This is a genomic window from Paraclostridium bifermentans (assembly GCF_964259345.1).
In the GTDB taxonomy this organism is placed as follows: Bacteria; Bacillota; Clostridia; order Peptostreptococcales; family Peptostreptococcaceae; genus Paraclostridium; species Paraclostridium bifermentans_B.
Genome location: NZ_CAXVJR010000010.1, coordinates 1 through 57671 on the forward strand (window position 1 = coordinate 1; position 57671 = coordinate 57671).

Here is a 57671-nt window from a genome sequence, read left to right on the forward strand (position 1 = left end):
ATTCCGAACACAGAAGTTAAGCTCTTTAGCGCCGATGGTACTTGGTGGGAAGCCGCCTGGGAGAGTAGGACGTAGCCACGTAATCTTTTTTTATTTAAAACAAAAGTCACTTTTTAGTGGCTTTTATTTGCATAATAAAAAATATATATTGAGAGGAGGAACTTTAGTACATTTAATGTCTAAAGTTATTAATATGAAAACACCTATTATAAATTCTTTAAATGATATATTAGAAAATGATATTATATCATTTCATATGCCAGGACATAAGAAAGGTTCTATTTTTAAAAAGTTAGGATATGAAAACTTGCTTGAAAATATATATAAATTAGATACTACTGAGATACCAGGAACTGATAACCTACATTCACCAGAGGATGCTATAAAAAAATCATTAGAGAGGGCATCAGAGGCTTTTAAAAGTGATGAAACGTATTACCTAGTAAATGGATCGACTTGCGGAATAGAAGCTGCAATAATGGCTACTACAAATCCTAAGGATAAAATGATTTTAAATAGAGACTGCCATCAGTCAGCTATAAATGCATGCATAATTGGAGATATTAATCCTGTTTATATATCTCCTAATATAGATAAAGAAAGTAATAACTTACGTGGAGTTAATTATGAAGATGTAAAAAAGGTTATAGATAATAATTTAGATGCAAAAGTATTATTTTTAACATATCCAACATACTTTGGACATGTTTTTGATTTAAAAAATATATGTGAATATGCACATAGTAAAGATATAGTAGTTATAATTGATGAAGCACATGGAGCACACCTAGGATTAAATGATAATTTACCTAATACAGCACTAAGTCAGGGAGCAGATTTAGTTATACAAAGTACACACAAGACATTACCATCATTTACTCAATCTTCAATGATACATATAAAAGGAGATAGAATAGATAGAAATAGATTATCTAGTATGTTGAGAATTACTGAATCATCAAGTCCTTCATATTTATTAATGGCATCTTTAGAAATAGCTGTTGATATATATGTGAATAATGGAAAAGAATTAATGAGAGACCTGATAGATAATATAGATGAATTTAAAATAGATATTTCCAAATTAAAGAATATAAAAATAGATGAATCAGAGGATACTACAAAGATATTTTTAAATACAAAGGATTTAGGAATAACAGGTTATGAATTAGAGGATATCCTAAGATATAAATATAAAATACAGGTAGAGCTTTCTAATTATTATGGAGTTTTATTAATAGCTACTATAGGAAATACCAAAGAAGAGTTTAATAGATTAAAAAAGGCTTTAATTGAAATAGATATAGATAATAATAAAAATATTAGTTTGAAAAGTATGACGTATCCTATGAGTATACCTAAAAAAGTTTTAACTCCAAGACAAGCATTTTATAGTAATGTAAAAAGTGTTAAAATAGAGAATAGTATTGGTGAGATATGTGGGGAATATATAATACCATATCCACCAGGTGTAAGTTTAATATCTCCGGGAGAAGAAATTACAAAAGAAGTTATAGATTACGTTATTGAATGTAAGAAAAAAGGAATGATTGTCAGCGGAGTTAAAGATAATAATCTTGAATATATTCAAGTTATTGAGCAAAGCGAAACTAAGTAGAAAGGAAACAATTCTAAACAATATAAATTATGCTAACTTGTTTAGTTTGTAGTAGGTGTAAAATATGAAAGGTAAGTTAATAATCATAGAGAGTGGCTCAGATGCTAGTGGAAAAGCTACTCAAACTAAAAAATTATATAATAGATTAATAGAAGACGGTTATAAAGTTAAAAAAGTGGAATATCCAAATTATGATTCACAGTCATCGGCATTAGTTAAAATGTATTTAAATGGAGATTTTGGTAAAAATGCAGAAGATGTTGATGCATATGTGGCATCTACTTTTTTTGCAGCAGATAGATATGCATCTTTTAAAACAGAGTGGGAATCTTTCTATAATGAAGGTGGAATTATAATAGCAGATAGATATACTACATCTAATATGGTTCACCAAGCATCCAAAATGGATGAAAGTGAAAGAGATAAGTTTATTGACTGGTTATTTGATTATGAGTTTAATCTTTATAAAATACCTAAACCAGATTGTGTAGTATTCTTAGATGTGCCTATAGAATATAGCAAAAAACTTATGGAAAATAGAAAGAATAAGTTTACCGGAGAAGATAAGAAAGATATACATGAAAGTGATATAAATTACTTAACTAAATCTTATAATAATGCTTTACATATAGCTAATAAGTATAATTGGAATAAAATAAATTGTATAGAAGAAGAAAATTTAAGAAGTATAGATAGTATACATGAAGAAATATATAATACAGTTAAACAAACTATAGATTCTATGGAGAACTAGATATGTATTTTGAAAAAATTATAGGGCAGAGTTTTGCTAAGAAATATATAGCAAACTCTATAAATAAAAATAAAATAAATCACGCATATTTATTTGAAGGAATAGATGGAGTTGGAAAAAATACTTTTGCTAAAGAGTTTGCTAAGTATTTACTAAAAATAGATCATGTTGAAAATAGTCCTGACTACATAAGTATAGAACCTCAAGGTGCTAGTATAAAAATTGCTCAAATAAGAAATTTACAATCTGATGTAATTGTAAAACCACATGGAGATTATAAAATATATGTAATTAATGATGCAGAAAAAATGACAGTAGAATCTCAAAATGCATTATTAAAAACATTAGAAGAACCTCCTGGTTATGTAATTATAATACTTATAACTAATAATAAAAATTCATTATTAGATACAATTAAATCTAGATGTGATATAGTTAAGTTTTTACCTATACCATCAGTTGAATTGAAAAGATATCTAGAAAATAGAGGTATAGATGAAAAAAAATCTAGCATATTATCTACTTTTTCTAGAGGTAGCATAAGTAAAGCTCTAGAATTATCAGAGTCATCAGATTTTATGATTATGAGAGAAGATATACAAAATAATATACAAATAATGCTAGAAAAAAATATTGTAGAAATTTTAGAACTTCCAAATAAGTATGATAAATACAAAAATAATATTGTAGAAGTTTTAGATATAACCATAAATTATTTTAGAGATATTATGATGATGAAAGAGAATGTAAATAAAGATATGATTATAAATATAGATAAAATAACATTTTTACAAAATATGAGCAAAAAAATTAACTATTCTCAAGTATCTAAGATTATTGATATAATAGAAGAAACTAAGAAAAAGTTAAGAAGCAATTGTAACTTTAATTTGAGTATACAAGTAATGGCTTTAAATATATATGAGGTGATTAAATGATAAGAATAGTGGGTGTTAGATTCAAAAGCGCAGGTAAAATATATTACTTTGATCCTGTAGATTTTGAAATAGAGAAAAACATAGACGTAGTTGTAGAGACAGCAAGGGGATTAGAATACGGTAAAGTTGTAGTAGGGCCTAAAGAGTTAGATGAAAGTGAACTTGTATCACCTTTAAAACCTATTGTTAGGATAGCGACTGAAGAAGATACTAAGATATATTTAGAAAATAAGGAAAAGGCAAAAGAAACATTTGAGATATGCCAACAAAAAATAAAAGAGCATGAACTAACAATGTTTCTTATAGACTGTGAATATACATTTGACAGAAATAAGTTAATATTCTACTTTACAGCAGAAGGAAGAATCGATTTTAGAGAGCTTGTAAAAGATTTAGCATCTATATTTAAAACAAGAATAGAGTTAAGACAAATAGGTGTAAGAGATGAAGCCAAATCAATAGGTGGACTTGGACCATGTGGAAGAAGATTATGTTGCTCTTCTTGGCTAGGAGATTTCCAACCTGTTTCTATAAAAATGGCCAAAGATCAAAATCTATCACTTAATCCAACTAAAATATCTGGTATATGTGGAAGATTATTCTGTTGCTTAAAGTATGAACATGATGTATATAGTGAAGCATTAGAAAAAATGCCTAACGTAGGTTCTATAGTTCAATCTCCAGATGGAAAAGGAAAAGTAATAGAAATAAATCCGCTTTTAGAACAAGCTAAGGTAGAATTAAATGATAAGAATATAAAACTATATGAAAGAGAAGAACTGAAGGTTATACAAGAAGCGAAAAAGTGTAATGGTTGTGGTTCTAAAGATGATAAACTAGATGCAGAAACATTAAGAGAGTTAAAAAAATTAGAAGATTAATATGGGGGTAGGATAGTTCCTACCCTTTAAATTATAGATTTTTAATAGCAAGGAGCAGATTTATGGACGTAAAAATAAAAGATACAGAAAGAATAGATGATATACAACTTAAAGGACTAAGGTTAATACAAGATACTACTGGATTTTGTTTTGGAGTAGATGCAGTTTTATTAGCTAATTTTGCAAAAGTAAAAAGGAATTCAAAAGTAGTAGACTTAGGAACTGGGACAGGTATAATACCAATTCTTATAGCTGGAAAGAGTGAAGCTAAAGAAATAATTGGAGTTGAAATACAAGAAGAAGTATATGAAATGGCTTCAAGATCTGTACTACTAAATGACTTACAAGATAGAGTCAAAATAGTTAATGGAGATATAAAAACGATAGATCAAATGTTAGAAGTTAATACATTTGATGTAGTTACATCTAATCCTCCATATATGCATGATAATGGAATTAAAAATCCTAATGATAAAAAAGCTATATCTAGGCATGAAGTAAAATGTAATTTAGAGGATGTAATTAGATCTTCATCAAGACTATTAAAAGATTTAGGAAAATTTTATATGATTCATAGACCGACAAGATTAATAGAAATAATAACACTAGCAAGACAATATAAATTAGAGCCTAAACAAATACAGTTTATACATCCTAAGCAAGGAAAAGCTCCGAATATAATGCTAGTTCAATTTACTAAAGGCGGAAGACCGGATTTAAAAATATTAGATCCTTTATATGTTTATGATGAAAATGGAAACTATACTAAAGAAATAGATGCTATATATGCAAATGAAGATATAGGAGAGTAAAAATGAGCGGAAAATTATATATATGTGGAACACCAATAGGTAATTTAGAAGATATAACATATAGAACTTTAAGAGTTTTAAATGAAGTGGACTTAATAGCAGCAGAAGATACTAGACATAGTATAAAACTTTTAAATCACTTTGAAATATCTAAACCATTAACAAGTTATCATGAGCACAATAAAGACAATAAGGGAGACTATTTAATAAATAAATTATTAAGTGGAGAAAATATAGCTTTAATAAGTGATGCTGGTATGCCAGGAATTTCAGATCCAGGAGAAGAAATTATAAAACAAGCTATAGAAAATGATATAGAGGTAGAAGTTTTACCAGGACCAACGGCATCTATAACAGCATTAATAGGATCTGGACTTGAAACAGGAAAATTTGCATTTGAAGGATTCTTAGATAGAGATAAAAAAAGAAGAAGAGAGCAATTAGAAGAATTAAAACATGAAAGAAGAACTATAATATTTTATGAATCACCACATAGATTAAAAGATACATTAAAAGATATGCTTAAGATACTAGGAAATAGAAATATAGCGGCAAATAGAGAACTTACTAAAAAGTATCAAGAAGTAATAAGAACAGATATTCAAGGATGTTTAGACATATTTACAGAAAGAGAAGTAAAAGGAGAATTTGTTCTTATAGTTGATGGATTTAAAGGCGAAGTCGAAAAAGTAGATAAATATGATGCTTTAGATGAACGAGAATATGTAATAAAGCTCATAGAAGAGGGAATAACTAAAAAAGATGCAATTAAAGTAGTTTGCAAAGAAAGAAAACTTAAAAAAGATATAGTATACAAGCAAGTTTTAGATTTATAAAATGAGGTGATAAAGCATGACATTAGTTAAGAAGCTAATGGATTGTATAAAAAAAGATGATAGTTATAATCATCTTAAACTAATGGATGAATCAGGAGATTTAGAAAAACTATTACCTATAGTAAATCAAATGAAAGATGTGGGTGAATGTAAATACCATGTTATAAACTGTTTTGATCATTCTATACTAGCACTTAAGGCTTTTGAAGAGATAGTGAATGATAATAATTTTTTTGAATCTCATATAAAACTTAGAGTGCATGAAGAATTAAATAAGGTAGTTGATGATAATTTATTAAAAAGAGACCTTATAAAATTAGGTGTATTTTTACATGATATGGGAAAGCCATTATCTAAAACTATAGATGATAATGGAAGAGTGCATTTTAAGAGTCATGAAGTTATAGGTGCTAATCAAATATTGAGCATTGGAAGTAAATTAGGATTAAGTGAAAAAAACATAAATAGATTATATAAATATATTAGATACCATATGACTCTTCTTGAATTTTATAAAAATAATAATATGGATAAAGAAAATTTATTCAACGTATTCGATAACTTAAAAGAAGAAAGTATAGATATATTTCTTATAGGATATGCAGATATAATTTCTACTAGAAAGTTAATAAGACCTAATGAAGATATAGGTGTAATAAAATCTTATATGACTTATGGAATAACAAATTACCTGTATAGATATGGGAGAACTTAAGTCAAATAAATTAATATGAAAATATAGACAATTTGCAAAAATTTGTATATGATAAAAGTGTATTAATCATTTAAAGTTAATACACTTTTATTATATTTATAATTAAAGTTTTTATTAATTAAAGGTTTAATTAATAACCGCGTGAAAAACGATTTTTAAAAGGTGACTTAAATTGGGGAGGAAAATATGAAAAAAGAGATATCAAATAAATTAAAGTCAATTCAACCATCTGTGACATTGGCAATAACAGCAAAAGCTAAAAGCTTAAAAGCTCAAGGAGTAGATATAATAGGTTTTGGAGCTGGGGAACCAGATTTTAGAACACCTAAACATATAAGAGATGCAGCTATAGATGCAATAGAAAATGAAAGTATAGGATATACAGCTGCTTCTGGAATGGATAGCTTAAAGCAAGCTATATGTGATAAATTAAAAAGAGATAATAACTTAGAATATACAAAAGATCAGATAGTTGTATCAAATGGAGCTAAACACTCATTATTTAATACATTATCAGCTATTTGCAACCCAGGAGATGAAGTAATAGTTCCTAATCCATACTGGGTAAGTTATCCTGAATTAGTTAGCTTAGTAGATGCTAAACCAGTATTTGTAGAATGCCCAGAAGAAGCTGAATTTAAATATACATTAGAAGCTTTAGAAGCTGCTATAACAGATAAAACAAAAGCTATAATACTAAATACTCCTAATAATCCAACAGGAACAGCATATAAAAAAGAGGATTTAAAAGCTATAGCTGATTTAGCTGTAAAACATAATATTTATGTAATATCAGATGAAATATATGAAAAGCTATTATATGAAGGAGAACATACAAGTATAGCATCTTTCAATGAAGATATAAAAGATTTAACTATAGTTGTAAATGGAGTAGCAAAAGCGTATGCTATGACAGGATGGAGAATAGGATATACAGCTTGTAATAAAGAAATAGCAAAAGCTATGTCTAACTTCCAAAGTCATGCAACATCAAATCCTAATACGATAGCTCAATATGCTACAATAGCAGCTTTAAATGCGCCAGAAGACACTTTAAATGAAATGGTTAGTGCATTTAAAGAGAGAAGAGATTATATGGTTGAAAAAATAAATTCAATAGAGAACTTATCTTGCTTAAAGCCACAAGGTGCATTTTATGTAATGGTAAATATAAGCAAGTTAATAGGAAAAACTATTAATGGAAAAGTTATAAATAATTCTATTGAGTTTGCAGATTACTTATTAGAAGATGCAAAAGTAGCTGTAGTACCAGGAATAGGATTTGGAAATGATAATTACATAAGACTTTCTTATGCAACTTCATTAGACAATATAAAAGAAGGTTTAAATAGAATAGAAAAAGCTATATCATTATAAAAATAACACATAGGTTATTTTAAAGTATAAGTTCATTAATATTAAAAATATAAATTGAAAATATTCATTAAAATATTTATAAAATTTATATTTTTATTTAATGTTTCTATATTTTAAGATAACCTATTTTTGTGATTGAATGAATTATGTTGCTGAAGTAACGGGATATGAACTGTTAATTGATAAATTAATTTTAAATAATAATTTTTTAACACCATGAAATTTTGACAATATACTTCCTAAAATTAGATAGTTTTTAAATTAGTAATTTAAAATATGAGAATCTTACTAGAAGTTAGAAGAATTATATCGTATAATTATTAATATTGTTTTAAAATAAAATGAAATTGGGGGAAGTTATGTCAAATAAAGTAATAATAGCTGTAGTAATAGCTGTAATAATATTTACAGGATATAGCTTATTAGCATCAAAGGAAAAAGATACTTATGCTGATACAAATGAGATTGAATCAAGTCAAGAAGTAGTAAAAGAAGAACCTGATCATATAAGAAGTGAATATATAGAAGGTGAGAAACCTTTATATGTAGATGGAATATTAGTCGTAAACAAAGATTATGGATTGCCTAGAGATTATGAGACAGATACTGGAAGAGAAGACTCAGAAGCTATGCGAGCTTTCAAAGAAATGAAAGAAGCTGCAAGAAAAGATGGAATTATAATAAATATTAGAAGTGGATATAGAAGCTATTATACTCAAGTTGATTTATACAACAGCTATGTAAGAAGAGATGGAAAAGCTGCAGCTGATAGATATTCTGCGAGACCAGGATTCAGTGAACATCAAACAGGTTTAGTTTTAGATATAACAACTGGAAATACATCAAGATCTATAGGTACATGGTTTGACGATACACCACAGGCTAAGTGGTTATATGAAAATGCTTATAAATATGGATTTATATTAAGATATCCAGAAGGTAAAGAAGATATAACGGGATATATGTATGAATCATGGCATTATAGATATATAGGAAAAGAACATAGTAAAAATTTCAATATGAACAATTTAACATTAGAGGAATATTTAGGGTTAAAATAAAAGAGGATGTATAAATACATCCTCTTTTTTATGTTTTATATAAATGGATTTTAATAGAATTTAATTCTATAATATAGACTTAGATTCTATCAGCGTAGATAATATAACAGAGGTTTTAGTTCTACCTACTTGTTTTATTTTATCTATAACTGTTTCAAGCTCATACATATCTTTAACGATTACTTTTAAAAGTAGACAGTCTTCACCTGTTATGTGATGACACTCTACAATACGATTATCATTTTTAGCATATTCTATAAAACTATGATAATTTTCACTAGGCAAAGATATGTTTATGAAAGATTTTATAACTCTTCCTAACTTATCTGGATTTACAACTGCTTTGTAACCTTGTATAATTCCAGCTTCTTCAAGTCTTTTAACTCTTTCAGAAACAGCTGGAGAAGTTAAACCAACTACTTTCCCTAAATCTTTCATAGAAATTCTACCATCTTCTTGTAATAATTCTATAATCTTGCAGTCTGTCATATCCATATATAGACCCCCTTCAATTTACATTAGTTAAATATTTTTTTTATTATCTAACATAGAATTTTTTAAGTTCCAAAGTTTTTCAGATAAATCAACTTTATATGTTTGAGGATATAGTAATCTTTTATATTCTCTCCATAAAGTATTTAATTCCTTTTTAGTATATTCTTTTATTTCTGATACAGATCTATGCGTATAAATGCATTTTCCTTCAATAAATAAAGGTTGTAGCAATTCTTTAATTTTATAATTTTTAAAAGTTTTTTTCTTCCATGAATATAAAGGATGGAAGATTGTAAGTGGTTTTGTTGTATCTAGAACTTCATCTTCAAGCATTACTAAATCAGCTTCAGCTTTTCCTTGATTATTATATATTCTAACAACTTTTTTGAATCCTGGGTTAGTTATTTTTTCTGGATCTTCAGAAATTTTTATTTTAGGTTCATACTTACCATCTTTATATGAAGCAACAAGCTTATAAACTCCTCCTAATGAAGGTGAATCAGATGATGTTATTAATTTAGTACCAACTCCCCAAGAATTAATTGGAGATCCTGAAGATTTTAAATCTGATATGCAATATTCATCAAGGTCATTAGAAGCTGTTATTTTTACGTCAGTAAATCCTTCTGCATCTAATAACTTTTTGCACTCTTTAGATAAATAATCTAAGTCACCCGAATCGAGTCTTATACCTACAGGCTCATAACCTCTTTTTCTTAAATCTTTAAATACTTTGATTGCATTAGGAACTCCACTATTTAAAACATCATAAGTGTCTACTAGTAAAAGACATTTATCTGGATAAATTTTAGCATAAGCTTCAAATGCTTCTAACTCAGTATCAAATTTTTGAACCCAACTATGTGCATGAGTTCCAACAACAGGTATATCAAACATTTTCCCTGCAAGCACATTTGCAGTAGCACTACATCCCCCAATTATAGCTGCCCTTGCACCATAAATACCAGCATCAGGACCTTGAGCACGCCTTAGTCCAAATTCAAGTACAGAATCACCATTAGCTGCAAAGCAAACCCTAGATGCTTTACTAGCTATTAACGATTGGAAGTTTATTATAGTAAGTACAGCCGTTTCAATAAGTTGAGCTTGATAAAGAGGAGCTTTAATCCTTATTATAGGCTCATTTGGAAACATTATAGAACCTTCTTCAACTGCATAAATATCTCCAGTAAACTTAAACTCTTTTAAGAAGATTAAGAATTTTTCTGAGAATAAATTTAAACTTCTAAGATAGTCTAGGTCACTATCTGAAAAATTAAGGTTATTTATGTAGTCAACAAGTTGATCTATACCACATACTATAGTATAACCACCTTTGCAAGCGTTTTTCCTAAAAAACATATCAAATACAACTATATCGTTATGGACATTATTCTCGAAGTATCCATTGATCATAGTAAGTTGATACAAGTCAGTAAGAAGTGTTAAGTTTTTCATTATATATCTCCTTATTACCCTAAAAATATAAAAAAATTACATAATTATACTTAAACATAATATAGAGTAAGTTTCAAGTATAATCTGATAACTTAACATCATAAAATTGATAAGAGGGGGGATTTATATAGCAAAGATATGGTTTTGGATGATTTTTATTGGTATAGTTGGTAGCATACTTACCAATAATTTAGGTCAATTGAATGAAGTTATATTAAGTGAAGCTTCTAATGGAATTGAATTTGCAGTTAGTTTAGCCGGTATCATGGCATTGTGGATGGGAGTTATGAACATAGCAAAAGATTCAGGACTTATAAGTAAAATAGGGGATATTATGTATCCTATTTTAAAAAGATTATTCCCATCTATTCCTAAAGGACATAAAGCAATGTCTTACATAGTTATGAATATGGTTTTAAATATGTTAGGAGCAGGAAATGGAGCTACAGCATTTGGGCTTAAAGCAATGAATGAATTGCAAACTTTAAACAATAAAAAAGATACAGCTACAAATGATATGATTATGTTTTTAGTTATAAATATTTCATCTATACAAATTATTCCGTTTACAATGATTAAACTAAGGTTAGATGGTGGAGCTAGTAACCCTAGTGAAATAATAGTATCTACATTATTTGCTACACTGATATCTACTATATTTGCAGTTACAAGTTGCAAAATTCTTCAAAGAAGGAGGTATAGATAGTGTTAAATATATTTTCAAACTCTATAATACCTATAATAATTTTAACTATAATTATTCATGGAAAGATTAAAGGTGTAGATATATATGATAGCTTTGTGCAAGGTGCTATTGATGGGTTAAAAGCGACATGGTCTATACTACCGTACATCATAGGAATATTTTTAGCTATAGGAATATTTAAAAGTGGAAAAGGAATAGACATGCTAGAATTTATATTTGAACCTATAACAGATTTATTAAGTATTCCCAAAGAGCTAATAGGATTAATAATAATAAAACCTTTATCAGGAAGTGGAGCTTTAGGAATGTATAATGAACTTGCAGGAAGAGTTGGAATGAGTACACTTATAGAACAGATGGGAGCAACAATAGTAGGTGCTTCGGAGACAATATTTTATACAATGGCTATATATTTTGGAAGCTTAAAGATAAAGAATACAAGACATACATTAACTTGTTCAATGATTAGTCATATTGCAGGAGTAATTGCTGCAGTATTTATATGCTACATATTATTTAGTTAGAATTTTTACAAAAAACATATTGACAACTAGAGATTAAGTTAATATAATTTAAAACAATAACAAAACTTTAGAAAACAAATTCTATGAAAAAGAGAGTAACACTAAATTGAGTTTCAGCGAGCTAGGGTTGGTGTGAGCCTAGTAATGAAGTTTACTGTGAAGAGAGCTTTGGAGAAGATTACTTGAAATAATAGTATGGTAATCGGTGAGCCTGCCTTAAAGGATAGAGTGGATAAGTTTACTTATCAATTAGAGTGGTAACGCGGATATAATTCGTCTCTTGGTTTTTATAACCAAGAGACTTTTTTAATATAAAAAATTATATTAGCTTTATTATAAATAATTGATTTACTTATCAATGAGAGTGGTACCACGGATAATTTCGTCTCTTAGCATTTATTTGCTAAGGGACTTTTTTATTGAAAAAAATAGAATCTTAGAGGTTAAATCAAAACAAATATAACAAGGTATTATCAATTACAAATAATTATTAATTGGGAGGTATTTTTATGAAAAAGTTAAAAAAGTCGGTATACGCAATATTAATAGGGGTTTTAAGTTTAGCAGTTGTGGGATGTTCATCTGATAAAGAAGAAAAAAACCAATTACAAGCTATCAAAGATAAGGGAGTATTAACAATTGGAACAAGTGCTGATTATCCACCGTATGAATTTCATAAAGAAATAGATGGCAAAGACACAATTGTAGGATTTGAGATGATGATAGCAGAGGATATAGCGAAGGATTTAGGAGTAAAATTAGAAATCAAAGATATGAAATTTGATGGATTATTAGGAGCTCTTAAATCAGGAAATGTAGATATGGTAGTTGCAGGAATGAGTCCTACAGAAGAAAGAAAAAAAGCAGTTGATTTTACAGACACATATTATAACGGAGAACATGTTATTTTAGTCAAAAAAGAAAATAAAGATAAGTACAAGAGTATAGCTGATTTAAGTGATGCTAAAATAGGTGTTCAAAAAGCAAGTTTACAAGAATCAATAGCCAAAGATGTTATCAAATCTAAAGATATAAAATCTCTAGGGAAAATATCTGATGTAATATTAGAGCTTCAAAATAATAATGTAGATGCTGTAGTAGTAAGTAAAGAAGCTATAGGAGGTTACTTAAAACAGTATCCAGATATAGTTCAATCTACAGTGAGTTTAGGTCAAGGTAAGGAAGAAGGATCAGCTATTGCAATTAATAAAGGTCAAAATAAAGAATTACTAAATGAAGTAAATAAAGCAATAGATAAATTACAGTCAGAAAATAAAATAAATGAATATGTTCAACAAGCTACTCAATTAGCTCAATAAACAAGGAGGAAAATATTATGGATTTTTCATTTTTAAGTGAATACTCGCAGTTTTTTATAGATGGAACAAAAATAACAATAGGAATATCTTTATGTACTTTATTTTTAGGATTTATAGTAGGGGTAGTAATATGTTTAGCTAGAATATCAAGAAATAAAATAATAAGTTTTATAGGAACTATGTATATAGAGTTTTTAAGAGGAACTCCTCTTTTAGTTCAAATATATATAATTTATTTTGGATTTCCAACTATAGGGATAAAGTTTCCTAGTATAGGACCAATACCATCAGAATATATAGCCGCTATAGTGGCTCTTTCAATAAATTCTAGTGCATATATAGCAGAAATATTAAGATCAGGAATACAATCGGTAGATAAAGGGCAAATGGAAGCTAGTCGTTCTTTAGGATTAGATTATTCTATGAGTATGAAGTTAGTAATAATTCCACAAGCATTAAAAAATGTAATTCCAGCACTTGCTAATGAATTTATAGTTTTAGTAAAAGAATCATCAATAGTATCGGTAATAGGAATTCAAGATTTAATGTATAGTGCAGATATAGTAAAAGGTAATACGTATTTAGCTTTTGAACCATTGCTAGTAGCAGCTATGATATATTTTGTCCTTACATTTACATTATCTAAGTTAGTAGGATTATTTGAATTAAAATTACAAAATAAAACTATAAGCCAAAAAAATATAGTAACTAAATTATTAAAAACTAGTAATGCAGCTTAGGAGGTGTAGTTATGATAAAAATAAAAAATATAAAGAAAAAGTTTGGTGAAAATGAGGTTTTAAAAGATATAAATTTAAACATAACAAAAGGTGAGATTTTAGCTATATTAGGGCCAAGTGGATCAGGGAAAAGTACATTGCTAAGATGTTTAAACTTACTAGAAAAACCAAACTCAGGAGAAATAATATTTAAAGAAGAAAATATATTAAGTAAAAAATGCAATATAGATAAAGTAAGACAAAATATAGGTATGGTATTTCAAAATTTTAACTTATTTCCTAATATGACAGTACTTGAAAATATAACGGTAGCTCCTATTAAAGTAAAAAAAATAAGTAAAGAAGAAGCTATAACAGATGCATGTAATTTATTGGATAGAGTTGGACTTTTAGACAAACAAAATTCTTACCCAGATCAACTTTCAGGTGGGCAAAAGCAAAGAATAGCAATAGCTAGAGCTTTAGCTATGAAACCAGATGTTATGTTGTTTGATGAACCAACATCAGCGCTTGACCCAGAGATGGTAAAAGAAGTTTTAGATGTAATGAAAGAACTTGCGAACGAAGGTATGACTATGGCAGTTGTAACTCACGAAATGGGGTTTGCTAGAGAAGTAGCGAATAAAGTAGTTTTTATGGATGGAGGATATATATTAGAAGAAGGAAAACCAAGTGAAATTTTTAATAGTCCTAAAAATATAAGAACTAAACAGTTTTTAGATAAAGTTATATAAAAGTAAGCTATATAGCAAATATAGATTGACATAATGTAGTAAATTTAATAAAATTAAGCTTAAATAAGTTAATAAAAATTTTCACATAAATAATGAATATAACATAAAATATATGGAAATTATATAAATAATTAAGCTATGAAAAGATGAGTAAATAAGGAAGTTTTCTACAGAGAGCTAGGTAAGGTGAAAGCTAGCGTTAAAAGAATTATTGAATATGGTCTTGGAGCTATCTTATCCGAATGATAAAGTAAAATCTTTAAGATAAGACGGATGGACTCGTTAACGTCTATTAAGATATCTACAAAATTAACTTTGTTGTAGATAATTAGGGTGGTACCGCGTATATAATCTCGCCCCTATGTATATCATAGGTGGCGAGTTTTTTAATTATAAGAGAATAATCAATTAGAGGAGGAACTAAAATGACTAAACCAACTTTTTATGTTACAACTCCTATATATTACCCAAGTGGTAATTTACATATAGGACATACTTATACAACTGTTGCAGCAGATGCAATAGCAAGATTTAAGCGTTTCTGTGGATATGATGTAAAGTTCTTAACAGGAACAGATGAACATGGTGAGAAGATACAAAAGACTGCTAAAGAAAAAGGAATGACAGAAATAGAATATCTTGACGGAATGATAGCAGACATTCAAAAGTTATGGAAAACTATGGATATATCATATGATGATTTCATAAGAACAACTCAAGAAAGACACGAAACTATAATACAAAAAATATTTACTAAGTTATATGAGCAAGGAGATATATATAAAGGAGCTTACGAAGGTAAGTACTGTACTCCATGTGAAAGTTTCTGGACGGAATCACAATTAGTAGATGGAAATAAGTGTCCAGACTGTGGAAGAGAAACTTATGATGCTAAAGAAGAAGCTTACTTCTTTAAATTATCTAAGTACGAAGATAGATTAAGAGAATTATTTGCTGATCCTAACTTCTGTTTCCCAGTATCAAGAAAAAATGAAATGGTTGCAAACTTCTTAGACAAAGGATTAGAAGATCTATGTGTAACTAGAACTACATTTGACTGGGGTATAAAAGTACCTTTTGATGAAAAACATGTTATATATGTTTGGGTAGATGCGTTATGTAACTATATAACAGCTTTAGGATATATGAGCGAAGATGATTCTGAGTATAAAAAATATTGGCCAGCTAATGTTCATATAGTTGGTAAAGAAATAATGAGATTCCATACAATAATATGGCCAGCTATACTTATGGCTTTAGGTGAAGAAATGCCTACACAAGTATATGGACATGGATGGATATTATTTGATAATGACAAAATGAGTAAGTCAAAAGGAAATATAGTTTATCCAGAGCAAATGATAGAAAGATACGGAGTAGATGCTCTTAAATACTTCTTATTAAGAGAGTTTGCATTTGGTCAAGATGGAAACTATACTCATAGAAACTTTGTAACAAGACTTAATTCAGATTTAGCTAACGATTTAGGAAATTTAGTAAGTAGAACAGTTTCTATGGTTGAAAAATACAATGATGGAATAATACCAATGCCAAAGGTAAGTACTGAATTTGATGCAAGTTTAAAAGAAACTGCTAAATTATCAGTAGAAAACTTTGAAATTGAAATGAACAAATTACAATTCAATGAAGCATTAGAATCTGCTTGGAAATTAATAAGAAGAACTAACAAATATATAGATGAAACTATGCCTTGGGCTTTAGCTAAAGATGAAGCTAAAAAAGACGAGTTAGATGCAGTTTTATACAACTTATGTGAATCTATAAGAATAGTAGCTACTCTTATAAATCCTATGATGAATGATACTGCTAAGAAGATATATGCTCAATTAGGTATAAAAGATGAAAACTTAATGACATGGGAAAGTACTAAGACATTTGGATTAATAAAAGAAAATACAAAAGTTGAAAAAGGAAATGCATTATTCCCAAGATTAGATATAGAAAAGGAAGTAGAAGAATTGAACGAATTATTTGCAGAAAAGACAGAAGAAGTAGAAGCTCCATTAGAGCATAAAGCAGAAATATCTATAGATGACTTAGATAAAATAGAGTTAAGAATAGGTAAAATAGTAAAATGTGAAAAGCATCCAAAAGCTGATAGATTATTAGTATCTCAAGTTAAAATGGGACCAGAAACAAGACAAATAGTATCTGGAATAGCTAAGTGGTATAAGCCTGAAGATTTAGTAGGAAAAGAAGTAACAGTTGTATGTAACTTAAAGCCTGTTAAATTAAGAGGGGTTGAATCTCAAGGTATGATATTAGCAGCTGGGGATGATGGAGACGATTTAGTATTACCATTAACTCAAGGAGCTAAAGACGGTTGCGAAGTTAGATAAGGAGATGACTTAAATGTTATTTGACTCACATGCACATTTAAATGACGAAAGATTTGATGAAGATAGAGAAGAGTTGATAAATTCATTACAAGAAAAAGGAGTAGACTTAGTTTTAAATCCTGGAGCTTGTATAGAAACTTCAAAAAGCAGTGTAGAATTAGCTAATAAATATGATTTTATATATGCAGCAGTTGGAGTTCATCCTCACGATGTAGGAAATATAACTGAAGATGATATAGAAACTCTAAGAAAACTAGCTTTAGAAAATGATAAAGTAAAAGCTATAGGTGAAATAGGGTTAGATTATTATTATGATACTTATCCTAGAGAAGACCAAAAAAAATGGTTTAAAAGACAAATTGAATTAGCTAATGAATTAAAGTTACCTATAATAATTCATGATAGAGACGCACATGGTGATACTTTTGAAATAATAAAAAACACTAAGAGTCCTGAAATAGGTTGTGTGCTTCATTGTTATAGTGGAAATGTTGAATTAGCAAGAGAATATGTAAAAATGGGATGTTATATATCTATTCCAGGAACAGTTACTTTTAAAAATAACAAAAAGACTGTAGAAGTTGCTAAAGAAATACCTTTAGAATATTTATTAATAGAAACTGATTCTCCATATATGGCACCTGTGCCTAACAGAGGGAAAAGAAATGATCCTTCTATGGTTCAATTTGTAGCAGATAAAATTGCACAAGAAAAAGGAATTTCTTATGAGCAAGTTTGTGAAGCAACAAAAGAAAATGCAAAAAGATTTTTTAACATAAAATAATAAATTAAAAGAGATTATCTATTTTAAGATAATCTCTTTTTGCATATAACTAAATTTGAAGCCTTGATAAAATTTAGTATAAAGCTTAAAATATAAGGATATCAAGTAAAATGAGCGAAAAGGTGATTAAATGATAAAGGAAATAATAGTAGTAGAAGGAAGAGACGATGTAACGGCTGTAAAAAGAGCTGTAGATGCTGAACTTATAACTACAGGTGGATTTGGATTTCCTAAGGGAGTTATGGAAAGAATAAAATCAGCACAAGAAAGAAGAGGAGTTATAATATTTACAGACCCAGATTTTGCTGGAGAAAAAATAAGAAAGACTATAACAGCAGAAGTTCCAGGTTGTAAGCATGCTTTCTTACCAAGAGAAGAAGCTAAGAAAAATGGTGATATAGGTATAGAAAATGCTACTCCAGAAAGTATAAGAAGAGCTTTAGAGAAAGTAAGAACAGAAAGTACAGATAAAAGAAGTGAATTCGGACAAGTAGATTTAATAAGAAATGGTCTTATAGGAAATGATGATGCATCTCATAGAAGAGATAAGTTAGGAATGATTCTTGGAATAGGATACGGAAATGCAAAACAATTCCTAAATAGATTAAATAATTATGGAGTTAGCAGAGAAGAATTTGAAAAAGCTTTAGAAACTTTATAATAAAACAGAAAACAATGAAGGAGAAAAAATATGGATAGACTATCGTCACATAGAAAAACCAAAGAAGTAGTAGATAAACATGGATTTAGATTTTCTAAGTCATTAGGTCAAAACTTCTTAATAGATGATAATGTAATAGATAGAATTTTAGATGGAGCTAGATTATCTGAAGGAGATAAGATAATAGAAGTAGGTCCAGGGATAGGAACTCTTACTCGTGAAATGGGTAGAGTAGCTGATAAAGTTGTTGCTATAGAAATAGATAAGACTTTAATTCCTATATTAAAAGATACCTTAGTAGAATTTGATAATATAGAAGTAGTAAACCAAGATATATTAAAGGTTGATGTACAAGAACTTGTAAAAGAAAAATTAGATGGAGGACCAGTGAAATTAGTAGCTAACCTTCCATATTATATAACTACACCTATAGTAATGAAATTCTTAGAAGAAGATATACCTGTAACAGATATCGTAGTTATGGTTCAAAAAGAAGTCGCAGATAGAATGAATGCTGTTCCAGGAACTAAAGATTACGGAGCATTGTCTGTAGCAGTTCAATATTACTGTGATACAGAAATAGTTGCAAAAGCTCCAAGACATATGTTTATACCTCAACCAAATGTTGATTCAACAGTTATAGGTCTTCATGTAAGAGAAGAAAGAAAATATAATGTAGATAATGAAGATATATTCTTTAAAACTGTTAAAGCAGGATTTGGACAAAGAAGAAAAACATTACTAAATGCATTAGGAACATTAGGGTTTTTAACTAAAGATGAAATAAAAGAAGTTTTAGCTGAAGCTAATATAGATGAAAAAAGAAGAGGAGAAACTCTTACAATAGAAGAGTTTGCAAATCTTTCAAATGCTGTAAATAAAAAAGTACCTTCTAAATAGAAGGTACTTTTTTGCATGTCCAAACATATAATGTTTAGAGGGATTTAGATTTTATAGGGGGGGATAACTTTGAGTACTAAGAAAAAGTATAAAAGAGACTATATAATATTAGAAGCTAAAGATATGAATTTTAGATATAAGGAGCGAGTACTACCGAAGGCATTTGCAAAGGTTGAGGTTACAGAAGATAAATCGTTAGTAGCTCTTTATGTAGAAAACCTTAAATATGTTAGAGATGGATATAAAGTTATAGCAATATTAGAAGATTATAATACTGTAGATTTAGGACGCATAGTACTTAGTGAGCAAGGAAAAGGAGAATATACTCTAAACTTAGAAGAAGACAATACTAATATAAAAGCAGTAGCTTTAGTATTTGAAAAAAGTATACCACTGATTGGATTCAAGGGAAGTAAAATAGACAACTATGAAGAAATTATATTTACATCAGATGAAGAGTATGTTGAATATGAAGAAATTGAAGATGAATATGACTATGAAGAAGTAGAATATATAGAGGTTGATGATGATAATGATAGCGATGAAGAATATGAGTATGAATATGAATATTTAGAGTATGTAGAAATAGAGGATGATGAACCTGAAGATGAATATGAAGACTCAGACTATAAAGAAGAATATGTAGAAAGAGTAAAACCTAAAAATAAAAAAGAAAAAGTAAGACAATTAGAAGAAGATAAAGCTAGAGGAGATTATAAATCTTATGAAGAAATACATCAAATTTATAACGAAGTAGAGCATGAAGAAATTGATTCTAATAAAGTGAAAAATTTATTAATGCCAAGACAAATAAAAAAAGGATTGAAGATGTTTAAAGAAGTAAAGCCATTTGTAAGCGATACTATAGAGAATTCAAGATGGTGGAAAATAGAAATAACTCCTATAACAATGTGTGGGTATACAATGCCATACTTAGGATATATAAATACATTAAATTATACAATGTATAGTGATATAGTTCTTCAATCATACAGATACAGACATTATTTATTTGGGGTTCAATACGATGAATATAATAAACGTAAAAATTATATGTATGCTATTCCTGGAAATAAAAATGAACAACCTGATCAAGGGCATACGGGATTTGACACTTATAAACCATGTGATGATAGAAGTGATAAATTAGGGTATTGGGTATGCTTTGTTGATTCTAGAACTAGAAAAATAGTTAAATAAATTGTATAGAATATTCAAAATACCGTTTTCTCTTGATAAAATTACTAATATAATTTACAATATATGTATGTTTAATAACAAAGGAGGAAATTAAAATGATAAATAAGCAAAGATTAATAGATGAATTCATCGAATTAGTAAAAATAGATAGCCCTTCATCAAAAGAAGGAAAAGTAGCAAAAGTATTAGTTGAAAAGTTAGAAGCTATAGGATGTGAAGTTTGCATAGATGAAGCTGGAACTAAAGTTGGCGGAGAAACAGGAAATGTAATAGCTAAATTAAAAGGTAATAGAGAAGGAAAAACAGTATTATTCAGTTCTCACATGGATACAGTAAGTCCAGGAGAAGGAATAAAACCTATAATAGATGAAGCAACAGGAATAATAAAAAGTGATGGAACTACAGTATTAGGTTCTGATGATAAAGCTGGTATAGCAGCTATATTAGAAGCTTTAAGAATGATACAAGAAAATAAAATAGACCATGCCGATATAGAAGTAGTATTCTCTATATGGGAAGAAGGCGGATTATTTGGAGCTCAATACTTAGATTATTCTAAAGTAAGCCCAGACTTTGCATTCGTATTAGATAGTGGTGGTCATCCAGGAGAAATAATAACAAAAGCTCCAGCACAAGATAAAATAGAAGTATCAATAAAAGGTAAACCAGCTCATGCAGGATTACAACCAGAAAACGGAGTAAGTGCTATAATGGTAGCTTCTAAAGCTATAGAAAACATGAACTTACTTAGAATAGATGAAGAAACTACTGCAAATATAGGTATAGTTAAAGGTGGAATAGCTACAAACATAGTTATGCCTGAACTTGAAATAGTTGCAGAAGCTAGAAGTTTAGAAGTAGCTAAATTAGAAGCTCAAACAAACCATATGGTAGAAGAGTTCAAAAAAGCAGGAGAAGCTATGGGAGCTGAAGTAACAACTAAAGTAACTAGATGTTACGCACCTTTCAAAATGGCTGATGATGAAGCTATAGTAGAACTTGCTAAAAAAGCATTCTCTAACTTAGGAATAGATGCTTACACTGCTTCAACTGGTGGTGGAAGTGATACTAACGTATTAAATGGAAATGGAATAAAAGCTGTAAACTTAGGTATAGGTATGAAAAATGCACATACACTAGAAGAATATATAGCTATAGAAGATATAATAAATGCTTCAAGAGCTGTATTAGAAATAATTAAAGAAGCTTAATCAAATATATGATATAATAGAGAAATCGCCCAACATTTGTTGGGTGATTTTTGATTTTTACAATAAATGATAATTAGTATTGAATTATAATTATAATTTGTTGCGTTTAATATTTAATATAAGTTTAAAGATGAATAAAAATGGATACTAAAATAAAAGATATAAATTAAGGAGGTAACATAGTGGAAACAAGATATGATGAAGCTAATAAGGTAACAATACAATCTATATTGTGGAATATATTATTAACAATTATAAAAGTATTTGCAGGTATAGTAGGGAAATCAAGTGCAATGGTAGCTGATGGATTACATTCAGCATCAGACATAATAAGCTCGGTGGGAGTTTTAATAGGAAATAAAATTGCAAAAGCTCCAAATGATAAAGAACATAATTACGGACATGAAAAAGCTGAAACATTAGTATCATTTTTACTGTCATTATTATTAATAGTGGTATCATTAAAAATTGGATTTAGTGCATTAAATTCATTATTTAATTTAGATAGTGTTCAGGTACCGACGCTATTACCATTAATAGTATCTATTATATCTATAGCGATTAAAGAATATCAGTATAGAATAACTATAAAAATAGCAAATAAAATAAACTCTCCATCATTGAAAGCAGATGCATGGCACCATAGATCTGATGCACTATCATCTATAGCTGCTTTTATAGGTATAGGAGGTGCTTTATTAGGATTTAAAGCATTAGACCCAATAGCATCAGTAGTAGTTGCATTATTTGTTGCTAAAGTAGGATTTGATATACTAAAAGATTCAGCTAATGAATTAATGGATTACTCAATAGATGAGGATAAAGAAAAACAAATAATAAAAATAGCAGAAAATACAAATGGTGTTATAAATTTAGGTGAAATTAGAACAAGAAAACATGGAGCAACAGCATATGTAGATTTGACTATATGTGTAAATAAAGATTTAACTGTATATGAAGGACATGAAATTGCAACAAAGTTAGAAAAAAGAATTATAAAAGAAATGCAGTTTGTAAAAGGAATAACAGTTCATGTTGAACCATGTATAAATTGCCCAGGAAATTCTTGTAGAAAATAATCAAATAACTACTAAAAAGCACTACAATTAAACTGTAGTGCTTTTTAGTTTGTATATTTTATAGTATAATAAAATCGTTAAATATATAGGGGGGAGCTTTTATGGCAAAGAAAAGAAAAATTAAAAAAAGTATGTTAGTACTTGCAGGAATAATTTTATTTTTTATAGTCTATACAAGTACATACATATATGTCTCTAAAAAACAGCAAAATGATGCGCCAGTTAAAGTTGAAGATAATAATTTAGAGACTGATTCAAGCTCATTGTTATCTCAGATGAAAACAACTAATACTGTATATATTTCAGATAAAAACTTACAGGATGTAAGAGTAGAGCAAGAATATTGGGATCAAATAAAGTTTTTCTCTACTAAATTCAAAGAAGTAAGAAAGCCAAGTGAATATAATAGTATATATGAAGGATATTTAGATAATGGTATTAGATTTTCTACGGATTTAGATTATTTTAGAATATATACTGTTAATAAGGAAGAATTTTATAAAATACCTGTTTCTGAAAAAAAGGCATTTGATAAATTACTACAAGAAAGTATTTACACATCTATAGATTCTGTGAAAAAATATAAAACTTGGGATAGTGTAGAAATAATATATGGTGATCAAGTTAAAAAGCCATGGATGTGGAAGTACGATGATTTAGCTTATAAGATATCTGTAAAAAGATTAGTTGGAAAAATTCAACCTGAAAAAAGCAAAGAGAGAAGTCCATATAACTTTACAATAAAAATAAAAGGAGATGGATACTCTATAACTTTAGATACTATGGGTAAAGATTATGTTAAAGTAACATCAGATAAAGCTACAGCATACTACGAAGTACATGAAGGTTTATATGAGTACTTAAGAGATGATATATTTAAGTTAGAAAAAACAGATAATGGATCAAAATAAAAACTAGGTTGATATCAACCTAGTTTTTATTTTGATTATTTTTCAAGTAGCATTTCACCGATTTTATATACAGTACCTGCTCCTGCAGTTATAACTAAATCATCTTCATCTATATTTTGTGAAAGATATTCTACTATATCTTCAAATTTGCTTAAGTAAGTTACATCAACATTATTTTGATATAATTTGTCAACTAAGTCTTTAGAGTGTATATCACCTGGATCTTTTTCACGAGCTGCATAAATATCTGTTATTATAACTTTATCTGCAGCATAGAATGCATCAGAAAACTCCGTTAATAAAGATTTAGTTCTAGTATAAGTATGAGGTTGGAATATACACCATAACTTATTTTTCTTCATCTTTTTAGCAGCCGATAAAGTAGCTTTTAGCTCTGTTGGATGATGTGCATAATCATCTACAACTAAAGCATTATTGTATTTACCTTTAACTTCAAATCTTCTACCTACTCCACCATATAAAGATATATTTTTTCTTATAGTTTCAAGCTCAACTCCAGAAACTAAAGCAGCAAGTATTGCTCCAGTAGCATTGTAAATATTGTGTATTCCTGGAACAGAAAGCTTAAATTCTCCTAAGTCATTTCCATTATACTCTATTTTGAATATTCCATGACCATCTGAATTGAACTTAACATCTTTGATTAATGCATTATTACCTGGGTTTTGGCCATACTTTATAACAGTAGCTTTTATTTCATGTAATATATCTTTAGAATTTTCATCATCGCCATTTATTATAAAGTAACCATCATAAGGTAATAACTTACCGAATTTATTAAAAGAAGCTTTTATTTCATCTATACCAGAGAAGTAGTCTAAGTGATCTTCTTCTATATTTAATACTATAGATATTTTAGGGTTGAAGTTTAAGAAACTATCAACATACTCGCAAGCTTCAGTTATGAAGTTTTGAGATTTACCTATCTTAACATTTCCACCTATTATACTTAGATTACCCCCAACTAGTATAGTAGGATCAAGATCTGCATATTCAAATATAGCAGATAACATTGAAGTAGTAGATGTTTTTCCGTGCGTACCAGAAACAGCTATAGAATTTTGATATTCCCTCATTATCTGTCCTAAAAATGCAGCTCTATCCATTGTTAACTTATTTTTTTCTCTAGCAGCAACTAATTCCTCATTGTCTGACTTAACAGCAGCTGTATAAACTACCATATCTATATCATCAGTTATATGTTCTTTTTTATGTCCAAGATAAATTGTTGCTCCTTGATTGCGAAGACTATCTAATAAATAAGAATCAGTAGAGTCTGATCCAAAAACATTGTATCCTTTATTTAAGCAAATTTTAGCTAATGCGCTCATGCTTATACCACCAACGCCTATAAAGAATATATTCATAGTGAAACCACCTTTCTATTAAATTAAAAGTTCTACAATAAGAACTATGTTTGTGCTATAATAGTATAATGTTCAATATTTTAAGCAAAATAATAATTATAAAATATTTCTATACATTAATATATTAAAATTTCAAATAAAACATAACAAATATTATAACATAACGATAAAGAATGTGCATTAACAAGTTTAGATACATAGTTTTTTAGTATAGGAGGTATTTATATGAAATTTAAGAGAACGGAACGTATAGGTGCAATAGTTAAAATACTATCAGATAACCCTAATAAAATATTTACATTAAGTTATTTTACATCTAAGTTCAACTCGGCAAAATCTACAATAAGTGAAGACTTAATTGTAGTTAAAAATGTATTCGAAAAATTAGAATTAGGTCAAGTTATAACAATATCAGGAGCTGCTGGTGGAGTTAAATATATACCGAAAACATCTAAGTCAGAAAATGAAGAATTTTTATTAAAGCTGTGCGAAGAAATTAAAGATCCTTCAAGAGTATTATCAGGAGGCTTCTTATATTTAATAGATTTAATATATGATCCTAGAGTAGCATCTAAAATAGGTAAAATATTTGCTTCAAATATAGATTATTCAGAAGCTGATTATGTTGTTACTATGGAAACAAAGGGAATACCGATGGCACTTATGACAGCTAAAGCTATGAACTTACCTTTAGTTATAATAAGAAAGGATACCAAAGTATCTGAAGGACCAACATTAAGTATGACATATGTAAGTGGAAATAATTCTAAGGTAGAAAGTATGAGTTTACCTAGAAAAGCAGTTAAACCAGGTAGTAAAGTTATATTAATAGATGACTTTATGAGAGGTGGGGGAACAATAAAAGGTATGATGCAACTTATGAACGAATTTGGGGCTGAAGTAATAGGTAAGGGAGTATTCATATCTACAACTAATCCAACTGAAAAAATGGTTGACGATTATATATCTTTAATTCAAATTGATGTAATTAATAATGAATTAGTAAATGTTGAACCTAATTTACAAACATTTAGAGAAGAGTATTGGGCTACAACAGATACAATAGATATAACTGAAGATTTAGGAGAATAAGACAGATTTTGAGGGGAAATTCATATCAACTAAAAAAATGTAAAAAAAAATAAAAAAGTTTTAAAATAATAGAGGAAATTTAAAGTGTTGATAGAATTAATATAATATAAAAAAGAGTTTCAGATTTTTTTATTAAATTTGTCAAAAATAAAAGGGGGATATTAGTAAAATGAAAATAACTGACGTAAGAGTGAGAAAATTAACTGATGAGGGGAAAATGAAGTGTATAGTTTCATTAACTTTCAATAACTTATTTGTAGTACACGATATAAAGGTTATAGAGGGTCACAATGGATTATTTATAGCTATGCCAAGTAGAAAAATAGGAGAAGGAAACTTCAGAGATATAGCTCATCCTATAAATGCAGATATGAGACAAATGTTAGAAGAAGAAGTGTTAAAAGCTTATCATGAAGCTGTTTCTCAATTAGAGGTAGCTGCTGAATAATATTAAAAGTAGAATTAAAAATATATTATATTTTAAAATATATTTCACAAAGAGCCGAATTTTAGGCTCTTTTTTTGTTTGAATAATATGTACTTTTTTATTCAAAAATGTTATATTAGTTATTAGAATTAATAAATTGTATACAAAATAAAATATTAACATATTATATATAGATTGCTTAATGTAATAAAAAACTTGAAATGGAGTGGGTTTATGAATTTTAAGGCTATAATCCTGGCAGCAGGTAAAGGAACAAGAATGAAATCAAAATTACCTAAAGTAGTACACAAAGTATGTGGAAAAGAAATGGTAAATCATGTTATAAATGTATCTAAAAAATCAGGGGTTTCGGAAATAGTTGCAATATTAGGGCATGAAAGTGAAATAGTTCAATCTGTATTACCAGAAGGAACTAAAGTTGCTATGCAGACAGAGCAATTAGGAACAGGTCATGCAGTTATGATGGCTAATGATTATATATCTGAAGATGATACAATTGTTGTATTATGTGGAGATACTCCTTTAGTTAATCCAGATACACTAGAAAATTTATTTAAGTATCACTTAGATAATGGATATCATGCTACTGTTTTAACAACAAAGGTAGATAATCCTACAGGATATGGTAGAATAATAAGAGATGGAAATGAAGACTTATTAAAAATAGTTGAGCAAAAAGATGCTAATGAAGAAGAAAAATTAGTAAATGAAATAAATTCAGGAATATATTGTTTCAATGGAAAGAGTTTAAAAGAAGCACTTTCTAATATAAATAATAATAATGCTCAAGGTGAGTATTATTTAACAGATACAGTTGAAATAATGAGAAATAACTCATTAAAAGTTGGAGCTTTTAATGGAGCTACAATAGAAGAATTAATGGGTGTAAACTCAAGAGTTGAATTAGCTAAAGCAGAAGAAATAATGAGAAAAAGAATAAACACTATGCATATGATAAATGGTGTAACAATAATAGATGTAAATAGCACATATATAGAAGCTGATGTACAAATAGGAAATGACACTATAGTTTATCCTGGAGCAATGTTAAAAGGAAACACTGTTATAGGTAGTGAGTGTGTTATAGGAATGAACTCTAGTATATCAAACTCTACAATAGGAGATGCTACAGAAGTAGAAAGTTCTACAATAACAGATAGTGTAGTTGGTAAAAACACTACAGTTGGGCCTTATGCATACTTAAGACCTAAGAGTAATATAGGAAATAATGTTAAAATAGGAGACTTCGTAGAAGTGAAAAATGCTACTATAGAAGATAACTCTAAAGCATCACATCTAGCTTACATAGGGGATGCCCATGTAGGAAAGAACGTTAATATAGGATGTGGTACAGTATTTGTAAATTATGATGGAAAAAACAAATTTAAATCAGTTGTAAAAGATGGAGCATTTATAGGATCAAACTCAAATTTAGTAGCACCAGTTATAATAGAAGAGCATGGATATATAGCAACAGGTTCTACAATAACTGACAATGTACCATCAGGAGCTTTAGCGGTAGCTAGAGAAAGACAAGTTATAAAAGAAGGTTGGGTAGAGAAGAAAAACCTTAAAAAATAATAAAATTTGAATCAGGCTATAACATAGGTATAGTCTTTACTATACCTATGTTTAAATATAATATTTTCTTTAACAAAATTTTCGGGAGGTAATTATGAATACTAGCGGAAGCGAAATTAAAATACTTGCAGGAAATGCGTCGAAAGAATTAGCTCAAAAAGTAGCTGATTACATAGGTGTACCAATGGCTAAATGTGAAGTTGGAACATTTAGTGATGGAGAAATAGCTGTAAATATAAGCGAGACAGTAAGAGGATGCGATGTTTTTGTTATACAATCAACTAATAGTCCAGTAAATGATAATTTAATGGAATTATTAATAATGGTAGATGCATTAAGAAGAGCATCTGCAGGTAGAATAACTGCTGTTATACCATATTACGGGTATGCAAGACAAGACAGAAAGGCTAAGGCTAGAGATCCAATCACAGCTAAGTTAGTTGCAAACTTAATAACTGCAGCAGGAGCAGACAGAGTTTTAACAATGGATTTACATGCAGCTCAAATACAAGGATACTTTGATATACCACTAGATCATCTTCAAGGAGGAACAATATTAGCAGATTACTTCAATGAGAAAAACATAGAAGATTTAGTAGTTGTTTCACCAGACTTAGGAAGTGTTACAAGATCTAGAAAGTTTGCTAATACTTTAAATGGGGATGTTCCAATAGCGATAATAGATAAGAGAAGACCAAAAGCTAATGTTTGTGAAGTTATGAATATAATAGGTGAGGTTAAAGATAAGAATGTTATCTTATTAGACGATATGATAGATACAGCAGGAACAATAGTTAATGCAGCTAATGCTCTTAAAGAGTTTGGAGCTAAAGAAGTTTATGCATGTTGTACTCATGGAGTTTTATCAGGACCAGCTATAGAAAGAATAGAGAATTCAGCTATAAATGAGTTAATAGTACTTGATACTATACAACTTCCTGAAGAAAAGAAGATAGACAAGATTCAAATAAAAACTGTAGCTCCTTTATTTGGAGATGCTATAAAGAAAATATTTGCTAACGAATCAGTAAGTGAATTATTCAACTAATATGGGAAAAAGAGACTTCGAAAGAAGTCTCTTTTATTGTGTTTTTTTAATAAAAGTGCTAAAATTAACTCGAAATTTATTGGAAGGAAGTGGAATAATGAAACAAAATGATAAAGGTTTTACATTAATTGAATTACTAGTTGTAATTGCAATAATTGGAATACTAGCAATAGTAGCTTTGCCTGCTCTATTTGAAAATATAAATAAAGCAAAAACTGCAGAGTTAGAATCAGATTATAATGCTATAAAGAGTTCGTTTTTATCGACGTATGCAGAAAAAACAGAATTAATAAATGCAAATGTTGGAATAACAAATGCAAGTGGAAATGATAAAAATATTGAGGAACAGTTAGAAAGTGTTCCTAAGAATAATCCTTTTGGAGGGATATATAGCATCTCTACAGGTAATCAAATACTATATAACAAAGATGGTAGTGAAAGAGTTAGTATAATATACCAATATGATAGTAGTAAAAATAACCTAGAGCAAAAGAGAGCTAATGAGGTAATTAAAGACAATTCGGTTTATTTAATTGCGGAACCAGCATGGGAGACACATCCTGGATATGATGGAAAATCAAAAAATAATATTGGATATGATGCTTTTAAGAAGCTATCTAATGATATTGGTAGTAGTATTGTATTTTCACAATTAGATTTAAAACCAGGGGAAAATACACCGAATAATAATACTATATATATAAAGTTAGCTGATTAATATAAAAATAATAAAAGGGGGTAAATTTTTATGAAAAATAATAAGGGGTTTACATTAATCGAATTATTAGTAGTTATAGCTATAGTAGGAATATTGGCAATTGTTGCAGTTCCAGCTTTATTTAAAAATATAAATAAAGCTAAAATGGCAGATTTAATTTCAGATTTAAATGCTATGAAAACATCAGCGACTTTATTTTATGCTGAAAATAACAGACTTCCAGAAACTGAAGATGAGTTATTTGAAAATATGGAGTCGGTTCCACAGGTACCGGAGTTTACTCATAATAGCAGAGTACAGAAATATCAAATTAATTTTATAAGACCTCATAAATTAGATGGTGATGGAAAAGAAACTTCAGAAGTAGATAAAAGCAAGGATGTATATAGAATTGATGTTGGATTTGAAGCAAGCGATAAGGTAATATCTCCAAACTATTTCAGCGATGATAAAGATCTAAAACAATTTAAGGTAGCTGTAACTCCACCTACAAATAGTATATATGGTGTGTGGTTCATGTTGGATTCTGAAAAATAAGAAAAATATTAATATTTCCAATAAATTTAAAAGTAAAATAATGGTAAAATATGTTGAAAAAACTATATAAAGGGAGTATTATTATAAAATAGAATAGGGACGTTGAAATATGCTCTGTATCTGGGCACCTGGAGCATATTGAGTTAGTGGTGCAACCGACTATAACTGTAATTTTATGTACAGTGTTTTTTAATATCAAAAAACAGATGTATTTTAGAAATTATAATTATTAGTGAGAGGGGTTTTTTTTATGTTAAAAAAGACGAAAAATAATAAAGGTTTTACATTAATAGAATTATTAGTAGTAATAGCAATCATAGGAATATTAGCAGTAGTAGCTGTACCAGCTTTATTTAATAATATAAATAAAGCAAAAGTAGCTGATTTAAAATCAGATTATAATGCATACAAGAGTGCATCATTAGCTTATTATACAGATGAGAATAGCATACCTACTAAAATAAGTGATTTAAATTCATATATGGATAATGTTCCAGAAACATCACCATTTGGACAAGCATATATTCTTAAGCCAGAAGATGGAAATTTATACTTAGAAACAACTACAGACAAAGCTTCAGAGTTAAAAGATAAATTAGAAAGTGATTCAAATGGAACTATAACAGTAGAGGGAAATAATATAAAGATGAAACTTATAAGTGATTCTATGGTAAAAGGTGTTACACCACCAACAACAGATGAAAATAAATAAGATGGTAAAAATTAAGTAATTATGGTTATAAATGCGTTTATAGATTAAAGAGTCTATAAACGCATTATTTATATAATTTAGCATATAAAATTATCTAAATAAACTGAGGTGAAAAATATGTCACAGAAAGTAAGAATAGGGGATAAGTTAGTTGAAAAAGGATACATAACTATTGAACAATTAGAAAAAGCCTTAAAACTACAAAGCGGAACAGGCAAAAGAATAGGTGAAATACTTATAGAACAAGGGCTAATAACACCTGAATTATTAACAGGAGCATTAACAGAGCTTCTTGATATAGATAGCATAAATTTAATACGATCTAACATAAATCCAGAAGTAACAAAACTAATTCCAGAAAACATATGTAAAAGATACAAAATATTCCCTTTTAAAAAAATAGAAAATAAGCTTTGTCTAGCAATGGCAGACCCTCAAGATAGACAAGCAACTCAAGATGCTAAACGTATATCTGGATTAGATATCATACCTTACATATCTACAATGGGTCAAATAAATCAAGCAATAGAATTTTTCTACTCAAATGTAGACCTAGATAAAGCATTAAATGAATATTCAAGTACAGGAAACATACAAGATGAAATAATACTAGAAGATGATGTAAACTCAGCACCCATTGTAAGGTTAGTACATAGTGTTCTTGAAACAGCAGTAAGAATGAGTGCTAGTGATATACATATAGAACGTGATGGGGAGTTTATGAGAATCAGATTTAGAGTAGATGGTATATTGAGCGAATATATGAAAATGAGTTCAAAACCATATAAAGCAGTAATAAGTCGTGTGAAAATTATGGCAGGGCTTAATATATCTGAAAAGAGATTACCTCAAGATGGAAGAATATTCTTGAATGTAGACAACAAGCCTATAGATTACAGAGTTTCAACTATGCCAACAAGTAAAGATGAAAAAGTTGTTATGAGGGTATTAGATAAGAGTACCTTCATGGTTAACAAAGAAAAATTAGGACTAAGTGAAAAGAACGTAGAAATCTACGATGAATTAATTTCAAATCCATATGGATTAATATTAGTTGTTGGACCTACAGGTAGTGGTAAAACAACTACCTTATACTCTATGTTAAACCAACTTAACAGTGTTGAAAAAAATATACTTACAATAGAAGATCCAGTGGAGTATGAATTAGATGGAATAAATCAATCTCAGATAAATTATAAAGCGGGACTAGATTTTGCAAGCGCTCTAAGAGCATTTTTACGTCAAGACCCAGATATCATAATGGTTGGGGAAATAAGGGACTTAGATACAGCTGAAATAGGTATAAGAGCAGCTCTTACAGGACACTTAGTTTTAAGTACATTGCACTCTAATACAGCAGTAGGTGCGATATCAAGACTTTCAGATATGGATGTAGATAGTTTTCTTATAACATCAGCATTAATGGGTGTTGTATCTCAAAGACTTGTTAGAAGAATATGTCCAAGTTGTAAAGTTAGCTATATAGCTGAAATGGGAGAGAAAAAAGCACTTAAGTATCCTCTAGATAAAGAGCTAATTCTTTATAAAGGACAAGGTTGTGAAAAATGTAATAACACAGGTTATAAAGGAAGAGTTGGAGTTTATGAAATTTTAAAGGTATCTAAATCCATAAGAGATTTAATAAATAAAGGTGCAACAGAAGAAGAAATATTAACAAAAGCAAAAGAACTAGGAATGGAAACAATGAAAGAAGATGCAGCGAGTAAGGTTATTTCAGGGGAAACAACAGTAGAAGAAATGTTAAGAGTAACTTTCATAGCAGACTAAAGGACGGGTTGATAAATGAAAGAATTTAAATATACAGCGATAATGCTAAACGGGAAAAAAGTATCAAGTACAGTAATGGCAACAGATTATACTGAAGCCAAAAAATTATTAAAAGAAAAGAAAATGAGGATTATAGAACTCAAGGAAAAGAAGGTATCTGCATTATTTACAAGTAAAAAGTCCAAGAAAAAGAAATTAAAATCAGACCAAATAAGTCACTTTTGTAGACAGTTTGGGATTATAATTTCCTCGGGAATAAATAGTATGGTAGGTTTAGAAACTTTAGGTAAAAAATCTCCCAATAAACTTTTATCAGATGAAATAAATCGAATAGTAAATGATATAAAAATGGGTTCTACAATCGCAAGTTCTATGCTAGATAAACAATCAAAGTTTCCTAAATTACTTGGTGCAATGGTAGCTACAGGAGAGGAAACAGGTACTTTGGAAGAGGTACTTGCAAATATGGCTACTTTTTATGAAAGAGAACATAAAATTAATCAAAAAATAAAAAATGCTTCGATGTATCCAGCTATAGTAGCTATTACATCATTTGTAATGCTATTTGTATTTACTAGTTTTATACTACCTCAAATGATAGATACAATAACTGAAACAGGAGCAAAACTTCCACTTATGACCAAGATAGTAATGCATATAGGTAACTTTATGAAAAATTATTGGTATTTAGTATTGATTGTAGGAGTATTACTTTTTTACCAATTAAAGATATATGTAAAAACACCTGTAGGAAAAATGCATAAAGATAGGATTATAAATAAGATTCCTCTTTTAGGAAAAGGAATAAATAGTATTGTATCAATGAGATTTTCTAGAGCGTTGTATTTATTTGTATCTACAGGATATCCAATGCTTCAAGGATTAGACCATATCAAAGATAGTTTAAATAACTCTATAGCAGAAAAAGCCGTAGTTAACGCTAAAGAAGGTATAATAAGGGGAGAAACCCTAGCTGAAAATCTTGAAAAGTCAAAGTATTTTGACCCAGTGCTTATACAAATGATAGCTATAGGAGAGCAAACAGGGGAATTAGAAAAAATAAGTAAACAGATGGCTGAGTTTTATGAGTCAGAATCAGAGATTTACTTAAACAGAATGGTAGCTATGATAGAACCTATAATGATAATTATAGTGGGAATAATGGTTGGAATATTAGTAATATCGGTATTCTTACCAATGTTAAGCATATACGATGCTATATAGGAGGAAGAATGGATGACAAAATTATATATTTCGTATTATGAAGATTATATATCTATAGTAGAAGGTATGTATAATAAGAAAAAAGATAAATTTACAATGAAAAATAAGTTTTTTATTTCAAATAATGATATAGAAATAGATTATGATGCAGATAAATATGAGTTACTTAGACAAGCACTAATGAGGTGTCAATTTAAAAGCAAAGATGTAGTTTTATGCTTAAATACAAAAGATGTAATACTAAAATCGAATAAAATTCCAAAGGTAAATAAAAATGATTTAGAAGGTATTATGAATATCGAAATTGATGAAATGATATCTTTGGATAGAGATAGTTATGTTTTTTCATATGAAGTTACTACAGAATCGAAAGAGGATCAAACTGAATTTTTAGAAATGGTTCTAGCTGCAGTTCCTCAGAATGAAGCAAACAATATAGTAGGAGTTTTAAAGGAATTTAAGTTAAATGTAGAGGCTATAGATACTATAGCTACATCATATCTTAGAGTTTTAAAGCTAGTAGAATATGAAGATATAATGGTTGCAAATATAGGAGATTATGGAACTATAGTTGATATATATAAAAATGATAAATTATTTATTCATGACAATATACCAACAAAGCTTACAAAAGAGAATTCTGAATACCAAAGTAGCATTATAGCTGGAGAAGTTAATGGTTTAATGAACTATTATTCTTCAAGAAACTTTGGTAAATCTGTAGATAAAATAGTAACAATAGGGAAATACGGCAAAAACAAAGATTTAGAGAATGCATTTAAGATTGCATTTACAAGTGAGTTGGTAAGTGGAATAGAAAATTTATTTGATATAGAAGAAAGTGTAAGAGGTAGCATCGCAAAAGATGAAATTAGTTTTATAGTAGATTCTTTAGGATGTATGTTACGTATAGAGGATAAAAAGGGTTATCCATATATGGATCTTTTACCAGAAGAATTAAAGTCAAAGCAAAGAAGAAAACAAGCTATAAAAAAAGTATATAAAATAGTACCTGCAACTTTAGTTGTACTAGCAATACCATATTTAATTATGGATTACTCAATTAGTAAGAAGCATGAAGAAATAAATGAACTATCAGATAAAATTAATCAAGTTATGATAAAAGATGAAGAAATTAAAGATTTAAATAATCAAATAAGTTTAAAAGAAGATGAGTTAAAAATTTATGATATGCTACTATCAAAACAAATAACTTGGGGTCATATATTAAATTCAATAAATTCAGTAATGCCTTATACACTAGATATAGCAAAAATGGATGTAACATATGACAGGAGTCTTAATAAAGATAGTGAAAAATCTAGTAAAGACAATAAAGAAACTGATAAATCACAACAAAGTAGTGAAAATACAGAAGAGAATAAAGATAATACACCAATATATGAACAAATTCCAAATGTTATAACTATAGAAGGAAATGCGAGTTCCTCAAGGAACATTGGTCAATTTGTTTATGGGTTAAAAGGATTAAGCTATTTTAAAGATATTAAGCTACAAAATGTTAAGAAAAATGAAGATAAAGATGACAATACATATTCATATCTAATCAAAGCTTACTTGAAAGAAGGTGTTGTATTAAATGGATAAGAAAAATATACTTCAAATGGACATAAAGGATTTATTTAAAAGTGATATAAAAATAAACCCTAAAAATGTATTAATATTAGTAGCTATTTTATTCGGAATAGTTATATACGGGTATTTTATACTATATCCTAAATACAATGAATATGCACAGGTAAATGATGAATTAGAATTAAAAAACCAAGAATTGGAAGAGGATAAAATTGAACTAGATAAAAGGCCTCAGTTAAAAGAAAAGTTAGCTCATTTGAGTGTGGAGTTAAATTCAAAAAGCCAAAGATTATCATATGATATGGAAGATGGAATGTTTTTAGTAGGCCTTTCAAATATTATGAGAGAATATGGAGTTGATTTACTTGATTATACAATCGAAGAATCTATACCATATGAAGGGTTTTATGCTGTACCTACAACTTTAAAAATACGAGGAAACTATAGATATATAAGAGAAATTATGTATTATCTAGAGGAACAAAAAAATGTTACACAAATTCAAAACTTTACAATGGAAACATATATACCAGAGGTTAAAATAAATCCTAGTAACTCTAATAATTTAAATCCAGAATTAGGAGGTATAGACCTAGGACCATCACCAAAAGCAAAAGCAAATGGAGAGGTAACTGCTGATTTTAAATTTGTAATATATATGTCAGAAAATCCTAAGTTGAACCTACAAACAGAGAATCCTAATGACTGGAAACCAGGAAAGTTTAATCCTTTTGTTGATACGACAAATTAGAGGTGAAACATATGAATTTAAAAAAGGAAGATGGGTTTACCCTTATAGAAATTTTAGTTGCACTGGCAATTGTCTCAATTGTCAGTATGGCTTTTTTCGCTACTGTAAATATGACAACTAAATATAACGCAAAGAATGAAAAAGATATACAATCGATGGATGTTGCACAAAGTGAAATTGAATATCTTACGAAAGAAATAAAAAGTAATAAAAAAACTATAGATATAGATTTTAATGATAATGGACAGCTTGAAGAAACTGATAATTCAAGTAATGAATGTATATCTAAAAAATCTATAAAGGATAAAGGATTTGATAATTTCAATGGAAATCCTAAGTACATAGTTAAATATGAAGGAAATGAAAATACAAAGTATCAAGTTTTTGTAAAAATAGATACACAGGAAAAAAAACAACAAATAAAAGATTATTATTTATACAATATAGAAATTAAAGTGAAGTCTTTATCTAACTTAAGTGAAAGAGAGTCGGTAATAAAAACTTCTGTATTGGATAATGGCAATTAAAGGTATTAGTAAAGTTAGATAAGGGGGGCTATAAATGAATAATAAAAACAAACTTAAAAGCGAAAATGGCTCTGCCATGGTGTTAGCTATTATTGTTATAGTACTAGCTAGTCTTACTATGCTAATACTTACTAAACAGGTAATTAATCAAATTAAATTAACACATAAAACAAATACTTCTATAGAAAAAGATTATGTGAAACAAGCTGATATAGAAAGAGGAATAGGTGACTTTATATCTAAAATTAGTGTTGAAGATATAAAAGAAGATAGTGAAACACCAGAAGCTAATTACAAAGCACCTAAAGGTATAGTTTATAGAGAAATAAGATTAGCAAAAGCTAAGGTTTTAGAAGCACAGGTTCTCAATAATAGTAAAATAGTAAGAAACGGGCATATAGATGGAGAAGATACTATATACAGTAGCTTAGATAGAAGATTGGGTAATAATTTAGAGTATATAGAAGATGAAATTGATAGATTAGAAGGTCTAGCAATAAATTCAGTTGGAGAATACCCAACGGATTCAAGTTATATAAATAGGATAATAAACAAGAAAAGTGAAATGAAAAATATTTTATCAAATATAGATGATAAGATAGAAGATATTTTAGATGATAAGGAATATAAAAAAAATAACAACTTAGATTCTGATTCTAAAAAAAACATAACAGCTAGTCTTTTAGCTGTTAAACAGATAGTTGTATATATGGATGATGCTTTAGCTAATTTAGTATATAGTGATTACGACTCTAATTTAATCAGTGGCAAATCAAGTTTAAATAATAGTATAGATGATTTAGAAAATGATATGAATTTAAGTTTGGAGTATCTAGAATTTATGAAAGATAATGTTGACTTTAATAACTCAAATTTTAAAACTATTTATATAAAAATTAAAGAGGAAGGAAAGTTTGTGTGGAAGGAATATAGTGTAGAGGATTTTATTGATCATACTATAGAACTATTAAATGGAACCAAAGGTGAATTACAGGACCTAAGAGATACTATTGATGATATGAATAATCAATCTTATGAAGTAAATCAAAGAAGTGTAATAATAATAGCTACTAGGCTAAATTCGCTTTATCATGAAGTAGGATTTTTTAACTTTGAAGAAGAGAGTATGCAGATATTTAATAAAGGTGTGCTTAAGACAGATTCAAATATATATAAAGATTATGGGGCTAATAAGAGCGGATATTTATTAAAAACTTATGCTCAAGGTTTGAGAAGATCTTTAAAAGAAACACAGGTACAATCAAAGTTAATACAGTATCAGACTTGTAAATATTTTTTAAATGGATATGTGGAAAACAATGAAATAGAAGATGAAATAAAGGATGACATTATAAAGAATCACTTGAATATTATTGAAAATAGCGGGTTAAGCAATTTTAGTAATATTATAAAAGACGTAAAACAAACATTAGATGAGATTTGTACTAATATAAGTTCTTTTGATTATTTAAAAGACTATAGTAAATATGATACAAATATTAAAAATATTGTAAATAAACTTGATTATTCAGTTACAAAGTTAGCTGAAATAAATAAAGTGTTAGCTGGAATGATGTATAGTAATTCTTATAAAGGAGATTCAAAAATAGCTACAACTTATAGAGCATCTGAGGAATCTATAAATTCACTTAGAAAATTAAGGTTAATATTCAATAGTGTATACAGCGAAGGACCTAAAACCCCAGAAAATATACCAGATCAAGGGCAGAAAAAGATAACTTATGCAGATAGAAATATTTTACCTAATATAAAAGTAACAGATATTAAAACTAATGGAATAGATTTATATGGAACACAGCAATTAGAAGGTCAATTTTATAGCATCAAAGTAAATAAAAATAGTAATGTTGAATTTACTATAAATAATAATGGAGCAAAAGTTTTAGTTAAACTAGAACATATAAAAGATAAGTCTAATTATCAAATAAGTTATCAAATACTAGAATTGTAGATAAAGTGAGTTGAGTTAAAATGAAGATAAAGAATAGAGGATTTACTTTAATAGAGGTCATAATAGCTATGGCTATTATGACCTCTATTATATTTATTGGATATCAAGTTATAAATAAAACAGATATCTTAAGGCGAGACCAAATACTTGTATCTAATATACAAAATGGTACTAATAACTTAAAAAGATACATAACAAAAGAATTAAAAGAATCAAAAAGTGTATATGTGAAATACGGGGAAAAAAAGATAGATTTAAAAAAGAGTGATGATGTTAATAATCTTTATAAATCTATACAAAATGAAATCAATAATAGAGATGATATTGAATATAAGTACATAATAAATACTAAGGACAAAGAAATAAATTATATAGTTCAAGTTATTAAAGATAGAAGCAAGAAAGTATACTCAATATATAGACAAGAACAAAAAGCAAGTTTTTCTTTGATAGAAAAACAACCTTTAAGTAATAATATGATTCCGCTTAAAATAACAGAGAAAGACAGCTTGTATGATGTTCAGTTAAATTACATAAAAGATAATACTAAAGTTTATAGTTTTGATGTCTATAATTCGTTATTAGCATATAATGATGAAGATATAAATAAACCTACTGATCCAGAAGATCCAGATACAGGTAACCCTGGAGGAGAAAAGGGGCATAATTATTTATCTTATTGCTCTCAAAGGATAGATAAAGCATTTAAAGAGGTTAAACAAGTTTTTAATTTAGAATTAGATGGTAAATTATATGAAGAAATGCGAAATGAAATAGATGATTTTACTGAGTTAGCTAGAGAAAATAATCCAAGTGATAAACTTAAAATAATAGATATTTTGAAAAGTATAGAAAGTAATATTGATAAACTAAGAGATTACAACTTAGATAAAATTATAAATGTTTTTAATCAACTTAATGAATTAGAATATTATACAAATGCAGCACAAATAACAACTGAATATTTACAAAAACAGAAATATGAACTAAATAATCAAAATGATGCTACAAAAATACATGATCATACTCAAGAAGAAATAGTACCTGAATTACAAGGAGCAATAGAGGAAGTTTGGAATTTAGTAAATCAAAGTTATAATTTATCCAATGTCCATAAAAAGTTACATAGTGAAATTTTAGCTACAGATATGTTGAATTTACAAAAAAATATAAATGATAATATAGTTAACCATTTTAATCCTAATAAAGATATAACTAATCAATCTAAAGATATAGCTAATGATATAAATAATTTGATTGATAAAATTATAGAGCAGCAAATAATAATTAAAGATACTGTAAAAGATGAGGAATTATCAACTGATAGTGGGGATAAAGCATTAGAACATTTAGATAATGCAGTAAAAGAATTGATAAGGGTTAAATACATGTTAAGTCAAACTAACTATCATCAACAATAACGTCAAAAGGAAGGAAATAAAATAATGAAAATTTTTAGTATGCTAAAAATAGCAGTTGAGTTAGGGGCATCAGACATACATATAGTAACTGATTGTGAGCCAATTGCAAGAACAAAGGGTAAATTTGTTAAGCTATCAGACAGGATACTCACAAAAGAAGACACTCTTGAAATGGCAGAAGAACTTGCAGGTCCTAAAAACTTTGAAAGACTAAAAAAACACGGAGAGTGTGACTTCTCTGTTGCAACAGAACAAGGAGAAAGATTTAGAGTAAATGTGTATAAGCAAAAAGGAAACTATGCGATAGCAATAAGAACAATAACTTCACAAATACCATCGTTTAGAACTTTAGGATTACCAGAAGTTATAAGTAAATTTACAGAAAAAGAAAAAGGATTAGTATTAGTTACAGGGCCAACAGGTAGTGGTAAAAGTACAACACTAGCAAGTTTAATAGACATAATAAATGAAAATCAACAAAAACATATAATTACATTAGAAGATCCTATAGAATATGTACATAATCATAAAAGCTGTATAATTTCACAAAGAGAAATTGGAAATGATACAGAGAGCTTCAATACAGCATTAAGAGCAATACTTCGTCAAGATCCAGATGTAATCCTTATAGGAGAAATGAGAGATCCAGAAACAGTGTCGATAGCACTAACTGCGGCAGAAACAGGACACCTAGTATTTTCTACTCTACATACTGTAGGAGCTGCAAAAACAATAGATAGAATTGTAGATATGTTCCCCGCGGAACAACAGCAACAAATAAGAACTCAATTATCAACTGTATGTGAAGGGGTTATATCTCAACAACTTATACCTACTATAGATGGAAGAAATAGAGTTGTTGCAGTTGAAGTAATGATAGCTACACCAGCTATAAGAAACTTAATAAGAGAATCAAAAACATATCAAATCCCAAATATGATACAAACCGGAATAAAACTAGGTATGCAATCTATGGACCAAGAATTAGTTAACCTTTATAGACAAGGTAAGATATCAAAAGAAAGTGTACTAAGTAGATGTGCAGACTTTGAATATACTAGTAGATTAGTTGGTGGAGCGTATTAATGGATATATATTTTACAGTAATATCATTTATAATGGGGACTATATTTGGGAGTTTTTATAATGTATGTATATATAGAATACCGGAAAATCAGTCTGTAGCAAAGCCACCATCACATTGTTATAACTGCAATACTAGACTGAAACCAATAGACTTAATACCAATTTTAAGTTGGGTGTTTTTAAGAGGTAAGTGCAGATATTGCAATGCTAAAGTATCATCTAGATATGCAATGGTTGAACTACTAACAGGAATACTGTTTATGCTTACTTATATAAGTTTTGGATATGAAGTTAAAACCTTATATTATATGTTTTTAATATCTATACTTATAATTATAACTTTTATAGACATAGATCACTTTATAATACCTGATAAATTGGTGTTATTGGGAAGTGTATTTGCTATAATATTAAACCTTTTAGGACAAGGAATACCATTTTTAGATGGAATAAAAGGGGCATTAATATCAGGAGGGTCAGTATTATTAGTAACGCTTATTATAGAGTGGATATTGAAAAAAGAAGTAATGGGTGGTGGAGATATAAAATTATATGCAATGATAGGATTGTTTTTAGGAATGAAATTATCATTACTAACAATTTTACTTAGCATATATATAGGTGGAGCATATGGGATAATAGTTATTATTTATAACAAAATTAAAAAGCATGAATTTAATTCTATGATACCATTTGGACCATTTATATCAATAGCTGCAGTAATAGCTACTTTATATGGAAATAATATAATAGAGTTTTATATAAAAACATTCTTATAAATAATAAACCTATGGGTATAATACCCATAGGTTTATTATTTAGTAAATTAATTAAGATTATATAATATGTTAAAATTGTTAATAATTTAAATAACCCTGCTATGAGTATTTAAATTTATGATTAAAATAATATTAATTAGTTTACTAATAGTACAAATTATAATATTTTTTGTTAAGGAAATAGGAAAAATAGATATAAATAGAATAAGATCTATAAATGTATTATATGTAATAATGCCAATTATAATAGCAATGTTATACGTGAAACTAGGTTTCACAGAAGAATTTTTAAGATATTTGATATTAATATGTTTTCTAATAGTGATATCAATGATAGACTATTATACAATGTATATATACGATATAACTATAATTAGTGGTATAATAATTCAAGGATTTATATTATTAGTGATAAAGGATGATATAGCAAATCATATATTAGGATTAATATTTGGATTTATTATTCCTTATATAATGGTTAAACTAACAAAAGGTATAGGCTCGGGAGATGTAGGAGTCTATGCTTTGTGTTGTTTTTGTATAGGTATAGAAAAAAGCATACATATGATACCGTTATCATTTGCGTTAGGAGGCATATATGGAGCTTATTTATTAATAGGTAAAAAGAAAAATAAACATTCTTATATGCCTTTTGCGCCATGTATATCTTTAGCAACAACATTTATTATATTATCACAACAAAATTTTATAATAAATATATGAAAATATAAAATATAGTTCTATATAAAGGAGGAATGAAAATGTACGTAGTAGTAGGGTTAGGAAATCCGGGAAAACAATACGAGCATACAAGACATAACGTTGGATTTGATGTTATAGATATTTTAGCAAAGGAATATGGTATAAGTGTAACGAAAATAAAACATAAGGCACTTATTGGAGAAGGACGAGTTGGAACAGAAAAAGTGCTTCTTGTAAAACCACAAACATATATGAATTTAAGTGGAGAAACATTAATAGATATATACAATTACTACAAAGTAGATTCTAATAATATAATCGTTATATATGATGATATAGACTTAGAAGTTGGAAAAATAAGAATAAGAAAAAAAGGTAGTGGTGGTACTCATAATGGTATGAGATCTATTTTAAAATGTTTAGGAACTAATGAGTTTCCGAGAGTTAGAGTAGGTGTATCTAAACCTAGACCAGGACAAGATTTAGCAGATTTTGTTTTATCTAGATTTAGAAAAGAAGAATCAGATGATATACAAGATGGACTAGAAAAAGCAGCTAAGTCAATAGATTGTATGATAAGAGAAAATATAGACTTAGCGATGAATAGATATAATGGTTAATAATTAAGGGGGATTTATAAGATGAACGATATTTTTATATCTCCTTTGCAACATTCTAAAGAGTATAAAGAAATAATAAATAATATAGAAAATTCTAAAGGAACACTATTAATCAATGGATTATTACAACCTCAGAAGCCAAATATAGTATATTCTATATTCAATGACTTAAAAAGGCAAACTTTATATATTGCAAACACTGATTTAGAGGCTAAAAAGGCATATGAAGATTTATGCTTTTATATGAAGGACAAAGTTGATTATTTAAGTTCTCAAGATATATACTTTTATCACTTAGATGCAAAGGATAGAAATGAAGAAGCTAGAAAATTAAAAGTATTATTAAGAATGCTAAGTAGAGAAAATACAGTAATAGTAACTTCTGTAGAAGCTATACTTAGAAAATATATTCCTAAAGATATTTTAAAAAATAATATATTTACTTACAAGATAGGCGATGTAGTGAATATAGAGAAACTATCAGAAAAGCTTGTTAACTTAGGATATGAAAGAGTATCTAAAATTGAAGGATTTGGTCAATTTAGCGTTAGAGGTGGAATAATAGATATATTTTCATTAGAATATGATACACCTATACGTATAGAATTATTTGATGATGAAATAGAATCTATAAGAACTTTTGATGTATTCACACAAAAATCAATAAAAAAAATAAAAAAATGTACAATAACTCCATCTAGAGAGTATATATATCCAGAAAATATAGAAGAATCAATAGCAAGATTAAAAAAAGATACTAATGATTTTACTAATGAAGATGTATATAAAAATATAGATAATATATCATCTAAAACTTATTTTGATGGTGTAGAGAACTACATAGACTATATGTATACTGATGAAAATAAGAGTATATTTACATATTTAAAAGATGATGCAATTATATTTGTAAATGATATATCTAGATTAAAAGAAAGATGCGAAAATTATATATCTGAGTTTAAAGATAATTATAAATTAAACTTAGAGAGAGGCTTAGGTTTAAAAAAGCAAGGAAACCTATTATATCATTATACTGATTTAGAATTTTTAGTTAATGATAAAAAAGTAATCTTAAATATGTTGTTAACTAAATCTATAAAGGATTTTAATATAAATTCTATAGTAAACATAGAGAGTAGAGAAATTCAATTATTTAATGGTAAGTTAGATTTATTAGCAGAAGAATTGAATAGATTAAAGTATAATGGGCACAAAATAGTTTTAGCTACTAATACTTATGACAGAGCTAAAAAATTGAATAAAGAACTTTTAGATTTAGGAATAGAAAGTATTCTTTCAAGAAAAAGAGATGTAGAAATACACTCATCACAAGTTGTTATAGTTGTTGGAAACATAGCATCAGGTTTTCAATATAAAGCTATAAAGTTTAATGTTATAACTGATAAAGAGATGATCGGTGCACATAAAAGAGCTAAAACATCTAAATCTAAGAAATTTAATAAAGGTCAAAAAATTGAAACGTTCTTGGATTTAAATATTGGAGATTATGTAGTACATGAAAATAGTGGTATTGGTAGATATGTAGGTATAGATCAATTAACTGTTAATGGAGTTAAGAAAGATTACATGAGGGTTGTATATCAAGGCGGAGACAACTTATATGTACCTATAGATCAAATGGATAAAATACAGAAGTTTATTGGATCTGATACTGAAAAAGTAAAGTTAAATAAACTTGGAAGTAGCGAATGGTCAAAAGCTAAAGCTAAAGTCAAAAAAGAAATAGAAGATATGACTAAGGATTTAGTTGAACTATATGCAAAAAGAGAAAAAATAAAAGGATATAAATTCTCAAAAGATACTTTATGGCAAGGTGAGTTTGAAACGTTATTCCCATATCAAGAAACAGATGATCAATTAAAAGCTATAGAAGAAACGAAAAAAGATATGGAGTCTAATAAAGTTATGGATAGACTTATATGTGGGGATGTTGGTTATGGAAAAACAGAAGTGGCTATAAGAGCAATATTTAAGGCTTGTATGGATCAAAAACAAGTTGCTGTACTAGTTCCAACTACTATACTTGCACAACAACATTACAACACATTTAAGGCAAGATTTGAGAACTATCCAATTAGAGTAGAAGTTTTAAGTAGATTTAAAACACCTAAGGAACAAAAGCAGATTATAGAAGATGCTAGGAAAGGTCTTGTAGATGTAATAATAGGAACTCATAGAATAATATCTAAAGATATAGATCTTCCAAATTTAGGATTAGTTGTAATAGATGAAGAACAGCGATTTGGAGTTAAACACAAAGAATCTTTAAAGAAAATCAAATCAACTGTAGATGTACTAACTTTATCGGCAACACCTATTCCTAGAACTTTACATATGTCACTGAGTGGAATACGTGATATGAGTGTTATAGAAGAACCTCCACAAGAAAGATATCCTGTTATAACATATGTTGTAGAAGGCAAAGAAAGTATAATTCAAGACGAGATAGAAAGAGAAATAGCTAGAGGTGGACAAGTATTTTTTGTTTACAATCGAGTTGAAAGAATAGATGAAATGGCTAGTATGATACAAAAACTAGTTCCAGATGCTAAAATAGCTGTAGCACATGGTAGAATGACAGGGAAAGAGTTAGAGAATATAATATTAGGCTTTTTAAGTAAGGAATATAATGTACTTGTATGCACAACTATAATAGAAACTGGTATGGATATATCTAATGCTAATACTATGATTGTATATGATGCAGACAAGATGGGGTTAGCACAACTGTATCAATTAAGGGGTAGAGTAGGAAGAAGTAATAGACAAGGATATGCATACTTTATGTATGAAAAAGACAAAGTATTAAGTGAAATAGCAGAAAAAAGACTTAAAGCTATAAGAGAATTTACAGAGTTTGGATCAGGATTTAAAATAGCTATGAGGGATTTAGAAATAAGAGGAGCTGGAAATATATTAGGACCTCAACAACATGGGCACATGGCAGTTATAGGGTATGACTTATACGTAAAAATGCTAAATGATGCTATAAGGAAAGTAAAAGGTGAAATAGTTCAAGAAGAAATAGATGTTGAGATAGATTTACCTGTAAATGCATATATTCCAGATTCATATATAGATGATGAAATTATAAAGATAGAGATGTATAAAAAGATTGCATCTATAGAAAATGAAGAAGACATGCATGATATAAAAGATGAGTTAGCAGATAGATTCTCAGATGCACCAAAAGCTGTTAATACTCTTATATCAATAGCATATATGAAAACACTATGTAAAAAAATAGGTATAGAAAAAATAAAAATGATAAAAGATGAAGTAATACTGCTTCCTTTAACTAGATATAAAACAAAGGAAAAAAATGGATATAAAATAATCGATGAATTACAAGATATACTTGAGCAAATGTGTGCAAATAAAAAGTAAAAAAATTTGAAAGGGTGATGAAATTGAAGAAAATATTATCGGTTTTGATGGTAATAATGTTAGGAATAGGAATGACAGCTTGTGGAACTAAAAAGCCTGTAGCTGTTGTAAATGGAGTTGAAATATCAGCTGATGATTTTAGAAAAACTGTAGCTACATATAAAGAGTCTATTTCTAAAATGTATGGAGATGAATTATGGAATCAAGAAGTTAAAGGTGGCGTAAAATATAAAGATGAAATGAAAAAAGCTATTTTACAACAAATGATTCAAGAGCAAGTAATATATCAAGAAGCTAAAAAAGAAAAGTTAGAAGCTAAGTCTGAAGAAGTAGATAAGCAATTTAAGCAATTAAAAGAAAGCATATCTAAAGATAAAGAATATGAAAAATTCCTTAAAGATAATGATATAGATGATGAATTTTTAAAAGCTCAATTAGCTAAAGATATATCTATTCAAAATTATAAAACTAATTTTGATAAAAATACTAAAATAAGTGAAGAAGAAATGAAGAAGTATTATGAGGAAAATAAAAATAATTATATAGATGATGAAGTTAAGGCTTCACACATATTAATATCAACAGTTGATCCTAAAACAAACAAACCAGTTTCTGAGGCTAAGAAAAAAGAAGCTAAAGAAAAAGCAGAAGAAGTACTTAAAAAGGCTAAATCAGGAGAGGATTTTGCTAAATTAGCGAAAGAATATTCTGATGATAAAGGATCAGCTGAAAATGGTGGAGATTTAGGATTCTTCTCTAAAGGAGAAATGGTTCCAGAATTTGAAAAGGCTGCATTTTCAATGGATAAAGATGAAATATCAGATTTAGTTGAATCTCAATTTGGATATCATATAATAAAAGTTACTGATAAAAAATATAAAGAATATACATTTGATGAAGTTAAAGATAATATAAAACAAAACTTACTATATAAAAAATATACAGAACAAGTTGACAAGTTAACTAAAGAAGCAAAAATAGAAAAAAATGAAAAAGAAGCTTTAAAGATTAATGTATAAAAAAAAACCTATACCATTTTAATGGTATAGGTTTTTTGCATATTTTTCTTAGTGTTGGTAAAAATAAACTCAAAGTTACTAATGGAGGTATTAATCTGATATGAGAGCTACAGGAATAGTTAGAAGAATAGATGACCTTGGAAGAGTTGTTATCCCAAAGGAAATAAGAAAAACATTAAGAATTAGAGAAGGAGATCCTTTAGAAATTTTTACTGCAAAAGATGGAGAAGTTATATTAAAAAAATATTCTCCAATAGGAGAACTAAATGAATTTTCTCAAGAATATGCAGAAACTTTAGGAGAAACGCTTGGGCATGGTGTTGTTGTTACAGATTTAGATTCAATAATAGCTGTATCAAAGTTACCTAAAAAAGATTATAAGGAAAAAAGTATAAGTAAAGAGTTAGAAGAATTAATAGAAAATAGGATATCTACTTATATTAAAGACAATAAATTAGTATCGTTATACAGAGATGATTCTATGGAATATAAATCTCAGATAATCTCACCAATAATTAGTTCATCTGGAGATTGTATAGGATCAATATGTTTAGTTTCTAAGGATACATCGGGACTAAATGAAAGTGATGAGAAATTATTAAAGGTAGCGGCTAATTTTTTAGGAAAACAAGTTCAGTAAAGTAAAAAAGGCTTATATTTTGAATATGAGCCTTTTTTAGCATTAAATGGTAATTATCTCAAAATATTGAAATTAACCTCTTATATATGATATATTAAGATTTATTATATGACATAGTATGGAGGGATCATATGGGTAACTATAAAGAAAAAAACTCTTATGGAAAAAGAGCTACAGGGATAGTTAGAAGAATAGATGATCTAGGACGAATTGTTATTCCAAAAGAAGTTAGAAAGACGCTTAAAATTAGAGAGGGAGATCCTCTTGAAATTTTCACATCAGAAAATGGAGCAATTGTATTAAAAAAATATTCTCCACTAGGAGAATTAAATGAATTTTCACAAGAATATGCTGAATCGTTAGGAGAAACGCTTGGGCATGGGGTAATAGTTACAGATTTAGATGTAATTATAGCTACATCAAATGTAACAAAGAAAAGTTATAAAAATAAAGATATAAGTAAAGAATTAGAAGTATTTTTAAAGAATAGGCAAGTTAAGACTAGTAATGATGAAAGATTAATACCATTATGTGAAGATGACGGTATGGATTATAAATCACAAATATTAATACCGATAATTAGTTCTTCAGGTGATTGTATAGGAGCAATATGCCTATTATCTAAAAAAGATGAATTAAATAAAAATGATGAAAACATACTAAAAGTAGCAGCTAATTTTTTAGGCAAGCAAGTTCAATAATATATATATAAAGATATCTCTGCTTAATATTTTAAAATATTAAGCAGAGATATCTTTTTTATATTTTACATAACAATTAAATTTTAAAAGTTTAGTAATTAAAATTATATAACTATTGATTTGAAGTAGTAATATTAAGATTTTGAGAGGGGAATATATTGAATCAGTAATAGCATATATGTTATATTAGAGTTTGTTACATAATATAAAATGGAGGGGTTTTATGAGTAACAGTAAGGGGAAAGATTCGTTCTTGAAGGGAGCCTTAATACTTGGATTAGCTGGAATAATTGTCAAGATTATAGGAGCCTTTTTTAGAATACCTTTAGGGAATTTAATTGGGGCAGAAGGTATGGGATATTACCAAGCTGCATATCCTGTATATACTTTATTTTTAACTTTAGCCACAGCTGGCTTTCCGACAGCACTAGCAAAATTAGTATCTGAAAAGATGGCTATAGGAGATTATAAAGGGGCTCATAAGGTATTTAAAGTATCTTATACAGTTTTAGCAATAACAGGATTTATAGCATTTTGCATATTTTTCTTTGGTGCAGATTTTATAGTAAATGATATAATGGAAAATCCAGGGGCTAAATATGCGATGATAGCAATTTCACCAGCTCTTTTATTTGTACCTGTAATGTCTGCTTATAGAGGTTATTTTCAAGGTAGGAGAGAAATGAGCTATATAGCTATTTCTCAAATTAGCGAACAACTTTTTAGGGTTGTCTTAGGAATAACTTTAGCATATCTTTTTATGAATAGTTTAGGTCCAAATCCAGGACCAGAACAGGGGGCAGCAGGGGCTATAATTGGAGCTACAATAGGAGCGATAGCATCTATTGTATATTTGATAATTGCATATTTGTTTAAATTAAAAACAATAAGAAGAGAAATCAAGAGAAGCACGAAAGTTAGAGAAGAACATGTAACTAAAATATTGAAAAATTTATTAGTTGTAGCAGTACCTATAACTATAGGGGCTTCAGTTATGCCATTAGTAAATATGATAGATAATGTCATAGTTATTAGACGATTAATAGAAGCTGGATTTACACAAACTGAAGCTAATATATTATTTGGACAACTAACAGGAATGGCTATGGCTATAATAAATTTACCAGCAGTTATAACTGTTGCTATGAGTATGAGTTTAGTACCAGCTATATCTGAAGCTTATGCTGTAGGAAATAGAGCTAAGGCTATAAAAGAAACTAAAAGTGCTATTAAAATAACTTTAATGATTGTATTGCCGGCCGCTTTTGGTATTGCATCATTAGCTCACCCAATAATGAAATTATTATATCCAGGTGAACCAGAAATAGTTGGAACAATATTATTAGTTCTTACACCGTGTGTTGTTTTTTTAGGACTAATACAGAGTTTAAATGGAATTCTTCAAGGAATGGGAAAACCTATGATTCCAGTAATATGTTTAGTTATAGGAATGGCATTTAAAGTAGTTATAAGTTATACTCTAACAGCTATTCCACAAATAAATGTTATAGGGTCTGCATTAGGAACTGTAATCGCTTACTTTGTAGCAGGAACACTTGAATTAATTTACATAAAAAAGGCAATGAGAATGAAATTATCCATTAAAGAATTCTTTATAAAGCCGATTATAATAGTAACAACTATGTTTTTAATAGTTAAACTAAGTTTTGGATTTATAATAGGGATATTAGGTAATACTATGGCGACAACATTATCAATAGCAATTGGAGCTATTGTATACGTTATGGCTACATTTGTATTAGGTGGTATAAAAAAAGATGAATTATTAAGTATTCCTAAGGGCGATAAATTATATAAAATCCTTAGAAAATTAAAACTTATGAATTAATATATGTATATATATATGTAAATAGAGGAAATACTTATATAAGTGATTTCCTTTATTTTTACAAAAGAGAAGGAGCTTTTTATATGGGAAAAATAACTATAGTTGGGCTTGGACCAGGAGATTATTCTCAAATAAGTCAAGGCGCTTTAGACGCTTTAAAAAATAACTCTAGAATTTTTTTAAGAACAGAAAAACATCCAATAATGGATAGGCTTAAAAATGAAATAACTTATACAGCATTAGACTATTTTTATAATGAGAATGAAGACTTTGATAATGTGTATAATAAAATAGCTAACTTTATCATAGAAGAGTCTTATAGTGGAGACCTTGTATATGTAGTACCAGGGCATCCTAGGGTTGCAGAAAAGACTGTAGGGATAATTAGTAGCATTGCTTATGCAAAAGGTATAGAATTAGAAACAATAGCTTCTATGAGCTTTGTAGACGCTATGTTTAATTACCTAGAGGTAGATCCATCAGAAGGATTTAAGTTAGTAGATGCATTTGAAATTGAGAATAGTTATATAGATACAAATACTAGGATGATAATAACTCAAATATATGATAGATTTATAGCTTCAAATGTTAAATTGTCTTTAATGGAATACTATGATGATGAGCAAGAAGTATGTATAGTAAAAGCTGCAGGTGTTAAGAATCTAGAGAGTAAGAAATATGTAAAGTTATATGAGTTAGATAGAAATGAAAAAGATTTTGATTATTTAACTAGTTTATATATTCCAAAATCAGATAAAACTATGTACAATACAGTTAAGGACCTAGAAAATATAGTACAAGAATTAAGAGGTGAGAATGGATGTGAATGGGATAAAAAGCAAACACATCAATCACTGAAAGCTCATATAATTGAAGAAGCCTATGAATTAGCACAGGCTATAGACAATGATGATATTGATGAGATGATAGAAGAACTAGGTGATATATTACTTCATGTGGTATTCCATTCTGAGATAGGCAAAGAAGATGGATATTTTGATTTAAAAGAAGTTATAAATACTGTTTGTGAAAAATTAATATTTAGACACCCTCATGTGTTTAAAAATGAAAATGTAGATATGAATACATATGACAAAACTTGGGAAGATTTAAAAAAGAAGGAAAAAGGAGAGTCTACAGTTACTGAAGGTCTAAAAAGAATTCCAAATAATTTACCAGCTTTAATAAAAGCTAAAAAAGTGCAATATAAGGCATCTTTGGTAGGTTTTGACTGGGATAATATAGACGACGTATTTAAAAAAATTGTAGAAGAATATAAAGAATTACTTGACGAACACAAACAAGGAAATATAAAATACATAAAGGAAGAACTAGGAGATTTACTATTCTCTATAGTTAACCTTGCTAGATTTTTAGATATAAGTCCAGAGGAATCATTAAACTTAACTACTGAAAAATTTATAAAAAGATTTGAATATATAGAAAAAAATGCTATAAGTTCAAACAAAAATTTAGAGGATATGACACTGGAAGAAATGGATGACTTATGGAATCAATCTAAAAACAAATAGCAAATAAAAGGTATTTTGTTAAAAATCTAGAATTTTATCTAATATCTAGTATAAATTTCTATAATATAAACTTTTAGGAGGTAAGAACCGTGAACAAAGCTGAATTAGTAGCAAAAATGGCAGAAAAAAGTGAATTAACAAAGAAAGAAGCAGAATTAGCATTAAATGCTTTTATGAAATCTGTTGAAGAAGCATTAGTAGAAGGTGAGAAAGTACAATTAGTAGGATTTGGAACTTTCGAAACTAGAGAAAGAGCTGCTAGACAAGGAAGAAACCCAAGAAATCCAGAGGAAGTTATAGATATACCAGCTTCTAAAGCACCAGTATTCAAAGCTGGAAAAGGATTAAAAGATATAATAAATGGATAATTAAATTTATTTTAAAAAGTGTGGATATTCCACACTTTTTGTGTATTAAGGAGGTTTAAAAAAATGAGATTAGATAAATTTTTAAAAGTTTCAAGAATTATAAAAAGAAGAACTGTAGCAAAAGAAGCATGTGATAAAGGAATAGTAACTATAAATGGTAAAGTTGCAAAATCTTCTTCTGAAGTTAATGTAGGAGATACACTAGAGATTCAATTTGGAGAAAAATTGATGAAGTTTGAGATAAAAGAAATAAAAGAACATGTATTAAAAAATGATGCAAAAGAAATGTTTGAAATAATAGAATAAATTATTAATATCTCTCGTATATTTATATTAGATTATTTATAAATGCTAAATATGGAGGGATATTATGGAACATAAGATAGACTTAAAAGATCGATCTAGTTTAACTATTTCTGGAGTAGAGCACATATACTCTTTTAATGATAAAAAAGTGGAAATACGAACTGCATGTGGTGATATGGTAGTAGATGGTGAAAATTTAGATATGAGCAAGCTTAGTATAGATGAGAAGATTATAACCGTAACAGGAACAATTGATGGAATAATTTATAGTAAGACAAGAGAACCTCAAGAAAGTTTTTTAAAGAAATTATTTAAATAATGATACCGTTTACACAAGATATTGGAGCTTTTTTTGCGACTATATACGGGGGTATCTTTATAGGAGTTTTATTTGATCTATACAGAGCTTGTAAACAAAACTTTAATATAATTAAAATTTTCTCATTGTTTTATGATGTGTTATTTTGGATAATTGTAACAGGTCTTGTTTTTATAACTATAAATGTCATAGAGTCATTTGATTTAAGATATTATCACTTTGTTGCTCTATTTTTAGGGTTCATTATTTATTACAATACATTAAGTAAATTGATTTTAAAAATGTTAAATTCTATAATTGGATTTATAACAAGGTCTATTAGAAGATGTATATCATGTATGTGCAATATTTCGGTTAATTTGTATTACGTTATAATCTACTCAATACATTTATTATTTGATACTATATTTTATATACCTAATTTAATTTTTAGATTATTGAATAGCTTAAGCTTAAAATTAGGAAAGTTAAAAAGAGTAAAAAGTAAATCATAGGAGGCAGATTATGAACAAAAGAAAACAGTTTGCAGTACAATATATTGTAATAGGTACATTTTTATCTTTTGTATGCCTATCATTAGTAGGTGGACTTGTAACTCAAATTATAAAATCATCTAAGTATAGCAAGGAAATTGTGGCTTTAAAAGATGAAATAAAAAATACCGATAAAGAAATAAAAGAGCTTAAAGAAGAAAAGAAAAAAATGGATAATGATAAATACATAGAAGATATAGCCAGAAATAGATTAAAAATGGTTAAGCCAAATGAAATAATATATATTGATATAAATAAAGGGAGTAGTTAATATACTTCCTTTATTTGCATTAAATGGGATTAGAACTTTATAGGAGGATGATAAATATGAAGTTTGGAGCTATAGATATAGGAACTAACTCAATGAGGTTATTAATAGCTGATTATGAAGATGGTAAATTACTTAATAGAGAAAAATTTGTAAATACTACTAGAATAGGTCAAGGAGTAGATAGTGAAGGATATATTACTCAAGATGCAATAGAAAGGAATATAAATGCATTAAAAGAGTTTTCTGAAATAGCATATGAAAAAGGATGCAGGGCTATATTTTGTATAGGTACATCGGCATTAAGGGATAGTAAAAATGGATTGGAATTTGTTAATTTAGCTAAGGAAAAAACAGGAATTGATGTAGAGATAATAAGTGGAGAGGAAGAATCTAATTTAGGATTTATAGGGGTCTTAGAAGGCTTAGAACACAATGAAGATATATTGGTTATAGATATAGGTGGAGGCTCAACTGAGTTTATTCTAGGGGGACTAGGTGGTATAAAATTTAGTAAAAGTGAAAATGTAGGAGCTTTAAGAATGACAGAAAAGTTTTTAACGGAAGATCCTATATGTGAAAAAGAGTTTGAAGATATGTACAAATTTATATCTGAGACTATAACAGAAACATTTAATACATTAAAATCCGAAAATATAAAATCTATTGTAGGTATAGGAGGGACTATTACATCTGTTTCTGCTATAAACCAAAAGTTAGAAGTATATTCTATGGATAAAATACATTCTAGTGAAATATACCAAAAAGAATTAGATATTATTTTACAAACTTTAAAAAAGATGACATTAAACGATAAGAAAAACATAAAAGGGCTACAAGCTAAAAGAGCGGATATTATAACAGCTGGTGTAACAATATTAAGTATAATAATGAAAAATTTAGAAAAACAAAATATTATAGTAAGTGAATATGATAATTTAGAAGGATTATTATGTCAAAAGGCAAAAAAAATGTCTTAATATTATTAGGGACAAGCTACTGATTATGACAAAAAAGATACCTCTCGTTTGTTACAATTTCAATATGAAAATAACAAGGGGAGGTTTTTTTATGGAAAAAAGTATAATTGCTAATAGAGGTATAGGAACTTTAAAAAATAATATGAGGGTTTCTATATTAGATTCAAATACACTTATATTATGTTTGATTGGTTTTTTATTAAGTAGAGCTCGAGTTGTTGATGATATAGCTCCGTTAGGAGTTGCATTCTTCTTATGTGTATCAACTATGGACAAATATAGGTTACCGGTTTTTGTATCGACTTTAGCAGGTACTTTGATTTCATTTAATCAACCAATAAATATTATAAAGTATTCGATATGTATAGCTATAATATACTTAATAGCTAATAATTTAAAAAATATAAAATCAGTGTGGAAAATTTCTACGATAGGTATGCTGATAATACTTCCTATATCTATAGGACAAGCATTGATATTTGGAAGTTATGTATACCATATAAGTATAATGTTAGTTGAATGTGTATTAATGCTTGTTAGTACCTATATATTCTATTATGGAGTATCAGTTATAAATAAAAGAGCATCTAGAAAGGTGACCTCGAGTGAAGAGATTGTAGCACTAACAATAATAATAATATTTAGCATAATGGGTATAGGAGAGGTTTCTGTATTAGGGGTTTCTATAAGGAACTTACTTTCTAATATTGTAATATTAGTTTTATCAATAACGGGAGGAGCATCACTAGGCGCGGCTAGTGGTGTAATAATAGGACTAGTCTATTTTATAAATAACTTAACCTCGAGTATGTATATGGGTGTATATGCATTTGCAGGACTTATTTCAGGTGGCTTTAGTAAAGCTAACAAATACCTAAGTATAGCTGGTTACATAGTAGGATGGAGTTTAATATACATATATACGTCGGGTGAAGGATCAAATATTTTAGAAATAAGAGATATACTTATAGCGAGTTTATTTGTAATGCTTATTCCTGAACAAATTCTAAAAAATATAGAAAAGTTTATAAAAGGAAATGGGGGATTGAGTGATGGAATAGAAGATTACCTAGATAGAAGTAGAGAGATTACAAATAACCGATTAAGAGGTATGTACAAAACATATGATGATTTAGCAAATACCTTTGATAGAATACGAGAGAAAGATAAGATATTAGATCAAAAGGATATAGCACACATAGTAGATATGGTACATAATGACGAATGTAAAAAATGTGGGATGAAAAGAAGGTGTTGGGAAGCTAAATTTAATTATACTTATACAATGATGAATAGAATACTAGAGCAATTAGAGGAATATGGAGAAATTCATATTGATAATATTCCTATTGACTTTAGGAAAGACTGTATAAAACCAGAAAGTATAGTTAAGACATCCAACTATTACTATAAAATGTTTGCGATTGATTACAGTTGGCAGCAAAAATTTTCGGAAAATAGAAAACTAGTTGCAAACCAAATAAGATACATGTCTAAGTCAATTGAACATATGGCTAAAGAATTAGATAGAGATATAGTTTTTGATATGGAAATGGAAAGAAATATAATAGTTGAGTTGGATAGAAATAATATATCGGTTAAAAGGCTTAATTATATATCAAAAGATAATAATGAATTTGAAATTTTAATAGAAAAAGAAACTTGTAAAGATAATAAGTTG

Annotated in this window: 56 protein-coding genes, 1 rRNA gene, 1 riboswitch and 2 other annotated features (1 of these 60 running past the window's edge); of the genes, 54 read left to right on the forward strand and 3 right to left on the reverse strand. The window is 28.2% G+C overall.

The features are described from left to right. The 10 genes from rrf to ACEXNK_RS15595 all read left to right on the forward strand — a co-directional run. Window positions 1-81 (forward strand): 5S ribosomal RNA (gene rrf, locus ACEXNK_RS15550); the annotation flags it as partial. Window positions 82-127: 46 nt separating this feature from the next. After that, window positions 128-1618, forward strand: coding sequence for an aminotransferase class I/II-fold pyridoxal phosphate-dependent enzyme (locus tag ACEXNK_RS15555; RefSeq protein WP_373601615.1), 1491 nt, complete (start codon window positions 128-130; stop codon window positions 1616-1618). Window positions 1619-1682: 64 nt separating this feature from the next. After that, window positions 1683-2372 (forward strand): dTMP kinase, encoded by a 690-nt coding sequence (locus tag ACEXNK_RS15560; RefSeq protein WP_373600362.1) that lies wholly within the window; start codon window positions 1683-1685, stop codon window positions 2370-2372. A 2-nt stretch (window positions 2373-2374) separates the two neighbouring features. Continuing rightward, a complete protein-coding gene (locus ACEXNK_RS15565) occupies window positions 2375-3310 on the forward strand; it encodes a DNA polymerase III subunit (protein ID WP_373600363.1) in 936 nt (311 codons plus the stop codon). Beyond that, a complete protein-coding gene (locus ACEXNK_RS15570) occupies window positions 3307-4191 on the forward strand; it encodes a PSP1 domain-containing protein (RefSeq protein ID WP_373600364.1) in 885 nt (294 codons plus the stop codon). Before ACEXNK_RS15565 ends, ACEXNK_RS15570 begins: the two co-directional genes overlap by 4 nt. 62 nt (window positions 4192-4253) lie before the next feature. Next, window positions 4254-5003, forward strand: coding sequence for a tRNA1(Val) (adenine(37)-N6)-methyltransferase (locus ACEXNK_RS15575; protein WP_373600365.1), 750 nt, complete (start codon window positions 4254-4256; stop codon window positions 5001-5003). Window positions 5004-5005: 2 nt separating this feature from the next. Continuing rightward, complete coding sequence (gene rsmI, locus ACEXNK_RS15580) at window positions 5006-5839, forward strand: 16S rRNA (cytidine(1402)-2'-O)-methyltransferase (protein ID WP_373600366.1); 834 nt, start codon at window positions 5006-5008, stop codon at window positions 5837-5839. A 16-nt stretch (window positions 5840-5855) separates the two neighbouring features. Continuing rightward, window positions 5856-6554 (forward strand): HD domain-containing protein, encoded by a 699-nt coding sequence (locus ACEXNK_RS15585; protein ID WP_373600367.1) that lies wholly within the window; start codon window positions 5856-5858, stop codon window positions 6552-6554. A gap of 186 nt (window positions 6555-6740) precedes the next feature. Then, entirely contained in the window at window positions 6741-7931 is a 1191-nt protein-coding gene (locus ACEXNK_RS15590) for a pyridoxal phosphate-dependent aminotransferase (protein ID WP_373600368.1), read from the forward strand. A 359-nt stretch (window positions 7932-8290) separates the two neighbouring features. Further along, on the forward strand, window positions 8291-8992 hold the full coding sequence (locus tag ACEXNK_RS15595; RefSeq protein ID WP_373600369.1) for a M15 family metallopeptidase: 702 nt from the start codon (window positions 8291-8293) through the stop codon (window positions 8990-8992). Between the two features lie 66 nt (window positions 8993-9058). Here ACEXNK_RS15595 and ACEXNK_RS15600 read toward each other — a convergent pair whose 3' ends face one another. Both ACEXNK_RS15600 and ACEXNK_RS15605 read right to left on the reverse strand, forming a co-directional pair. Continuing rightward, window positions 9059-9487 (reverse strand): Lrp/AsnC family transcriptional regulator, encoded by a 429-nt coding sequence (locus ACEXNK_RS15600; RefSeq protein WP_373600370.1) that lies wholly within the window; start codon window positions 9485-9487, stop codon window positions 9059-9061. 27 nt (window positions 9488-9514) lie between these two features. Beyond that, window positions 9515-10945: a nicotinate phosphoribosyltransferase gene (locus tag ACEXNK_RS15605; RefSeq protein ID WP_373600371.1), complete on the reverse strand. Its 1431-nt coding sequence runs from the start codon at window positions 10943-10945 to the stop codon at window positions 9515-9517. Window positions 10946-11093: 148 nt separating this feature from the next. Between ACEXNK_RS15605 and ACEXNK_RS15610 the strand changes: the two genes are divergently transcribed. From ACEXNK_RS15610 to ACEXNK_RS15670, 13 genes are all read left to right on the forward strand, one after another. Next, window positions 11094-11651 carry a nucleoside recognition domain-containing protein gene (locus ACEXNK_RS15610; RefSeq protein WP_373600372.1) on the forward strand — a complete coding sequence of 186 codons (558 nt, stop codon included), beginning with the start codon at window positions 11094-11096 and terminating at the stop codon, window positions 11649-11651. Next, complete coding sequence (locus ACEXNK_RS15615) at window positions 11651-12175, forward strand: spore maturation protein (protein WP_373600373.1); 525 nt, start codon at window positions 11651-11653, stop codon at window positions 12173-12175. The genes ACEXNK_RS15610 and ACEXNK_RS15615 overlap by 1 nt, the downstream gene beginning before the upstream one ends. A gap of 74 nt (window positions 12176-12249) precedes the next feature. After that, window positions 12250-12459 (forward strand) — a binding site (T-box leader). Between the two features lie 225 nt (window positions 12460-12684). Continuing rightward, the gene (locus ACEXNK_RS15620; RefSeq protein ID WP_373600374.1) at window positions 12685-13494 is read left to right on the forward strand and encodes a transporter substrate-binding domain-containing protein; all 810 of its coding nucleotides are present in this window, start codon (window positions 12685-12687) and stop codon (window positions 13492-13494) included. Between the two features lie 17 nt (window positions 13495-13511). Further along, entirely contained in the window at window positions 13512-14234 is a 723-nt protein-coding gene (locus ACEXNK_RS15625; RefSeq protein WP_373600375.1) for an amino acid ABC transporter permease, read from the forward strand. A gap of 11 nt (window positions 14235-14245) precedes the next feature. Further along, window positions 14246-14968, forward strand: a complete 723-nt coding sequence (locus ACEXNK_RS15630) for an amino acid ABC transporter ATP-binding protein (RefSeq protein ID WP_373600376.1) — start codon at window positions 14246-14248, stop codon at window positions 14966-14968. A gap of 129 nt (window positions 14969-15097) precedes the next feature. Continuing rightward, window positions 15098-15332: a binding site (T-box leader), on the forward strand. Between the two features lie 61 nt (window positions 15333-15393). Then, window positions 15394-17328 carry a methionine--tRNA ligase gene (gene metG / locus ACEXNK_RS15635; protein WP_373600377.1) on the forward strand — a complete coding sequence of 645 codons (1935 nt, stop codon included), beginning with the start codon at window positions 15394-15396 and terminating at the stop codon, window positions 17326-17328. 13 nt (window positions 17329-17341) lie between these two features. Beyond that, the gene (locus tag ACEXNK_RS15640; RefSeq protein WP_373600378.1) at window positions 17342-18112 is read left to right on the forward strand and encodes a TatD family hydrolase; all 771 of its coding nucleotides are present in this window, start codon (window positions 17342-17344) and stop codon (window positions 18110-18112) included. Between the two features lie 130 nt (window positions 18113-18242). After that, on the forward strand, window positions 18243-18773 hold the full coding sequence (rnmV, locus tag ACEXNK_RS15645; RefSeq protein ID WP_373600379.1) for a ribonuclease M5: 531 nt from the start codon (window positions 18243-18245) through the stop codon (window positions 18771-18773). A gap of 30 nt (window positions 18774-18803) precedes the next feature. Next, window positions 18804-19673, forward strand: coding sequence for a 16S rRNA (adenine(1518)-N(6)/adenine(1519)-N(6))-dimethyltransferase RsmA (gene rsmA / locus ACEXNK_RS15650; RefSeq protein WP_373600380.1), 870 nt, complete (start codon window positions 18804-18806; stop codon window positions 19671-19673). A 69-nt stretch (window positions 19674-19742) separates the two neighbouring features. Then, window positions 19743-20873 carry a hypothetical protein gene (locus ACEXNK_RS15655; protein WP_373600381.1) on the forward strand — a complete coding sequence of 377 codons (1131 nt, stop codon included), beginning with the start codon at window positions 19743-19745 and terminating at the stop codon, window positions 20871-20873. Window positions 20874-20968: 95 nt separating this feature from the next. Then, complete coding sequence (locus ACEXNK_RS15660; protein WP_373600382.1) at window positions 20969-22084, forward strand: M20/M25/M40 family metallo-hydrolase; 1116 nt, start codon at window positions 20969-20971, stop codon at window positions 22082-22084. Between the two features lie 182 nt (window positions 22085-22266). Next, window positions 22267-23163, forward strand: coding sequence for a cation diffusion facilitator family transporter (locus ACEXNK_RS15665; RefSeq protein WP_373600383.1), 897 nt, complete (start codon window positions 22267-22269; stop codon window positions 23161-23163). A gap of 101 nt (window positions 23164-23264) precedes the next feature. Continuing rightward, the gene (locus ACEXNK_RS15670) at window positions 23265-24074 is read left to right on the forward strand and encodes a hypothetical protein (RefSeq protein WP_373600384.1); all 810 of its coding nucleotides are present in this window, start codon (window positions 23265-23267) and stop codon (window positions 24072-24074) included. 35 nt (window positions 24075-24109) lie between these two features. Here ACEXNK_RS15670 and murC read toward each other — a convergent pair whose 3' ends face one another. Then, window positions 24110-25462, reverse strand: coding sequence for a UDP-N-acetylmuramate--L-alanine ligase (gene murC / locus ACEXNK_RS15675; RefSeq protein WP_373600385.1), 1353 nt, complete (start codon window positions 25460-25462; stop codon window positions 24110-24112). 225 nt (window positions 25463-25687) lie between these two features. On the opposite strand from murC, the gene purR reads away from it, so the two are divergent. From purR to spoIIE, 31 genes are all read left to right on the forward strand, one after another. Next, complete coding sequence (gene purR, locus ACEXNK_RS15680) at window positions 25688-26554, forward strand: pur operon repressor (RefSeq protein WP_373600386.1); 867 nt, start codon at window positions 25688-25690, stop codon at window positions 26552-26554. Between the two features lie 169 nt (window positions 26555-26723). After that, window positions 26724-27002 (forward strand): septation regulator SpoVG, encoded by a 279-nt coding sequence (gene spoVG / locus ACEXNK_RS15685; protein WP_373600387.1) that lies wholly within the window; start codon window positions 26724-26726, stop codon window positions 27000-27002. A 213-nt stretch (window positions 27003-27215) separates the two neighbouring features. Beyond that, window positions 27216-28583: a bifunctional UDP-N-acetylglucosamine diphosphorylase/glucosamine-1-phosphate N-acetyltransferase GlmU gene (glmU, locus tag ACEXNK_RS15690; protein WP_373600388.1), complete on the forward strand. Its 1368-nt coding sequence runs from the start codon at window positions 27216-27218 to the stop codon at window positions 28581-28583. A gap of 94 nt (window positions 28584-28677) precedes the next feature. Continuing rightward, window positions 28678-29631, forward strand: a complete 954-nt coding sequence (locus tag ACEXNK_RS15695; protein ID WP_373600389.1) for a ribose-phosphate diphosphokinase — start codon at window positions 28678-28680, stop codon at window positions 29629-29631. A gap of 97 nt (window positions 29632-29728) precedes the next feature. Further along, window positions 29729-30349, forward strand: coding sequence for a type II secretion system protein (locus ACEXNK_RS15700; RefSeq protein WP_373600390.1), 621 nt, complete (start codon window positions 29729-29731; stop codon window positions 30347-30349). 30 nt (window positions 30350-30379) lie between these two features. Next, complete coding sequence (locus tag ACEXNK_RS15705; protein ID WP_373600391.1) at window positions 30380-30886, forward strand: type II secretion system protein; 507 nt, start codon at window positions 30380-30382, stop codon at window positions 30884-30886. A gap of 87 nt (window positions 30887-30973) precedes the next feature. After that, a riboswitch (cyclic di-GMP riboswitch) is annotated at window positions 30974-31056 on the forward strand. A gap of 80 nt (window positions 31057-31136) precedes the next feature. Then, on the forward strand, window positions 31137-31598 hold the full coding sequence (locus ACEXNK_RS15710) for a type II secretion system protein (RefSeq protein ID WP_373600392.1): 462 nt from the start codon (window positions 31137-31139) through the stop codon (window positions 31596-31598). A 117-nt stretch (window positions 31599-31715) separates the two neighbouring features. Further along, a complete protein-coding gene (locus tag ACEXNK_RS15715; RefSeq protein ID WP_373600393.1) occupies window positions 31716-33386 on the forward strand; it encodes a GspE/PulE family protein in 1671 nt (556 codons plus the stop codon). 15 nt (window positions 33387-33401) lie between these two features. Then, window positions 33402-34610, forward strand: coding sequence for a type II secretion system F family protein (locus ACEXNK_RS15720; protein WP_373600394.1), 1209 nt, complete (start codon window positions 33402-33404; stop codon window positions 34608-34610). A 12-nt stretch (window positions 34611-34622) separates the two neighbouring features. Next, a complete protein-coding gene (gene pilM / locus ACEXNK_RS15725; RefSeq protein WP_373600395.1) occupies window positions 34623-36218 on the forward strand; it encodes a pilus assembly protein PilM in 1596 nt (531 codons plus the stop codon). Continuing rightward, window positions 36211-36957, forward strand: coding sequence for a type 4a pilus biogenesis protein PilO (pilO, locus tag ACEXNK_RS15730; RefSeq protein ID WP_373600396.1), 747 nt, complete (start codon window positions 36211-36213; stop codon window positions 36955-36957). The genes pilM and pilO overlap by 8 nt, the downstream gene beginning before the upstream one ends. Before the next feature lie 11 nt (window positions 36958-36968). Continuing rightward, window positions 36969-37484 carry a PulJ/GspJ family protein gene (locus ACEXNK_RS15735; RefSeq protein ID WP_373600397.1) on the forward strand — a complete coding sequence of 172 codons (516 nt, stop codon included), beginning with the start codon at window positions 36969-36971 and terminating at the stop codon, window positions 37482-37484. A 34-nt stretch (window positions 37485-37518) separates the two neighbouring features. Further along, on the forward strand, window positions 37519-39456 hold the full coding sequence (locus ACEXNK_RS15740) for a hypothetical protein (protein ID WP_373600398.1): 1938 nt from the start codon (window positions 37519-37521) through the stop codon (window positions 39454-39456). A 20-nt stretch (window positions 39457-39476) separates the two neighbouring features. After that, the gene (locus ACEXNK_RS15745) at window positions 39477-40877 is read left to right on the forward strand and encodes a type II secretion system protein (protein WP_373600399.1); all 1401 of its coding nucleotides are present in this window, start codon (window positions 39477-39479) and stop codon (window positions 40875-40877) included. 24 nt (window positions 40878-40901) lie between these two features. Further along, on the forward strand, window positions 40902-41963 hold the full coding sequence (locus tag ACEXNK_RS15750; protein ID WP_373600400.1) for a type IV pilus twitching motility protein PilT: 1062 nt from the start codon (window positions 40902-40904) through the stop codon (window positions 41961-41963). After that, a complete protein-coding gene (locus ACEXNK_RS15755) occupies window positions 41963-42742 on the forward strand; it encodes a prepilin peptidase (RefSeq protein ID WP_373600401.1) in 780 nt (259 codons plus the stop codon). Before ACEXNK_RS15750 ends, ACEXNK_RS15755 begins: the two co-directional genes overlap by 1 nt. A 117-nt stretch (window positions 42743-42859) precedes the next feature. Next, window positions 42860-43465: a prepilin peptidase gene (locus ACEXNK_RS15760; RefSeq protein ID WP_373600402.1), complete on the forward strand. Its 606-nt coding sequence runs from the start codon at window positions 42860-42862 to the stop codon at window positions 43463-43465. A 38-nt stretch (window positions 43466-43503) separates the two neighbouring features. After that, window positions 43504-44064, forward strand: coding sequence for an aminoacyl-tRNA hydrolase (pth, locus tag ACEXNK_RS15765; RefSeq protein ID WP_373600403.1), 561 nt, complete (start codon window positions 43504-43506; stop codon window positions 44062-44064). Window positions 44065-44085: 21 nt separating this feature from the next. Further along, complete coding sequence (gene mfd / locus ACEXNK_RS15770; protein ID WP_373600404.1) at window positions 44086-47475, forward strand: transcription-repair coupling factor; 3390 nt, start codon at window positions 44086-44088, stop codon at window positions 47473-47475. Window positions 47476-47492: 17 nt separating this feature from the next. After that, a complete protein-coding gene (locus ACEXNK_RS15775; protein WP_373600405.1) occupies window positions 47493-48494 on the forward strand; it encodes a peptidylprolyl isomerase in 1002 nt (333 codons plus the stop codon). A 100-nt stretch (window positions 48495-48594) separates the two neighbouring features. Then, window positions 48595-49134: a stage V sporulation T C-terminal domain-containing protein gene (locus ACEXNK_RS15780; protein ID WP_373600406.1), complete on the forward strand. Its 540-nt coding sequence runs from the start codon at window positions 48595-48597 to the stop codon at window positions 49132-49134. A gap of 131 nt (window positions 49135-49265) precedes the next feature. After that, window positions 49266-49835 (forward strand): stage V sporulation T C-terminal domain-containing protein, encoded by a 570-nt coding sequence (locus tag ACEXNK_RS15785; protein ID WP_373600407.1) that lies wholly within the window; start codon window positions 49266-49268, stop codon window positions 49833-49835. A 223-nt stretch (window positions 49836-50058) separates the two neighbouring features. Continuing rightward, window positions 50059-51684, forward strand: coding sequence for a putative polysaccharide biosynthesis protein (locus ACEXNK_RS15790; protein ID WP_373600408.1), 1626 nt, complete (start codon window positions 50059-50061; stop codon window positions 51682-51684). Between the two features lie 83 nt (window positions 51685-51767). Then, window positions 51768-53216: a nucleoside triphosphate pyrophosphohydrolase gene (gene mazG, locus ACEXNK_RS15795; protein WP_373600409.1), complete on the forward strand. Its 1449-nt coding sequence runs from the start codon at window positions 51768-51770 to the stop codon at window positions 53214-53216. An 89-nt stretch (window positions 53217-53305) separates the two neighbouring features. Beyond that, entirely contained in the window at window positions 53306-53584 is a 279-nt protein-coding gene (locus ACEXNK_RS15800) for an HU family DNA-binding protein (RefSeq protein ID WP_021130286.1), read from the forward strand. A gap of 63 nt (window positions 53585-53647) precedes the next feature. Continuing rightward, on the forward strand, window positions 53648-53890 hold the full coding sequence (locus ACEXNK_RS15805) for an RNA-binding S4 domain-containing protein (protein ID WP_373600410.1): 243 nt from the start codon (window positions 53648-53650) through the stop codon (window positions 53888-53890). A 64-nt stretch (window positions 53891-53954) separates the two neighbouring features. After that, on the forward strand, window positions 53955-54209 hold the full coding sequence (locus ACEXNK_RS15810; RefSeq protein WP_373600411.1) for a YabP/YqfC family sporulation protein: 255 nt from the start codon (window positions 53955-53957) through the stop codon (window positions 54207-54209). Further along, window positions 54209-54703, forward strand: a complete 495-nt coding sequence (gene yabQ / locus ACEXNK_RS15815; protein ID WP_373600412.1) for a spore cortex biosynthesis protein YabQ — start codon at window positions 54209-54211, stop codon at window positions 54701-54703. Before ACEXNK_RS15810 ends, yabQ begins: the two co-directional genes overlap by 1 nt. Before the next feature lie 10 nt (window positions 54704-54713). Continuing rightward, window positions 54714-55013, forward strand: a complete 300-nt coding sequence (locus tag ACEXNK_RS15820) for an FtsB family cell division protein (RefSeq protein ID WP_373600413.1) — start codon at window positions 54714-54716, stop codon at window positions 55011-55013. A gap of 56 nt (window positions 55014-55069) precedes the next feature. Next, window positions 55070-55990, forward strand: coding sequence for a Ppx/GppA phosphatase family protein (locus ACEXNK_RS15825; protein ID WP_373600414.1), 921 nt, complete (start codon window positions 55070-55072; stop codon window positions 55988-55990). Between the two features lie 91 nt (window positions 55991-56081). Then, window positions 56082-57671, forward strand: partial view of a stage II sporulation protein E gene (gene spoIIE, locus ACEXNK_RS15830; RefSeq protein ID WP_373600415.1) — the 5' portion only. It continues 777 nt past the right edge of the window; the window shows 1590 of its 2367 coding nt (coding positions 1-1590); its start codon is at window positions 56082-56084; the stop codon falls past the right edge of the window.

Bases quoted from the DNA above. Each gene is read 5' to 3' on its own strand.
- ACEXNK_RS15560 (WP_373600362.1), top strand. From the start codon at position 1,683: ATGAAAGGTAAGTTAATAATCATAGAGAGTGGCTCAGATGCTAGTGGA.
- ACEXNK_RS15565 (WP_373600363.1), top strand. From the start codon at position 2,375: ATGTATTTTGAAAAAATTATAGGGCAGAGTTTTGCTAAGAAATATATA.
- ACEXNK_RS15570 (WP_373600364.1), top strand. From the start codon at position 3,307: ATGATAAGAATAGTGGGTGTTAGATTCAAAAGCGCAGGTAAAATATAT.
- ACEXNK_RS15575 (WP_373600365.1), top strand. From the start codon at position 4,254: ATGGACGTAAAAATAAAAGATACAGAAAGAATAGATGATATACAACTT.
- rsmI (WP_373600366.1), top strand. From the start codon at position 5,006: ATGAGCGGAAAATTATATATATGTGGAACACCAATAGGTAATTTAGAA.
- ACEXNK_RS15585 (WP_373600367.1), top strand. From the start codon at position 5,856: ATGACATTAGTTAAGAAGCTAATGGATTGTATAAAAAAAGATGATAGT.
- ACEXNK_RS15590 (WP_373600368.1), top strand. From the start codon at position 6,741: ATGAAAAAAGAGATATCAAATAAATTAAAGTCAATTCAACCATCTGTG.
- ACEXNK_RS15595 (WP_373600369.1), top strand. From the start codon at position 8,291: ATGTCAAATAAAGTAATAATAGCTGTAGTAATAGCTGTAATAATATTT.
- ACEXNK_RS15600 (WP_373600370.1), bottom strand. From the start codon at position 9,487: ATGGATATGACAGACTGCAAGATTATAGAATTATTACAAGAAGATGGT.
- ACEXNK_RS15605 (WP_373600371.1), bottom strand. From the start codon at position 10,945: ATGAAAAACTTAACACTTCTTACTGACTTGTATCAACTTACTATGATC.
- ACEXNK_RS15610 (WP_373600372.1), top strand. From the start codon at position 11,094: ATGATTTTTATTGGTATAGTTGGTAGCATACTTACCAATAATTTAGGT.
- ACEXNK_RS15620 (WP_373600374.1), top strand. From the start codon at position 12,685: ATGAAAAAGTTAAAAAAGTCGGTATACGCAATATTAATAGGGGTTTTA.
- ACEXNK_RS15625 (WP_373600375.1), top strand. From the start codon at position 13,512: ATGGATTTTTCATTTTTAAGTGAATACTCGCAGTTTTTTATAGATGGA.
- ACEXNK_RS15630 (WP_373600376.1), top strand. From the start codon at position 14,246: ATGATAAAAATAAAAAATATAAAGAAAAAGTTTGGTGAAAATGAGGTT.
- metG (WP_373600377.1), top strand. From the start codon at position 15,394: ATGACTAAACCAACTTTTTATGTTACAACTCCTATATATTACCCAAGT.
- ACEXNK_RS15640 (WP_373600378.1), top strand. From the start codon at position 17,342: ATGTTATTTGACTCACATGCACATTTAAATGACGAAAGATTTGATGAA.
- rnmV (WP_373600379.1), top strand. From the start codon at position 18,243: ATGATAAAGGAAATAATAGTAGTAGAAGGAAGAGACGATGTAACGGCT.
- rsmA (WP_373600380.1), top strand. From the start codon at position 18,804: ATGGATAGACTATCGTCACATAGAAAAACCAAAGAAGTAGTAGATAAA.
- ACEXNK_RS15660 (WP_373600382.1), top strand. From the start codon at position 20,969: ATGATAAATAAGCAAAGATTAATAGATGAATTCATCGAATTAGTAAAA.
- ACEXNK_RS15670 (WP_373600384.1), top strand. From the start codon at position 23,265: ATGGCAAAGAAAAGAAAAATTAAAAAAAGTATGTTAGTACTTGCAGGA.
- murC (WP_373600385.1), bottom strand. From the start codon at position 25,462: ATGAATATATTCTTTATAGGCGTTGGTGGTATAAGCATGAGCGCATTA.
- purR (WP_373600386.1), top strand. From the start codon at position 25,688: ATGAAATTTAAGAGAACGGAACGTATAGGTGCAATAGTTAAAATACTA.
- spoVG (WP_373600387.1), top strand. From the start codon at position 26,724: ATGAAAATAACTGACGTAAGAGTGAGAAAATTAACTGATGAGGGGAAA.
- glmU (WP_373600388.1), top strand. From the start codon at position 27,216: ATGAATTTTAAGGCTATAATCCTGGCAGCAGGTAAAGGAACAAGAATG.
- ACEXNK_RS15695 (WP_373600389.1), top strand. From the start codon at position 28,678: ATGAATACTAGCGGAAGCGAAATTAAAATACTTGCAGGAAATGCGTCG.
- ACEXNK_RS15700 (WP_373600390.1), top strand. From the start codon at position 29,729: ATGAAACAAAATGATAAAGGTTTTACATTAATTGAATTACTAGTTGTA.
- ACEXNK_RS15705 (WP_373600391.1), top strand. From the start codon at position 30,380: ATGAAAAATAATAAGGGGTTTACATTAATCGAATTATTAGTAGTTATA.
- ACEXNK_RS15710 (WP_373600392.1), top strand. From the start codon at position 31,137: ATGTTAAAAAAGACGAAAAATAATAAAGGTTTTACATTAATAGAATTA.
- ACEXNK_RS15715 (WP_373600393.1), top strand. From the start codon at position 31,716: ATGTCACAGAAAGTAAGAATAGGGGATAAGTTAGTTGAAAAAGGATAC.
- ACEXNK_RS15720 (WP_373600394.1), top strand. From the start codon at position 33,402: ATGAAAGAATTTAAATATACAGCGATAATGCTAAACGGGAAAAAAGTA.
- pilM (WP_373600395.1), top strand. From the start codon at position 34,623: ATGACAAAATTATATATTTCGTATTATGAAGATTATATATCTATAGTA.
- pilO (WP_373600396.1), top strand. From the start codon at position 36,211: ATGGATAAGAAAAATATACTTCAAATGGACATAAAGGATTTATTTAAA.
- ACEXNK_RS15735 (WP_373600397.1), top strand. From the start codon at position 36,969: ATGAATTTAAAAAAGGAAGATGGGTTTACCCTTATAGAAATTTTAGTT.
- ACEXNK_RS15740 (WP_373600398.1), top strand. From the start codon at position 37,519: ATGAATAATAAAAACAAACTTAAAAGCGAAAATGGCTCTGCCATGGTG.
- ACEXNK_RS15745 (WP_373600399.1), top strand. From the start codon at position 39,477: ATGAAGATAAAGAATAGAGGATTTACTTTAATAGAGGTCATAATAGCT.
- ACEXNK_RS15750 (WP_373600400.1), top strand. From the start codon at position 40,902: ATGAAAATTTTTAGTATGCTAAAAATAGCAGTTGAGTTAGGGGCATCA.
- ACEXNK_RS15755 (WP_373600401.1), top strand. From the start codon at position 41,963: ATGGATATATATTTTACAGTAATATCATTTATAATGGGGACTATATTT.
- ACEXNK_RS15760 (WP_373600402.1), top strand. From the start codon at position 42,860: ATGATTAAAATAATATTAATTAGTTTACTAATAGTACAAATTATAATA.
- pth (WP_373600403.1), top strand. From the start codon at position 43,504: ATGTACGTAGTAGTAGGGTTAGGAAATCCGGGAAAACAATACGAGCAT.
- mfd (WP_373600404.1), top strand. From the start codon at position 44,086: ATGAACGATATTTTTATATCTCCTTTGCAACATTCTAAAGAGTATAAA.
- ACEXNK_RS15775 (WP_373600405.1), top strand. From the start codon at position 47,493: ATGAAATTGAAGAAAATATTATCGGTTTTGATGGTAATAATGTTAGGA.
- ACEXNK_RS15780 (WP_373600406.1), top strand. From the start codon at position 48,595: ATGAGAGCTACAGGAATAGTTAGAAGAATAGATGACCTTGGAAGAGTT.
- ACEXNK_RS15785 (WP_373600407.1), top strand. From the start codon at position 49,266: ATGGGTAACTATAAAGAAAAAAACTCTTATGGAAAAAGAGCTACAGGG.
- ACEXNK_RS15790 (WP_373600408.1), top strand. From the start codon at position 50,059: ATGAGTAACAGTAAGGGGAAAGATTCGTTCTTGAAGGGAGCCTTAATA.
- mazG (WP_373600409.1), top strand. From the start codon at position 51,768: ATGGGAAAAATAACTATAGTTGGGCTTGGACCAGGAGATTATTCTCAA.
- ACEXNK_RS15805 (WP_373600410.1), top strand. From the start codon at position 53,648: ATGAGATTAGATAAATTTTTAAAAGTTTCAAGAATTATAAAAAGAAGA.
- ACEXNK_RS15810 (WP_373600411.1), top strand. From the start codon at position 53,955: ATGGAACATAAGATAGACTTAAAAGATCGATCTAGTTTAACTATTTCT.
- yabQ (WP_373600412.1), top strand. From the start codon at position 54,209: ATGATACCGTTTACACAAGATATTGGAGCTTTTTTTGCGACTATATAC.
- ACEXNK_RS15820 (WP_373600413.1), top strand. From the start codon at position 54,714: ATGAACAAAAGAAAACAGTTTGCAGTACAATATATTGTAATAGGTACA.
- ACEXNK_RS15825 (WP_373600414.1), top strand. From the start codon at position 55,070: ATGAAGTTTGGAGCTATAGATATAGGAACTAACTCAATGAGGTTATTA.